Genomic DNA, 57671 nt, shown 5'->3' on the forward strand with positions numbered 1-57671 from the left:
CCCCCCCCCCCCCCCCCCCCCCCCCCCCCCCCCCCCCCCCCCCCCCCCCCCCCCCCCCCCCCCCCCCCCCCCCCCCCCCCCCCCCCCCCCCCCACTTCGAGGAGCGGGCCCCTGGCAGCGCCGAGCCCCGATCGCACCCCTTACGCCGGGGTGGCCCGACGGGCGACGCAGTCCGCCAGGTGGTCGTCGACGAGACCGCACGCCTGCATCAGCGCGTATGCCGTCGTGGGGCCGATGAAGCGCAGTCCACGCTTCTTGAGGTCCTTGGAGAGGGCCTTGGACTCGTCCGTGACCGCCGGGACGTCCCCGATGGTGCGCGGCGCCGGGCGGGAGTCCGGGTCCAGCGCGTACGACCAGATCAGGGCGTCGAGCTCGCCGGCCGGCCAGTCCACGAGCACACGTGCGTTGGCCAGGGTCGCCTCGATCTTGGCGCGGTTGCGGATGATTCCGGGGTCGGCGAGGAGGCGCTCCTGGTCGGCGTCGGTGAAGGCGGCCACTGACGCGATCTTGAAGTCGGCGAAGGCCTGCCGGAAGCCCTCACGGCGGCGCAGGATCGTGATCCAGGACAGCCCGGACTGGAACGCCTCCAGCGCCAGCCGCTCGAACAGCGAGTCGTCCCCGTGGACCGGCCGGCCCCACTCCTCGTCGTGGTACGTGACGTACTCCTCGGTGGACAGGCCCCACGGGCAGCGCAGCCGCCCGTCAGGACCCGCAACGGCACCGCCGCTCATCGCTCCTGCTCCTCTCCGGGCCCGGGCTCACCGTCGAAGCCCTTGTCGAGGTCCGTGTCGAAGTCCTCGTCGAAGTCCTTGGCGCGGTCCTTGTCGAAGAACCCGGGCCGCTCCGGCCGCTCGAACCCGCCCGGCCGCTCGAACCCGCCCGGCCGCTCGAACCGGCCGGGCTGCTCGAACCGGCCGGGCTGCGGCTCGTCGAACAGCTCGGGCGGGCCGACCGCCGTCGCCTGCTGCCCGGCCAGGGCCGACTCCAGCTCGGCGATCCGCGCGTCCCGCTCCGCGAGCTCCGCGCCGAGCCGGCCGAGCACCTCGTCGACGTCCGCCATCCGGTAGCCCCGCGCCGCAACGGGCAGGCGCAGTGCCTCGACATCGGCGCGGCCCACCGGACGCGTCGCCGGCAGCGGGTCCACCAGCTGCTCGGGCGCCGCTTCCGGAAGGACCGCACTCTCACCGCCGCCGACCACCGCGAGGGTGACCGCGGCGACCACCACGACCATCGCGATCAGCAAGAACCAGAACACAGCGAGCCTCTCCCCGGGGCAGGAAACCGTCTGCTGCCGATCGTGCCATGCGCCACCGACAGTTAAGGTCGCAGGCGAACGATCGCGAGGAGGAAACGGCGGATGCAGGGTATGCACAGCGGGGCTCTGCGGCTGGGGCGGCGTGAATTCGACGCCCAGGAGCCGGTGATCATGGCGATCGTGAACCGGACCCCGGACTCCTTCTACGACCAGGGTGCGACGTTCCGCGACGAGCCCGCACTCGCCCGCGTCGAGCATGCGGTCTCCGAGGGCGCCGCCATCATCGACATCGGTGGCGTGAAGGCCGGTCCCGGGGAGGAGGTCACGGCCGAGGAGGAAGCTCGCCGTACGGTCGGTTTCGTCGCCGAGGTGCGCCGTCGCTTCCCGGGTGTGGTGATCAGCGTCGACACCTGGCGGCACGACGTGGGCGAGGCGGTCTGCGAGGCGGGCGCGGATCTGCTGAACGACGCGTGGGGCGGCGTGGACCCGAAGCTGGCCGAGGTGGCGGCCCGGTACGGGGTGGGCCTGGTGTGCACCCACGCGGGCGGCGCGGAGCCGCGGACCCGGCCGCACCGGATCGCGTACGACGACGTGATGGCGGACATTCTGCGGGTGACGACCGGACTGGCCGAACGGGCGGCGGCGCTCGGTGTGCGCCGGGACGCGATCCTCATCGACCCCGGTCATGACTTCGGGAAGAACACCCGGCACTCGCTGGAGGCGACCCGGCGGCTCGGCGAGATGGTGGAGACGGGGTGGCCGGTGCTGGTCTCGCTGTCGAACAAGGACTTCGTGGGCGAGACCCTCGACAGGCCGGTGAAGGAGCGGGTGATCGGCACACTCGCGACGACCGCGGTGTCGGCGTGGCTCGGCGCGCAGGTCTACCGCGTCCACGAGGTCGCGGAGACCCGGCAGGTGCTCGACATGGTGGCGTCGATCGCGGGCCACCGGCCCCCGGCGGTCGCCCGCCGGGGACTGGCCTGAGCCGCGGATCCCGAGGTCGGAACCAGGGCCTGATCCGAAGGGCTAGGCCTCGAAGCCCTCGTAGGGGACCTGGGCGGGCGGGCCGGTCTCCTTCGTGACCAGTGCGACCGCCTCTTCCACGTCGTCCGTGACGTGGAAGAGCAGCAGGTCACGTTCGGACGCCTTGCCATGGGCGACCACGGTGTCACGCAGCCACTCCACCAGGCCGCTCCAGTACGCCGAGCCGAAGAGCACGATGGGGAAGCGGGTCACCTTGCGGGTCTGGACGAGGGTGAGGGCCTCGAAGAGCTCGTCCAGCGTGCCGAAGCCTCCGGGCAGGACGACGAAGCCCTGCGCGTACTTCACGAACATCGTCTTGCGGACGAAGAAGTAGCGGAAGTTCACGCCGATGTCGACGTGCGGGTTGAGCCCCTGCTCGAAGGGCAGCTCGATACCGAGCCCGACGGAGATGCCCCTGGCCTCCCGGGCGCCCCGGTTCGCGGCCTCCATCGCGCCGGGCCCGCCACCGGTGATCACGGCGAAGCCGGCCTCGACGAGCGCCCTGCCGATTCGGACGCCCGCTTCGTACTCGGAGGTGCCGGGCGCGGTCCTCGCGGAGCCGAAGACGCTGATCGCACTGGGCAGTTCGGCGAGGGCGCCGAAGCCCTCCACGAACTCCGACTGGATGCGCATGACCCGCCAGGGATCGGTGTGCACCCACTCGGAGTCCCCCTCGGTGTCCAGCAGGCGCTGGTCCGTGGTGCCGGGCTGGATCTGATCTCTGCGGCGCAGCACCGGTCCCAGCCGCTGTTCCTCCGGCTGCCGTGCTTCGTCGGGGTTGCCCATGACCTGCTCCCTCCGCTGCGGTGCTCGTTCGAGGTCAGGGTAGGTCGACGGAGATGGACGGGAGCGAAATTCCGGTGGTCGGACAGTGCGGGCCGAACGGTCGCCCGCCGGTCGGGGCGGGATCGGACCGTGAGCGGCCGCCCAGGGCGAGGTCAGGCGGTGAGCCAGTCCCGGAGTCGGTTCTCGCAGTGCGTGATCTTGTCGATGGCCACGTGTTCGTCGCGCTTGTGGGCGAAGAGCGCGTCTCCGGGTCCGTAATTGACCGCCGGGACACCCAGCGCGCTGAACCGCGAGACGTCGGTCCAGCCGAACTTGGGCTGCGCGGTGCCGCCGACCGCCTCCATGAAGGCGGCGGCGGCCGGGTGGGAGAGCCCGGGCAGCGCCCCGCCCGTGTGGTCGTCGACGGTGAACTCGGCGACTCCGCAGTCCGCGAAGACCTCGCGTACGTGTGCCTCCGCCTCGGCCATGCTGCGGTCCGGGGCGTAGCGGTAGTTGATCACCACGGTGCACTCGTCGGGGATGACATTGGTGGCGACGCCGCCCTCGATCCCCACGGCGTTGAGGCCCTCGCGGTACTCGAGCCCGTCGATCACCGGGCGGCGCGGTTCGTACGCGGCGAGGCGGGCCAGGATCGGCCCGACGGCGTGAATGGCGTTGGAGCCCATCCAACTGCGCGCGGAGTGTGCGCGCTCCCCCGTCGTACGGAGATGGACCCGCAGCGTGCCCTGGCAGCCGCCCTCGACCTGGGCGTCGGACGGCTCCAGCAGCACGGCGAAGTCGCCTTCCAGCCAGTCGGGGTGGGCGTCGGCCACATGCCCCAGACCGTTGAGGTGTGCGGCGACCTCTTCGTTGTCGTAGAAGACGAAGGTGAGGTCGCGGTTGGGCGCCGGGACGGTCGCGGCGATCCGCAGCTGGACGGCGACGCCCGACTTCATGTCCGAGGTGCCGCAGCCCCAGAGGATGCCGTTCTCGTCCAGCTCGGAGGGGACGTTGTCGGCGATCGGCACGGTGTCGATGTGCCCGGCGAGGACGACCCGCTCGGCGCGGCCCAGGTGCGTACGGGCGACGACGTTGTTGCCGTGCCGGTCGACGGTGAGGTGAGGGAGGGCGCGCAGCGCCTGCTCGATCGCGTCGGCGAGGGCCTTCTCGCCGCCGCTGACCGACGGGAAGTCGACGAGGCGTGCGGTGAGCTCCGGGGCGTCCAGGGTGAGGTCAAGCGCGGTTTCGGGCATGGCTCCGACCCTAGCGCCCCGTACGCCGGGCCTCCGGCCGGCCGGTCGCGGGAGCCGCCCGGTCCGGCGGCCGGTCGCGGGCCCCGGCCGGTCCCGGTCCGTCGTCCCGGCCGGGCCGGCCCGGCGCACAGGGCCGGGGAGGGCCGGCACCGGCCTCCAGTACGGTGGGCCCGTGACCGAGACCGCCTCCCCCGTCCGGCGCGGCCGCCTCTTCCGTATCGCGGCCGCGTTCGCCGTGCTGCTGGCGCTGGTCGCGTACGTGGCCGTGCAGTACGTGAGCGGGGGCGGCGGCGCGCCGCGGTGCGTGGTGCGCTCCGCCGACAGCCCCGGCTCCGGTGCCGGTACCTCGTACGAGCTCAGCCCGGAGATGGCCGCCAACGCCGCCACGATCTCGGCGGTGGGCACGACCCGGGGGATGCCGGAGCGTGCGGTCACCATCGCGCTGGCGACGGCCCTGCAGGAGTCCGCGCTGCGCAACATCAACCATGGCGACCGGGACTCGCTCGGCCTCTTCCAGCAGCGCCCCTCCCAGGGCTGGGGCAGTGCCGAGCAGATCCGCGACCCCGTCTTCGCCGCCGGCAAGTTCTACGACCACCTCGCCGAGGTGCCCGGCTACTCGCGGCTGCCCCTGACGGTGGCGGCACAGCGCGTCCAGCGCAGCGGTTTCCCCCAGGCCTACGCGAAGCACGAGCCGGACGCCTCGCTGCTCTCCGCCGCGCTCACCGGCCGCGCCTCCGCCTCCCTGACCTGCACGGCGCGAGTCTCCGCGGGGCCCGGCGACCCGGCGAAGCTCCGCTCGGAACTCGTGCGCTCCTTCGGCCCCGGGGTCCTTCCCGCGGCCGGCGGCACGGGGCGCGCGGGCGCGCCCCGCCCGGCCGAGCTCGCGGTGCCGGTGAACGCGACAGCGGCCACGGACACGGGCGGCGCGGACCGCCGCGGCTGGGAGCTGGCCCACTGGGCGGTGGCCAGGGCCGCGGAGCTCCGGATCGCCGAGGTCTCGTTCGGCGGCAAGGTCTGGAGCATGGACGAGGCCGACGAGGGCTGGCGCGCGGCGGATTCGGGCGCCGGGGCACCCGACGCCGGGGCGGTCCGGATCCGCGTCGCGCCGTAGCGGCCCTCGCTCCGCATTCCGCATTCCACATTCCACATCGCGCAACCGTCCGAGGTGCCACTCTCCCGAGTTACTCAGTGCGCGTCCCGGCGATGTTTTTCCGGCCTGTTCGGAGCCATTCGAAGCCGTTCATCAATTCCCCTGCGCCACAAGGGAAGTGACGGTTCAGCAGACTGTCCGCACCCGCATTGTTCGCCCATTTTTGTCCGCAGCCGATAATGCGATGCATTACGAACTCTTTACCTTGGCTCACCGCAACCTTCCCGGGCCCACGAGCGGTTGTCAGTGCGTCCGATCGCCGGACAGTCACCACAGCACGACCCCAACGTTCTCTCGTCGAAGGAGCACCATGTCCCTCCCCCTGACCCGCCGGATCGCCCGTGCCGCGCTGCTCGTCGCAGCCGGCGCAGCTCCCGTGGTCGGTGCGGCCGGCTCCGCAAGCGCCGCCGAGCTTGCGCCCGCCCAGGACCTGGGCGGCCTGACCCAGCTGGACGGCGACGCAGTCGGCACCGCCACGGACGGTGCCACGCGCCAGGCGGCCGGCCTGGCGAACGAGGCCGGCGGCAAGGTGGTCGGCACGACCCTCCCGGCCGCCTCCAGCACGCTCGGCGACGCCGCCGAGTCGGGTGTCCCCGCCGCTCAGAAGACGGCCGGCGGGGCCGCAGGCACCCTGGGCGAGACCGCGGCCACCGCGACCACGCAGGGTGCGCCCGCGGTCGAGTCGCTGACCGGGGGCGGCGTCCCGGACGCGGCCAGCGCGCTGCCCGTCGGCGAGCTGCCCGCGAAGGGCCTGGTCGGCTGATTCACGCGCACCGTAAGCGGACGCGCACCACACACGGAAGGGCCCTCGGGAGCACGAACTCCCGGGGGCCCTCCCGTATGCCCGGCACGCCGGCACGCCCGACGAGGAGTGGCGAGGCCCGGATGCCTGAGAGGCCGTACGCGGCCTGGCGCGCGACCTCAGCCGAGGCGCTTGACCGCCGCCTCGACCCGCTCGTCGGTCGCCGTGAAGGCGACGCGTACGAATCGCTCCCCCGCCTCCCCGTAGAAGTCCCCGGGCGCGACCAGGATGCCCAGCTCCGCCAGGTGCGCGACGGTGTCCCAGCAGGGCTCGTCGCGGGTCGCCCACAGGTAGAGGCTCGCCTCGCTGTGCTCGATCCGGAAGCCGTGCTTCAGCAGCGCCTCGCGCAGCACCCCGCGCCGCGCCGCGTACCGGTCCCGCTGCTCCGCGACATGCGTGTCGTCGCCGAGCGCCGCAACCGTCGCCGCCTGCACCGGCGCGGGCGTCATCATTCCGCCGTGCTTGCGGACCTGCAGCAGCTCTCCCAGCACGGCTGCGTCGCCCGCGACGAAGGCCGCGCGGTAGCCCGCCAGGTTCGAGCGCTTGGACAGCGAGTGGACGGAGACGATGCCTTCGTACGTACCGCCGCAGACATCCGGATGCAGTACGGAGACGGGCTCGGCCTCCCAGCCCAGCTCCAGGTAGCACTCGTCGCTGAAGACCAGCACACCGTGCTCGCGCGCCCACGCCACGATCCGGATCAGCTCGTCCTTCGACAGGACCCGGCCGGTCGGGTTGGACGGCGAGTTCAGCCACAGCAGCTTCAGTCCGTCGGGGTCGAGTCCTGTCCCCGCGGCGTCGGCCGCAAGTGTCTCGACGTCGTACACGACCGGGGTGGCGCCGCAGAGTCGCGCGCCGACCTCGTACGTCGGGTAGGCGAGGCGCGGGTACGCGACCTTGTCGCCGGCGCCCAGACCGAGCTGGGTCGGCAGCCAGGCCACCAACTCCTTGGAGCCCACCACGGGCAGCACATTGGTGTGTCCGAAGGACACGGCCCCGAGCCGTCGCTCGCACCAGCCGACCAGCGCGTCGCGCAGCGCGGCCGTCCCCCACACCGTCGGATAGCCGGGCGAGTCCGCGGCGGCGACGAGAGCCCGCTGGATCAGCGCGGGGACCGGGTCGACGGGCGTGCCGACGGAGAGGTCGACGATGCCGTCCGGGTGGGCCGCGGCGGTCGCTTTGTACGGCTCCAGCTTGTCCCAGGGAAAGACGGGGAGACGGGACGATACGGCGGACACGGTGCTCACTTTCTCGTACGTACGGCGCGGGGCGGCGCAAATGCCTCGGTCCCGTACGGCGGACGTACCGTACGGGACCGAGGTCGCGCGATCAGCCGTTCTGCGGCGGAAGCGCGGCGATGAACGGATGGTCGCGCTCGATCAGGCCCAGCTTGGAGGCGCCACCGGGCGAACCGAGCTCGTCGAAGAACTCGACGTTCGCCTTGTAGTAGTCCTTCCACTCCTCGGGAGTGTCGTCCTCGTAGAAGATCGCCTCGACCGGGCAGACCGGCTCACAAGCACCACAGTCGACGCATTCGTCCGGGTGGATGTACAAGGACCTTGAGCCCTCGTAGATGCAGTCGACGGGGCACTCCTCGATGCACGCCTTGTCCTTGACGTCGACACAAGGCTGCGCGATGACGTAGGTCACGCTGTCGTTCCTCCTCCGTAGGGCGCGGCGTCCGATCTCCGGCTCGCCGCGGGGCTGCGCGGGAGCGCGGCGTCGTCGATGCCCGCCCCTAGTATCTCCGTTCCTGGGGATGATCCGAACAGGAGGGGAGGACTGAGCTGTGGAATTCACCGCCGGGGGACGTCTGGAGGTCCGCATCACCCCCGCTGACGTGGGCAAACGTGTTTCGGTCCGGCGGCTCGCCGAAGAGGGATCCGGGTCGGAGAAGTTCACCGACACGGTTGGTGTTCTCACATCCTGGGACCACGGCGTGCTGCTGATCACACGCAGGACCGGCGAGACCGTCCGTATCCCGGAATCGTCGCTGGTCGCAGGCAAGACCGTGCCGTCCGCGCCGGCGCGTCGGCGGGGTCCCGCGGCGTCCTTCGAGGAGCTGGCGAGGGTGTCCGCGCGGGCGTGGCAGCCGGTGGAGAGCGAGCCGCTCGGGGAGTGGCAGCTGCGGGCGGCATTCCAGGAGGTGCCACGCGATGGGGGTGCCCCCGGACAGAGTCTGGGGGAGCGTCCTGGAGGGGTGGTCGGGCGACGGGTGGGCTTCACGCGGCGTGCGAACTCGGTGCTGGCGCTCGGCGACCCGGGCATGCCGCTGGACGACGCGCTGGCACGGATCGTCGCCTGGTACACGGAGCGTGGACTTCCGCCCTACATCCAGACCGCGACCGGCGCGGAGGGCACGCAGGAGCGGCTCTGCGCGGAGCTGGAGAGCCGCGGCTGGGAGCGCGAGGTGACGGCGGAGCTGCGCGTCGGTGGGCTCGCGCCGGTCGGCGACATGGACGTGGACGTGTCGCGGGTGCGGCTCGCGCAGTCCGTCGACGAGGCATGGCTCCGGCGCTACCAGCGGTTCGCTGTGCCGGGCCCACATGTGCTGAAGGTACTGGGCAGCGGCCCGTCTGTGTGGTTCGCGACCGTGCCGGGCGAATCCGAGGTCCCTGCGGCGATCGGCCGTTGTGTGGTCGACGGACGCTGGGCAGGCTTCATGGCGGTGGAGGTGGACCCCGCCCGGCGGAGGCAGGGCCTGGCGACGGCCGTGATGGCGGCGCTCGCCCGCCGCGCCCTGGACGAAGGTGCGTCGGCAGCCTGGCTGCAGGTCGAGTCGGACAACGGCGGGGCCCGGGCGCTGTACGAGGGGATGGGTTTCGCGGTTCATCACCTCTACCACCATTTCCGATACTCCCGATCTTCCTGAACGGGTACGAGACGCATATGCACCCGCCACACCCCGAGGCAACGCGCTGGCGGCGCCGGTTCGCCGAGGAGGCCCGCGCCGACCGGCCCGACCTTGCGACGCTGTGCCTGCTGGTGGGCACGGAGGCGGATCCGTCGCTGGACGAGGCGGCTCTGGACGCCGCCCAGATGGAGCTGGACCGGCTGGCGGGAATGCTGCCGTACGGCATCGCAGGTCCCGAGTCCTGGGCGGCAGCCCTGGCCGCCCTCCTCGGCGAGCGCTGTGGCTTCCACGGCACGCCCGGCTGCTACCAGCGCCTGGAGTCCTCCCTGCTCCACGAGGTCCTGCGGCGCCGTCGCGGCCTGCCGATCCTCCTCTCGGTCGTCTGGCTGGAGGTCGCCCGCCGCGCCGGCGCGCCCGTGTACGGCGTCGCCCTCCCCGGCCACTTCGTCGTCGGCTTCGGCGATCCGGCGAACCCCGTGCTCGCGGACCCCTTCGCGGGCGGCCGCCTGCTGACCGGAGCGGACGCGGAGCTCCTCGTCGTGGGTGCGACGGGCGCGCCGCTCGACCCGTCGATGCTGATCCCGGCGAGCCCGCTGCAGATCGTCCTGCGCATCCTCAACAACATCCGCGCCTGGTCGGCCGCGCGCCCGGAACGTACGGATGTCGCGCTGTGGGCCGTCGACCTCTCCCTGCTGCTCCCCTCCCACCCGGCCCGTCTCCGCTTCGAACGAGCTCAACTCCTCGTCCAGTGCGGGGAATTCCTCGCGGGAGCGGCGGAGATGGACGCGTACGCGGACATCGTCTCGGCGGTGGAGCCGGCGACGGCGGCGTCGATCAGGCGCCGGGCGCACGCGGCGCGGTCGATGCTGAACTGAGGCGGGAGGCTCTGCGCCCGGGCCCAGCACGAGAGACACCTCCACTCGTACGAGCTGTGCCGGTCCTGCCGCGATCGTCACACGTCGGCCCCGCTGCCCCGCTGCCCCGCTGCCCCGCTGCCCCGCTGCCCCGCTGCCCCGCTGCCCCGCTGCCCCGCTGCCCCGGCCACGATGCGGGCGGTGTGAGCAGCGGGGACCACGGGCGATGCGGTCCGTTGCCTCAAGCCTCTGCCGCACATGGCCGATCACGTTCGTGAAGAGGTGGGAAAGCGGCGCCGAGCCGGTCCGGTTCGCCGCCGGGGCCAGGTGTTCACGAACGAAGGGAGAGACACCGTGGATCTCGGACTGGAAGGCCGCGTGGCCCTGGTCACCGGCGCGAGCAGGGGAATCGGGCTCGCGATCGTGAAGGCCCTGGCAGCCGAGGGGGCCCGGGTGGTGGCCGCCGCGCGCAGGTCCTCCGACGAGCTCGACGCGCTGATCCAGAGCGGGCCGGTGCGCCTGGTGCGAGTGGATCTGGCCGACGGCGACGCTGCCGCGCAGCTGGTCGACGCGGCCGGGGACCAGGTGGACATTCTCGTGAACAACGTGGGTTCGGCCCCCGCGCGGCCCGGCGGGTTCCTCGGCACCACGGACGAGGAGTGGGAGGCGACGATGAACCTCAACCTGTTCGTCGCGGTGCGCGTCACGCGGAGGGTCCTGCCGCTGATGCTCGCCAAGGGTCGCGGCTCGATCGTCAACATCGGCTCGGTCAACGCCGTGTTCCCCGACCCGGGCGTGATCGACTACTGCGCCGCCAAGGCCGCGCTGGCGAACTTCTCCAAGGCCGTTTCGAAGGCGGTGGGCGGCCAGGGGATCCGGGTGAACACGGTCAGCCCGGGCCCCGTCGAGACCGACCTGTGGCTGGGCGCCGACGGCGTTGCGGCCACCGTGTCCCAGGCGACCGGGATGGCGCCGGAGGACGTGACCGCACGGGCCGCGGGCCTCGCGGTCACCGGCCGGTTCTCGAAGCCGGCCGAGGTCGCGGACGCGGTGCTGTTGCTGGCGAGCGACCGGGCGGGCAACATCACCGGCTCCGACATCACCGTCGACGGCGGCTTCGTGACCACCTGGTAGTAGGCGGGGCCCGGCACCGGGTCGGGTCCCGGGACCGGTGGGCGGGGGTCCTGACCACTTGGTGGGCGGGTTGGTGGCCGTCAGGAGGTGCCCCCATGGTCGACACGCAGGACGACCTTGCCGCGCGGATGCTCCGTCACGAGCGCCTCGTAGGCCGCTCGTGTCTCGGTGAGCGGCACCACACGGTCCACCACCGGCCTGAGCTTCCCCTCGTCGATCAGTTCGTTGATGGCCACCAGGCCGGGCCGGTCGGGTACGACGATGAAGAACAGGCCTCGTACTCCATGAGCGGCGGCCTTCTCCTGGTCCGGCGGCTGGACGATGCTGACCAGGATTCCGCCCGGGCGCAACGTCGCCCAGGACCGGTCCAGGACTTCTCCACCGACCAGGTCGAACACCACGTCGACGTCCCGCACCAGGTCCTCGAAACGCTCGGCCTCGTAGTCGATGACCCGCTCCGCGCCGAGCCCGGTGACGAAGTCCTTGTCACGCGCCGAGGAGGTGGCGGTCACCCGCCCGCCCAGGGCCACGGCGATCTGCACGCCCAAGGTGCCGACGCCTCCGGCGCCCCCGTGGATCAGGACGTGCTGTCCCGGTTGCAGCGCGGCATGGTCCACCAGCGCCTGCCACACGGTGAGGGCGGCGAGCGGGAGTGCCGCCGTGTGTTCGTGGTCCAGCGCGGCCGGCTTGGAGGCGAGCATGTCCGCGGGAACGGTGACGTACTCGGCGGCCGCGCCGTCGCGGGTGAACGGGATCAGCCCGTAGACGTCGTCGCCGACCGCGAGGTCGGTCACTCCACTGCCGAGCGCGGCCACCACGCCCGAGAACTCGTGCGCGGGGACGGTGGGCGTGCGGTCGCGCCCCGTGGCGTCGAGGCTGTCGGTCCAGGTGGCGTCCCAGGCGAGTTCGCCTGCCGTGACGGAGGCGGCGCGGACCGCGACGAGCACTTCGCCCGCCGCCGCTTCGGGCCGCGGCGCCGACTCGTACGCGAATCGTTCCGGGCCGCCTCGCTCATGGGCCCGTACTGCGTGCATCGTGGTGGCCATGAGGTGATCGTTGCCATGAAGCGGCCGGTCTCAGTCAGTCGGCCGCCCTCAGTCACTCCTTGGGCAGAACCCGTGAGCACTCCTTGGGCAGAACTCCCGGGAGCACTTCCTTGGGCAGAACCCCCGGGAGCCCCGGTCCGTCATCGCGGACAGGGGCTCCCGGGGTTCCGGGGCGGATGCGTGTCAGCCCTGCGGGTTCAGCTCGATCGTCTGCGTACGGTCGGCCGGGGTCTTGCCGAGGAGCGCCTTCTGCATCGCGAAGGCGACGTCGTCCGCGGACAGCTGATGCTTGTTGCCGTCACCCTTGGTGATCATGATGCCGTCGAAGACGCCGTCCAGGAGCTCGTTGATGGCCTTCTTGTCGTAGACCTCGACCAGCCGCCCGTCGACCGCCTTCATCGAGAGGATCTTCGGCAGGGACCTGGAAGGTCCGAACTGGATCTCCTTGCCACCCGCCTTGATGGTGATCAGGCCGGACATGGCGGGCTCGGCGAACTCCTTCATCGCCCGGTCCAGTTCGGTCTGGGTGATGGTCGGCTCGCGGGTGGCGACCGGCAGCTCCACGGTGTTGATACGGCCGGTCTCGACCTGGGCGCGGTACGCGTCCCGCACCGAGATCATCGACTGCCGGACGTCCAGCGCCTTGCCCGACTTGCCCGGTACGGGGACGGCCTTGCCCGGCTCGAACCTGATCGTGCCCTCGGTGGCCGAGCCCGACGCGCCCGCCAGGTCGGCCAGGGCGACGCCCAGCTTCTCCTCGTCGACCGGGATGACCGGCTGGGCCTCGCGCTCGCCGCCGAAGAGGGTGGCGATCACCGAGACCGGGTTGTAGTCGCTGCCCGCGGCGGCGCGGACGGTCGCCTGGCTGTCGAGGCTGAGGCCCGCCTTGTCCGGGGCGAGCTGCTCCTTCTGGCCGCCGATGGTGAGCTGCAGCGGCGACGTGGCGCGCTTGCCGAGGGCGGCTTCGAGCTTGGCGACCGCCTGGTCCCTGGTGCCGCCGCCGATGTCGACGCCGAGGACCGTGGTGCCCTTGGGTACGTCGGAGTGGTTGAGCAGCAGCCCGGCGCCGTACGCGACACCGAGCAGGCCGAATACACCCGCTCCGGCGAGCACGAGCTTGGAGCGGCCCTTCTTCGCCGGCCGGGACGAGGACGACGAGGAGGACGGCGACGAGGCCGCGGGGGCGGGCGGGGTCGCCGACGGTCCCGGCGCGGTGCGCGCCGATGCGGCCGGCCCGGGGAAGTCCGGCGCCGAGAAGTCCGGCGCGGACGGGCCGCCGGGGCCGCCCGAAGGCCACGGCGAGTTCGTGGCGTCGGGACCTGCGGGCGGGAACGGCGAGCGGTGCTGCTGCGGCGGGACCACCGGGATGCCGCTGGTCAGCGTGTCCCCGGAGACGTTGCCGCCGGGTCCGGGGGAGCCGGGAGGGACGACCGGACCGGCCGGGCCGGCCGGGCCGGTCCCGGGGGCGGGCTGCTGCGGGGTGAGTACGGCGGTGTCGTCGCTCATCCGGGGAGCACCGCCGTGCCCCGGTGCGCCGCCGCCCGGCGCGAACGGCGAGGTGCCGGTGGCCGGCCCCGCCGTGGGACCCGCGGGACCCGCAGGGCCGGCGGGTGCGGAACCCGGCGGACGCACCCCGAGCTGAGGCGTGGCACGGCCGTGCGCGTCCGTGTCCGCCGCGATGTCGTCGAGCCCGCTCCTGGGGCGGGACCCGGCGCGGTTCGGGGCATCCGAGAAGTACGGGACGCCGGGCGCGGGCGTCTGCCCGTTCGGAGCGCCGGACGGACCGGGGATCCGATGCGCACCCGTGTCGTCACCCGAGGCCGGACCGGCACCTGTGCCCGGACCCGGTCCCGGGGCGGCAGCCGGAGGAGGCGTCTGAGCCGGCGTCTTGCGGGGAGCGAACCAGTCGCTGGTCTTCTCCTCGGCGGGCTTCTCCACCGCCTCGGCCTCACCCGTGCCACGCCCGGCGTCCGTGGCGGCGGCACCCTGCGCGGGCGCGGGCGGCCGCGGCGTGCTGCCCGTGCGCTCGGCGGCGCCGTCGCGCTGTGCCACGACGCCCTTCTTGTCCACGTCGCTCATCGGCGTACGCATGACGACCGGCGGGATCGGCCGCGAACCCGGAATATTGATCCGGATGCGGGTCGTCAGCGTCGTCTCGGTCCTGGGCTCGTCCGGCTGCGGCGCGGACGCCGGCTCGGCTCCCTCCTCCGGAGCGTCCTGCGTGGGATGCAGCGACGGATACTGGCGGGAGCCGTACGGCGGTGTCCCCGAAGGGTACGCGGCTCCGCCACGCCCCTGGGGGCCGGAGGACGAACTGTCAGTTTCACGGCTCAAAGCAGGTTCTCCCGGTTGGCTCCGCCGCCCGTTCTTACTTTGTTCTCACTGCTGCGGGCGGCTCGGCGGCGCGCACCACCATACTGGCCGCCGCCGGAACGTATCCGGCGACTGCGCGAAGCGACGTTCCGCGGCCGCCGCAACGAGCGTGGGCAATTCGGCCTCAGATGGGACACGTCACTTGCCAAGTCGGCCGGAACTCCCGCCCGGTTGCGGCAACCGCGACATGGTGGCACACATCACAGCGATCACCATTCCGCCCAGCAGAAAGACGATCTCGCCGAGCCCGCCCGCGAAGACACCGTCTCCCTCCGGCCGTCCGGCGCTGAGCAGGAGCACGGCGACGAGCCAGCCCGCGGCCGGTGCCAGCACTCCGAGCTGGGTGCCGGTGGCCCGCAGGCCACCGTAGAAAAGGCCTGCCGCACCGAGCAGCGCCAGCACCAACCCGGCCGGGAACCAGGCGGCTTGGACGAGCGATCCCGCGGCCCCGACAGGGACGCCGAGGACGGCGAGGCCGATGTACGCGGCGATGCGTCCCGGCTTGGGGGGCCTGGCCGGCCAGGCTCCGGGCTGACTCATCACGCGGCCTCCTGCGTCGTCGTGCCGGTCGGGCCAGTCGTGCCGGCGAACAGATCGTGCTCGCGCTCGCCCTCCGGTGCGCCCGAGTGGCCGCGCACCAACTGGTAGTACTCGGTGGTGAACAGCGGCTGGCCGAGATCGTTGGAAAGCGCGAAGAAAGGTCCGTCCACGGCGATTTGGGTGGCGTGCGCACGCATTGCGGCGGCCTTGTGCGCGAGGTAGGCGGAGCCGTCGATCTCGGCAGTGATCTCCGAGTCGTCCACCACGCCGGGAATGTCCTCGATATCCGCGATGCCGGGGAAGTCGGCGCCCACCGCACGCAGCCGGGCGAAACCCTCCTCGGCGACCGAGCGAGGCACCCGGTTCCAGTAGATCTTGGCGATGGCGTGCGGGGCGCCGAGGTCGCGCCGGAAGGCGGGCTCCGCGGCGAGATCGGCCGCCCGCATGGCGACGCGGTGCGCCTGGATGTGGTCGGGGTGGCCATAGCCCCCGTGCGGGTCGTACGTCACGAGTACCTGCGGCCGTACGGCACGGATCACCTCGACGAGATACGGGGCGGCGTCGTCCACGTCGGTGTTCCAGAACGCGCCGGGGCGGCGGTTCTGGGGGAGGCCCATCATCCCGGAGTCACGGAAGCGCCCGGGGCCGCCGAGGAACCGGTGGTCGCTGACGCCCAGCTCCTTCATCGCGGCGGCCAGTTCACCGATCCGGTGCGCGCCGAGGCTGTCCTCCCTGTCGGCGGTCAGATGCGCGAGCTCGGGCGGGATGACCTCGCCCTCCTCGCCGAGGGTGCAGGTCACCAGGGTGACCTTGGCGCCCTCTGCGGCGTACCGGGCCATCGTGGCGCCATTGTTGATCGACTCGTCGTCGGGGTGCGCATGCACCAAGAGCAGACGACGGGCTGGGAGATCCGTCATGTCCCCAGCCTACGAGGCCCGGACCCGGGGGGTGTCTTGTGGATCGAGTGGACCGAGTCCGGCGAGATCCACAAGACACCGCCTCTAGAACTTGATGCCGCCGATCATGCCCGCCACATTCGTGGTCAGCTCCGTGATGGTGGGCGCGAGGGAGGAGCTGGACAGGTAGAACCCGAGGAGCATGCAAACCGCCGCATGTCCGGCTTTCAGCCCGGATTTCCTGACCAGCAGGAAGACGACGATCGCCAGCAGCACCACCGCCGAAATCGAGAGTGCCACGGCGGTTCACCTCCACAAATATTCGGTCCGGACCGGGCAGCGTGCATGTGCCAGGAGGTTCATACCCACCTAGCGCTACGGATCATAACTATCCGTACCACCGCATCGATCGGTGCACGGCAGCACATGGGGGCGCACACCCTCCGCCGAGTCCGTCGGACGCGGGCGAAACGGCGGCGCCAACGGCTAGGTTCGGTCGCATGACCATGAGGCAGCAGCTCTCCTTCCCCCGCCAGTACGCCAGGACGCAGCGCTTCACCCTCGGCGCACCGCGCGCGTTCACGGTGTCCCCGGACGGCTCCCGGGTGGTGTTCCTGCGGTCCCCTTCGGGGACGGAACGGGCGCACCGGCTCTGGGTGCTGGACCTCGAGGGGGACGTACGTGAGCGGGTGGCCGCCGATCCGGACGCCCTGCTGGGCGGGGCGGCCGAGGAGTTGTCCGCCGAGGAGCGGGCGCGGCGGGAGCGCAGCCGTGAGGCGTCGGGGGGCATCGTCGGGTATGCCGTGGACCGGGAGGCGGAGTTGGCGGCGTTCGCCCTGTCCGGGCGGCTCTTCACCGCGGAGCTGCGGGCCGGGACGGCACGTGAACTGCCGGCCGCCGGGCCGGTGATCGATCCGCGGCCGTCGCCCGACGGGCGGTTCGTCGCCTATGCGGCCGCGGGCGCGCTGCGGGTGATCGGCGCGGAGGGCGAGGGGGACCGCGCGCTGGCCGAGCCGGAGGACGAGCGCACGGCATACGGGGTGGCGGAGTTCGTCGCGGCCGAGGAGATGGGTCGCTCGCGCGGCTTCTGGTGGGCTCCGGAGTCCGACCGGCTGCTGGTCGCGCGGGTGGACGAGTCGCCCGTACGACGTTGGTGGATCGCGGATCCGGCGCATCCGGACCGGGAGCCGGCGGCGATGACGTATCCGGTGGCCGGGACGGCGAACGCGGACGTACGGCTCTTCCTCATGGGGCTCGACGGCTCACGCACCGAGGTCGGGTGGGACCGGGCGCGGTATCCCTATCTGGCCCGGGTGCACTGGTCGCCGGCCGGGGCTCCGCTGCTGCTCGTCCAGTCCCGGGACCAGCGGACGGCGCTGCATCTGGCGGTGGACACGGAGACCGGTACGACGCGCACGGTGCATGTGGACGAGGACCCGGCGTGGATCGAGCTGCTGGCCGGGGTGCCCGCGTGGGCGCCGGACGGGAGGCTGGTGCGGGTCGCGGACGAGGGCGGGGCGCGGGTGCTGGCCGTCGGCGACCGGCCGCTGACCGGGCCGCAGTTGCATGTCCGGGCGGTGCTGGACATCGGTGAGTCGGATGTCCTGGTGGCGGCCTCGGCGGGTGAGGACGCCACGGACCCGGAGATCGGCGAGATCCATGTGTACCGGGTCAACGAGCTGGGGATCGAGCGGCTCTCCGAGGGCGCGGGGCTGCATTCCGCCGTGCGCTCGGGGCCGGTGACGGTGCTCGCCTCCGCGCGGCCCGAGGTGAGCACCTCGACGGTTCAGGTGCTCCGGGACGGGAAGCCGGTGGCCGCGATCACCTCGTACACGGAGGAACCCGTCCTTTCCCCCCGTGTGCAACTTGTCGAGGGGGGCGCACGGCGAATCCCATGCGCCGTCCTGCTTCCGTCCGACCATCAGGAGTCGGACGGTCCGCTTCCCGTCCTGCTGGACCCGTACGCCGGACCGCACGGACAGCGTGTGGTCGCCGCGCGCAATCCGCATCTCACCTCGCAGTGGTTCGCCGACCAGGGCTTCGCGGTGGTCGTCGCGGACGGGCGCGGCTCCCCCGGCCGTTCTCCCGGCTGGGAGAAGGGGATCAAGGACAATCTGCTGCTGACGCTCGACGACCAGGTCGACGCGCTGCACGCACTGGCGGACCGCTTCCCGCTGGACCTCGGCCGGGTGGCCATCCGCGGCTGGTCGTACGGCGGCTATCTCGCCGCGCTCGCGGTGCTGCGCCGGCCCGATGTGTTCCACGCGGCGGTCTCCGGCGCGCCGGTCACCGACTGGCGGCTGTACGACACCCACTACACCGAGCGCTATCTCGGCAGCCCCGAGGAGCAGCCCGAGGTCTACGCGGCGAACTCCCTCGTCACTGAGGCGGGGCTGACCGATCCGGCCGAGCCGGTACGGCCGCTGATGATCCTCCATGGCCTGGCGGACGACAACGTGGTGGTGGCACACAGCCTCCGGCTCTCATCGGCACTGCTCGCGGCCGGACGCCCCCATGAAGTACTGCCGCTCACGGGCGTCACGCATATGACACCTCAGGAGCAGATCGCGGAGAACATGCTTCTGCTCCAGGTGGAGTTCCTGAGGCGCTCCCTGGGAATGGACTAGGTCGTGTCTGCGGCTCGGCCCGGCAAGATCCGGAGGACAGTCCCTGGAGCCCGTCCGGGGCGGGGCCGTTCACCGGCGGCGGGTCGCCGGTCCCGGGTTCACCAGCCCGGTGGCGGGGACGAGGGCGGGGGCGGGCCGAACCCGTCACCCTGCGGATATCCGTAACCGGCGGGCTGCTGCCCCTGTGGCAGCGGCCCGCCGGCCGCATCGCTCACGCCCCTGCGCGCCAGGACCAGCAGCAGCGCCACACCCGCCACCAGCTCGAAAGTCCAGCTGCCGACGGCGAGTTGGTCACGGACGGGCAGATCGCCGAAGCCGCCGATCAGCTCGAAGCGGATCGCGAGGGCGAGACCTGTGGCACCGCTCGCGGTGACGAGCCCCGCGGCGGCCAGTCCCAGCGGCCGCGAGTAGACGGCGTGGAAGAGCGCGCCGCCCGCCGCGGCCAGACAGATCAGCACGACCGCCGCGTTGAGCCAGCCCGGTGGCGGGCCGAGCAGCGGCAGCATGAGGTTCGCGCTGCCGGTGAAGCGGCCGGTGTAGGAACTCGCGGGGATCTGCGAGGTCCAGTACACCTCCCAGGCCGCGCGGATCCCCGCGACGGCGGCGAGCAGCAGGAATGCGGTGACCGAGACGCCCTGGGAGGGGCGGATCGGGGCCATGTCGTACGGCGACTCGGCGGGCCGGCGCCCCGCCGCGGCCGTGATGAGCAGCCCGACGGCGACAGCGAGGGCCACGAAGACGGAGACGAGTGCACGGCTGCGGAGCTCGCCGGTGGCCCTCAGGTCCATCCAGACCGCGCTGAGCAGCCAGAGCCCCGGCAGCCGTACGGCGAGCGTGACGACTCCGGCGGCGACGAGCGCGGCGGCCGCCACCCGGGAGCGCAGGGCCGCGACGCCCACGACGACGTATCCGACGAGCAGCACCGGATCCTGGAGGGTGGTCGTGAGCCGCCGCGCCGAGACCACGGTGCGGCCGTCACCGGCCCAGAACCACCAGAGGTCGAGCGGCTCTTCCGCCGCACGGAGGTCGCGGACGATCCAGGCGGCGGCCAGTGCCGCGAGGACGGCGCACAGCGCCGCTCCGGTGATCCTTGCTCCCCGTGTGAAAGCCACACAAGGGATACTCCATCGCTCCCCTCACGGGAACAAGGGACCGATCACCTCTTGGGACCGGCGATACGCGCCTCGGGCCGACCAGGAGCCGGCCAGAAGCCGACGGAAGCGACAGGCGTCGACCGGGATGTGACGCGAACGCGACGGGATGCGACCGGCCGGAGCGGCATCGCGCGTTCCGGCCGGTCTACGGCACCCGCACGGCCGTACGCAGTTCAGGGTGGCTCGTTCGTATATCGGTGCTGCTTCGGCCAAGTTGCCTCGGTGTTAACGAAATTGATGCGCACTTAGCGGGATTTGACGGGCTCCGGACGCCAGTAACCCAGTGCGCTCACCCGCTCCTTGGGGAGGGCGAGCTCCTTGCGTACATACGTGGTGAGGGTCCGGGTCGTCGCCGTGTCGCAGGCGATCCAGACGAACGCACCGGCCGGGTCCTCACCGAGCAGACCGGGCAGCGCGGCCCGCACCTCCTCGACCAGCCGGCCGCCGCCGTCCTGCCGCGGCACGCGCCGCAGCTCGTGGCGCGCGGCGTCGGTCCGCACGGGCAGATCGGCGTCCGAGGCGTGCGGGGTCTCGAACCAGATGGTGGCCGGCACCTGCGGCATCGCGTCCAGCAGGGAATTGATCGCGGGCAGCGAGGCCGGGTCGCCGATGACGAACAGCCGCGACGGCAGCGGCTCGGGCACGGCGAAGCCCGTGCCCTGGACCGTCGCCTCGATGGTGTCGCCGGGCTGGGCCTTGCGGGCCCAGTCGCTGGCGCAGCCGTCGTGCAGGGCGAACTCCAGGCTGAAGGTCCCGGCGGCGGGGTCGGGATCGACGAGGGTGTAGGCGCGCTGATGGGGCTTGCCCGCGTTGTCGAACCAGAGCCGCACCCACATGGTGGGGTGCACTCCGGTGGCGCCGAGCATGCCCCCGTCGGTGAGACGCAGCCGGCGGAACTGCTCGGTGACCTGCTCCGCCCCGGTCACCGTGAACGAGAAGTCCTTGCCCCGCATCAGCTTGAGGACCACGCCCTCCCAGCCATGCCCCACCGCTGTCTCCTCCCCAAGCGCCCAGTAAGGTTAGGCCAGCCTAACCTAAAGGCTGATCAAGCAGGAGAGTGGGGACAGCGTGACGACCGAGGTCTACCGGGATGCCTGGGGCATCCCGCATCTGCGTGCCTCCAGCGCCCTGGAACTGGCCTTCGCTCAGGGACGGAACGCCGCCGTGGACCGGGGCTGGCAGATCGAGGTCGAGCGGCACCGGGTGCAGGGCACGACGGCCGCGTTCCTGGGCGCGGAGGCCGTCGTCTGGGACCGGTTCGCCCGTCGGTCCCGGCTGGCCGACACGGCCCGGCGCTGCTTCGCGAACCTGGACGCGGACACGGCGGCGTGGGTGCGTGCGTACGTGGACGGCGTCAACGCCGGCCTTCCGGAGGGCGCGGGGGCGGCTCCCGAGTTCGCGTCGACCGGCCTCGTGCCCGGTCGGTGGGAGCCGTGGGTCCCGCTGGGGATCTGGATCTCGACGCACATCCTGTTCGCCGGGTTCCCCACCAAGCTGTGGCGCGAGGAGGTGGCACGACGGCTGGGCGACGAGGCGATCACCCTCTTCGCCACGGACGGGCCGGGGACCTCGGGCAGCAACGGCTGGCTGGTCACCGGCGACCGTACGGCCACGGGCGCGCCCCTCATCGCGGGCGACCCGCACCGCTTCATCGAGGATCCCGGCATCTACCAGCAGATCCACCTGGTCTGCCCGGACTTCGACGTCCTCGGCCTCGCCGTCCCCGGCGTACCGGGCCTCGCCCACTTCGGCCACACCGGCGACGTCGCCTGGGCGATCACCAACGCCATGTCCGACTACCAGGACCTGTACCGCGAGCGGCTGCGGCGCACGGCGACCGCGGTCGAGGCCCTCGGCCCGGACGGCTGGCACCCGGCCACCCACCACCGCGAGACGATCGAGGTGGCGGGCGGCGAGCCGGTCGAGGTCGAGATCATCGAGACCGAGCGCGGCCCCGTGATCATCGGCGGCGGTGACGGCGGGGCGGAGGCGATCAGCCTGCGCTACCCGCCGCGCGTGACCGGCGACCTCGGCTTCGAGGCGCTCCCCGCGCTGCTCAGGGCGCGCAGCACCGAGGATGTGGACCGGGCGCTCGACGCATGGACCGAGCCGGTCAATGTGGTCCATGCCGCGGACACCGCCGGCGGGCTGCTGCACCGGGTCGCCGGGCGCGTACCCGTGCGGCACGAGGACAACCGGCTGCGGGTCGTGCCCGCATGGGAGCACGGGCACGACTGGCAGGGGTGGCACGAGACGCCCCGCGCCGAGGTCGAGGACATCGCCGTCATGGCCAACGCGCGGGGCCTCGCCACGGCCCTCGGCGTCGAATTCGCGCCGCCGCACCGGGCCGACCGGATCGCCCACCTGCTGCGCGAGTCGAAGAGCTGGACGGCGCCCGGCATGGCGGCCGTCCACACCGACACCCATCTGGCCTCCGCGCGCCCGCTGCTGGAGCTGGTCGCCGGGCTTCCCGGGCTCTCTCCCGAAGCCTCGCGACTGCGGGAGCGGCTGCTGGGCTGGGACCGGCGGATGGCGGCCGACAGCACCGATGCCGCCCTGTACGCGGCGGTGCGGTCCGCGGTCGTCGTGCGACTGGCGGCCCACCCGGAACTCGCCGCGCTCGCGGAACCGTTCGGGTACCCCGAGGTGTTCGTGCCCTGGCTGTATCTGCCGGTGAAGATCGCGTACGCCCTGGAGACGCTGCTGACCACCGGCCTGCTGCCCGGCATCGACCGCGCCGGGGTCGTACGCGCGGCCCTCGACGAGGTCGCCGCGGCCGGCGAACCGAGCGCCACCTGGGGCGAGCTGCACCGGCTCGCGCCCTGGCAGGCGCTGCCCGGCACGGACGAGCAGTGGCCGGGTCTGCCCGGCGACCACGACTGTGTGCTGGCCACGTCGAGCGTTCCCGGCGTCACCGATCTCAGCGCCCGCGGACCGGCCGCCCGTTACGTATGGGACCTCGCCCGGCGCGAGGACAGCCTCTGGGTGGTGCCGCTGGGCGCTCGCGGCATCCCCGGCGACGCCCACCACCGCGACCAGCTGCCGCTGTGGCTGCGCGGCGAATTCGTCCCCGTCGTCACCGACTTCGACCAGCTCACGCTCGAGCACCGTACCGAGGAGAGTCATGACCACTGAGCCCGTCGTCCGGCCTGGGACTCCGGCCGAGGACCCGGCCGGGACCCTGCACGAGGAGACCGTCGAGGGCATCGGGACGGTACGGGTCCTCGCCCTGGACCCGCGGCGCGACGCCGACGTCATCCACTCCTGGGTCACCGAGGAGCGGGCCCGCTTCTGGGGCATGGGCGAGGCGAGCCGCGCCGAGGTCCTGGAGATCTACGAGCACCTGGACTCCCTCACCACGCACCACGCCTTCCTCATCCACGTCGGGGACCGGCCGGCGGTGCTCTTCCAGACGTACGAGCCGGAGGCCGACCGCGTCAGCGAGTGCTACGACGTCGAGCCCGGCGACATCGGCGTCCACCTGATGATCGGTCCCCCGCACGGCGCGCCGCGGCCCGGCTTCACCTCCGCGTTGCTGTCCGTCATCATCACCTACGTGCTGTCGGACCCGAAGGTGAGCAGGATCGTCGCCGAGCCGGACATCCGCAACGAGAAGGCGGTCGAGCGGCTGGCCCGTACGGGGTTCGAGATCGGGCCGGAGATCGTTCTGCCGGAGATCGACCTCCCGGATGTGTTCCTGCCGGAGAAGAGGGCGCAGCTGGCGTTCCTCCACCGGGAGACGGCCGAGGCGCGGGGGTAGGGCGTGTCTTCTGAATCAGGCCGGGCGCCCGCGGGGGAAAGGGCTCAGGGCGCAGGGGGAGAGTGAGGAGCGGAGTCCGGGGCCCAGCCCGGCGGGGTCCGGGGCAGCGCCGCGGTCAGTCCTCGCGTGGCACCACACGCTTCTCCTCCGCGAAGTGGCACGCCGAGTCATGCCTCGCGGGCCCCTCCGCGAGGCGGAACTCCGCGGGCACCGCCAGTTCCGGCACCTCCAGCGTGCAGCGTTCCCGCGCCTTCCAGCAGCGGGTGCGGAAGCGGCAGCCGGACGGGATGCTGGTCGGTGACGGCACCTCTCCGGTGAGGATGATCCGCTCCCGGTGCTCGCGCGCCTGCGGGTCGGGCACCGGGACGGCCGACAGCAGCGCCTGGGTGTAGGGATGCGTCGGATGGTCGTAGATCTCCGCGTCCTTGCCGATCTCCACGATCCGCCCGAGGTACATCACGCCGACCCGGTCCGAGATGTGACGGACGATCGACAGGTCGTGGGCGATGAACACATAACTGAGGCTGAACTCGCTCTGCAGCTGCTCCAGCAGATTGACGACCTGCGCCTGGATGGAGACATCGAGAGCGGAGACCGGCTCGTCCGCCACGATGACCTCCGGGCGCAGCGCGAGCCCGCGCGCGATGCCGATGCGCTGGCGCTGACCGCCGGAGAACTGGTGCGGATAGCGGTTGACGTACTCGGGGTCGAGCCCGACGACGTCCAGCAGTTCCTGGACCTTCCTGCGCCGGTCGCCCTTCGGGGCCACCTCGGGGTGGATCTCGTACGGCTCCCCGATGATGTCGCCGACCGTCATCCGCGGGTTCAGGGAGGTGTACGGGTCCTGGAACACCATCTGGATGTTGCGGCGCACCGCCTTCAGCGCGCGTCCGGACAGCTTGGTGATGTCCTCGCCCTTGTAGCGGATCGACCCGGCCGTGGGCCGTTCCAGGTTCACCAGCATCCTGGCGAGGGTGGACTTGCCGCAGCCGGACTCGCCGACGATGCCCAGCGTCTCTCCCGGGAAGAGGTCGAGATCGACCCCGTCGACCGCCTTGACCGCCCCCACCTGCTTCTTGAAGAGGATGCCCCGGGTGAGCGGATAGTGCTTGTGCAGGTCGCGCACCTCGATGATCGGCTCGGTCGGCTCAGCCATGGAGGCACTCCCTCCAGAAGAAGCAGGCGCTGCCGCGGTCCCGGTTCACATGGAACAGTTCGGGCTCGTCGGTCGTGCACACGTCCTGGGCCATCGGGCAGCGGGGGTTGAAGGCGCAACCGGCCGGGATGTGCATCAGGTTCGGTGGCAGACCCTTGATCGCGTACAGCTCCTGGCCCTTCTGGTCCAGGCGCGGGATCGAGTCGAGCAGACCGCGCGTGTACGGATGGGCGGGGGCCCGGTAGATGTCGTGGACCGGTGCGGTCTCGACGATCCGGCCCGCGTACATCACGGCGATCCGGTCGGCGACGTCGGCGACGACGCCGAGGTCGTGGGTGATGAGGACGAGTCCCATGTTGAGCTCGCGCCGGAGCTCGGCGAGCAGATCCATCACCTGTGCCTGCACGGTCACGTCGAGCGCCGTGGTCGGCTCGTCCGCGATGATCAGGTCCGGTTCGAGCGCCAGCGCCATGGCGATCATGATGCGCTGCCGCATCCCGCCGCTGAACTGGTGCGGGTACTGGCCGACGCGCTCCTTCGCCGCCGGGATACGGACCCGGTCCATCAGCTCGACGGCCTTCGCCCTGGCGTCCTTGCGTGACATCCCGCGGTGCACGGTGAACATCTCGCCGAGCTGGTCGCCGACGCTCAGGACCGGATTGAGCGAGGACAGCGCGTCCTGGAAGATCATGGCCATTCCGGCCCCGCGGATCTTCCGGCGCTCGTCCTCCTTCAGGGTCAGCAGGTCCTGGCCCTGGAAGATGATCTCGCCCCTGGTGATCCGGCCCGGCGGGCTGTCGAGGATGCCCATGACGGCCTGGGCGGTGACGGACTTCCCGGAGCCGGACTCGCCGAGCACGGCGAGGGTCTCGCCCGCGCCGACGGAGCAGGTGACGCCGTTGACCGCCTTGGCGACGCCGTCGCGGGTGCGGAACTCCACATGCAGGTCGCGTACTTCGAGCAGCGGGTCGGGACGCATGACAGGACTCATGGACGCGGCTCCTCAGCGCAGCTTCGGGTCGAGGGCGTCGCGCACCGCGTCGCCGAGCATGATGAAGGCGAGCACGGTGACGGCGAGCGCACCGGCCGGCCAGAGCAGCATGTGCGGGGCGTTGCGGATGTACGGGGAGGCTGCCGAGATGTCGATGCCCCAGGACACGGCGGGCGGCCGCAGCCCGACACCGAGGTAGGAGAGGGTCGCCTCCAGTGCGACGTACGTGCCGAGGGCGATGGTCGCGACGACAATGACCGGTGCCACGGCGTTGGGCGCGATGTGCCGCAGCAGCAGCCGTGAGTTCGACGCACCGAGGGCCCGCGCTGCCTGGACGTAGTCGTTCTGCTTGGCGGTGATCACCGAGCCGCGGGCGATCCGGGAGACCTGCGGCCAGCCGAGCAGCACCATGAATCCGATCACCGGCCAGACGGTGTTGCTGGTGACGACGGACAGCAGCACCAGACCGCCGAGGACGACCGGGATGGCGAAGAAGACGTCGGTGAGGCGGGACAGCAGGGAGTCGGATGCTCCGCCGAAGAATCCGGCGAGCGCGCCCAGGAGGGAGCCGAGCAGCGCCACTCCGAGGGTCGCGCAGACACCGACGGTCACCGAGGTGCGGGCGCCGTGGACGGTCCGGGTGTAGACGTCGCAGCCCTGGCCGTCGAAGCCGAAGGGGTGGCCGGGCTGGGAGCCCTCCTGGGCCTTGGCGAGGTCGCAGTTGAGCGGATTCCCGGGGGCGATCAGCGAAGGCCAGATCGAGATGATCACCAGGAAGAGGATGAACAGTCCGGAGACGATGAAGACGGGGTTGCGGCGCAGATCGCGCCAGGCGTCGGACCAGAGGCTGCGCGGTTTGCCCGCCGGTCCGGTGCCGAGCGGCCCACCCGGCACCTTCTCCAGGGTCTCGCCCTCGCTCGTCGCGAGGTCCATCGCGCCGCCCGCGCCGGTCGGGGCGATCGCTGCCCCGGCTCGCCGGTCGTCGTATCGCGGCTCAGGCATAGCGGATCCTCGGGTCGAGTACGGCGTAGAGGAGATCGACGATCAGGTTCACCAGGAGAAACACCAGCACCAGGACGGTCACGAAGCCCACGACGGTCTGGGTGTTCTGGCGGAGGATGCCCTGGTAGAGCTGGTAGCCGACGCCATGGATGTTGAAGATCCGCTCGGTGACGATGGCGCCGCCCATCAGCGCGCCGATGTCGGCGCCGATGAAGGTGACCACCGGGATCAGCGAGTTGCGCAGCAGATGGCGGGTGACGACGCGACGCCATGGCAGTCCCTTGGCGATCGCCGTGCGGACGTAGTCGGCGCGCCGGTTCTCGACGATGGACGTCCTGGTCAGCCGGGTGACGTAGGCGAGCGAGACGGACGCGAGGACGAGTCCCGGCACGATCAGTTCGCCGAGCGGCGCCTCGGCGGACACGGACGGTCTGATCCAGCCCCACTGCACGCCGAGCAGAAGCTGCAGGAGCAGGCCGGTCACGAAGGTGGGGACGGCGATGACCACCAGCGTGACGATCAGTACGCCGCTGTCGACGGGGCGGCCGCGGCGCAGGCCCGTGAGCACGCCGAGGCTGATGCCGATGACGATCTCGAAGACGATCGCGACGATGGTCAGCCGGATGGTGACCGGGAAGGCCGTGGCCATCAGCTCGGTGACCGGCTGCCCGTTGAAGGCCGTACCGAAGTCGCCGGTGAAGACGTTGCCCATGTACGTCAGGTATTGCTGCCAGACCGGCTTGTCGAGGCCGAACTCCTTGCGCAGCTGGGCGGCGGTCGCGGGGTCGCACGCCCGGTCGCCGCAGAGTCCCGCGATGGGGTCGCCCATCACGTTCACCATCAGGAAGATCAGCAGCGTGGCGCCGATGAAGACCGGGATCATCTGCAGCAGACGCCGGATCACATAGCGTCCCATGAAGGGCTCCCTGGGGGCGGGGACTGGGTCCGGGGCGTCAGCTGACCGTGATCTCTTCGTAGACGGGCACGCTGAACTGGTTCAGCGAGACGTTGGAGAGCCGCTCCGAATAGCCGGCGCTGCCGTTCTGGTACCAGAGCGGGATCGAGGCCATCTGGTCCCGCAGAACCCTCTCGGCCTGCTTGAACGTGTCAACCGCCTTGGCCGTGTCGCTCTGGGCGTTGGCCTCGTCGACGAGCCGGTCGAACTCGGGGTTGCTCCACTTGCCGTCGTTGGAGGAGGCGTTGGTGTAGTAGAGGGGCTGGAGGAAGTTCTGGATGAGCGGGTAGTCCATCTGCCAGCCGGCCCGGAACGGGCCGGTGAGCTTGGACTGGGTGACCTGGTTGCGGTAGTCGGCGAAGGTGCCGACGGGGTTTCCGACGCAGGCCCGGTCGTTGCCGAGCACATTGTTGATGGAATTGCAGACGGCGTCGACCCAGACCTTGTGGGAGCTGTCGGCGTTGTACGTGATCTTCAGCCCGCCGCCGGGGATGCCGCCGCCCTCCGCGATCAGCTTCCTGGCCTCGGCGGCGTTGTACGAACAGGCGTCGCCGCAGAGCGAGGGGTCGTAGCCGCCGTCCTCACCGAGGACCGGGGACGTCCAGTCCTTGGCGGGGGTACGGGTCATCTGGAAGATCGTGTCGGTGATCTGCTGCCGGTTGATCGCCATGGACAGGCCCTTGCGGAGCTTCTCCTGGCCCGGCTTGTTCCAGTCCGGGTCGTAGAAGGGGAAGTCGATGGCCTGGATGCTGCCGGCCGGGGTGTTGATGTAGCGGTTGCCGAGGTCGGCCTTGACGTTCTTGAGCTGGGCGGCCGGGACGTCGTCGACGAGGTCGAGGTTTCCGGACATCAGGTCGGTGTAGGCCGTGTTGTTGTCGGTGTAGACCTTGAGGTCGATGCCGCCGTTCCTGGCCTTGTCCTGGCCGGGGTACTGGTCCCAGCGGCGCAGGGACATCTGGGCGCCTCTGACGTACGAGTCGACGGCGTACGGGCCGTTGCCGACGGGCTTGGCCAGCCAGGCGGCGTGGTCGGTGAAGAACGCCTTGGGCAGGGGGGCGAAAGCGGTGTAGCCGAGGGTCTCCGGCCAGGTGGAGAACTTCTGGGTGAGCTTGACCGTGAACGTGCGGTCACCCGTGACCTTGAGGCCGGACATGGTCTCGGCGGTGGGCCGGCCGGACTCCGGGTGGACCTGGTCGTACCCCTCGATGTAGCCGAAGAAGTAGGCGTTGCGCTGGTTGTTCTTGAGATGGGCGCCGTAGTTCCACGCGTCGACGAACGACTTCGCGGTGACCGGCTCGCCGTTGGAGAAGGTCCAGCCGCCCTTGACCGTGACGGTGAAGTTGGTGGAGTCGGTGGTGTCGATCCTCTCGGCGAGCATGTTCTCGGCCTCGCCGGTCTTCGGGTCGTAGTGCTTGAGACCGCGGAAGATCATGTCGAGGACCTTGCCGCCCTGGACCTCATTGGTGTTCGCCGGCTCCAGCGGATTCTGCGGGTCCCCCCAGGAGGAGCTCACGATGCCGTCGGCACCGCCTGCCGCACCGCCCCCGCCGCCGCAGGCCGTTGCCGCGAGGGCGACGGCGGCCGCGCATGCGGCCCACTTGGCGTGAGTGGCTGCGCGCATGGAGTGCCTCCCGGGGTCCCGTTTCGCTTGGCCCCAATACCACCACATAAGAGGCATAACATACATTTGCAACACACGACCGGACGGCGGGCGACGCTCGCGGGCAGGTCGGCCGCACCGCGGGATCCGCCTCGGACCGTACGACCGGACCGGGGACCCGCCTCGGGAAACTACGACCGGCACGGAAAACGCCCCGGTCGCCAGAACGGCGGCCGGGGCGTTCCTCACGCTCGGGCGTCAGTCGTCGGAGCCGTGCTCCCCTTCGAGCGCTGCGAGCGCCGGGTCCAGGACGACGTCCTCGGCACGCTCGGTCGTCGGGTCCTCCGGGAAGTGGCAGGCCGTCAGGTGGCCCTCACGGTTTCCGGAGATCTGCACCAGCGGCGGCTCTTCGGTCGCGCACTTGTCCTGCGCCTTCCAGCAGCGGGTGCGGAAGCGGCAGCCGGACGGCGGCATGATCGGGGAGGGGACGTCGCCGGAGAGACGGATCCGCTCCTTCTGCCCCGCGTCGGCGTCCGGCTCCGGCACGGCCGAGAGCAGGGCGTGGGTGTACGGGTGACGGGGCCGGTTGTAGAGCGAGTCGCGGTCGGCGACCTCCACCACCTTGCCCAGGTACATCACGGCCACACGCTGCGAGAAGTGCCGCACGACCGCGAGGTCGTGGGCGATGAACATGAAGGCGATACCCAGCTCGTCCTGCACCTTCTGGAGCAGGTTGACGACCTGGGCCTGGATCGACACGTCCAGCGCGGAGACCGGCTCGTCGGCGACGATCAGCTTCGGCTCGAGCGCGAGGGCCCGCGCCACACCGATGCGCTGACGCTGACCGCCGGAGAACTCGTGCGGGAAGCGGTTGTAGTGCTCGGGGTTGAGACCCACGGTCTCGAGCAGCTCCCGCACCCGCTTCTCACGGCCGCCGGGCGGGTTGATGCCGTTGACCTCCATCGGGCTCTTGATGATGGTGCCGACGGTCTGCCGCGGGTTCAGCGACGAGTACGGGTCCTGGAAGATCATCTGGATCTCGGACCGGATCGGCGCCAGCTGCTTGCGTCCCGCGTGGGTGATGTCCTGACCGGCGTAGGTGATCTTTCCGCCGGTCGGCTCCAGCAGCCGCGTGACCAGCCGGCCGGTCGTGGACTTGCCACAGCCGGACTCGCCGACGACGCCGAGGCTCTCGCCCTCGTACACGGTGAGGTCGACCCCGTCGACCGCCCTGACCGCACCGACCTGGCGCTTGAACGGGAAGCCGCCGTAGATCGGGAAGTGTTTCGTCAGGCCCTCGACGGTGAGCAGCGGCTTGCGCCCCGCCCCGTCCGTTGAACCCTGCTGCTCAGGCAGAGTGACGTTCTTGCTCATGTCTCTGCGTCTCCCTAGCCCAGCCGGGGCTTGATCTGGTCGATGAAGATGGTCTGCTTCTGGTCCCCCGTGAGGTGGCACGCGGCAGCGCGCCCGGCGCCGAGCGGCGGCCGCTCACCGGAGCACCGCGAACCGCTGACCTCGTCGACGAAGGCGCAGCGCGGGTGGAACGGGCAGCCGGACGGCGGGTTCAGCAGGCTGGGCGGCGAGCCGGGGATCGGCGTGAGCGCCTCGCTCGTGTCGCCGCCGAGACGGGGCATCGAGCTCAGCAGACCCCAGGTGTAGGGGTGCTGGGGCGACCGGAGCACCTCGCGGACGCTGCCGCGCTCCACCGCCCGTCCCGCGTACATGACGAGCAGATCGTCAGCCATGTTGGCGATGACGCCGAGGTCGTGCGTGATGAAGATGATCGCCGACCCGAACTCCTGCTGGAGGTCCTTGAGCAGGTCGAGGATCTGCGCCTGCACGGTCACGTCGAGCGCGGTGGTCGGCTCGTCGGCGATCAGCAGGTCGGGGTCGCACATCAGCGCCATGGCGATCATCGCGCGCTGGCGCATACCGCCGGAGAACTGGTGCGGGTAGTCGTTGAAGCGCATCGCGGGCTGCGGGATGCCGACCTTGTCCAGCATCTCGATGGCCCGGGCCTTCGCCTCCTTCTTGGAGGCGCCCATGTGCTTCATGTACGGCTCGGAGAGCTGCCGGCCCACCGTGTAGTACGGCGAGAGCGCCGTCAGCGGGTCCTGGAAGATCATCGCGACCTTGTTGCCGCGGAGCTTCTCCAGCTCCTTCTCCGGCGCGCCGGTCAGCTCCTGGCCGTCCAGGATGATCTCGCCGTCGATCGCGGTGGTCTTGCGGTTGTGCAGACCGAGAACGGTCAGGTTGGTCACGGACTTGCCGGAGCCCGACTCGCCCACGATGCCCAGCGTCTTGCCGCGCTCGACATCGAAGGAGAGCCCGTCGACCGCCTTGACGATGCCGTCCTCGGTGGAGAAGCGCACCCGCAGGTCGCGGACCGAGAGGAAGGCCTCCGGCCCGGTCGGGGCCGGTGTGTCTTCGGTCTTGGTCAGTGTGGTCACGGTCGTTCTCCTAGGCGAGGCGCACGCGCGGGTCGATGTAGGCGTAGGCGAGGTCCACGATGATGTTCAGGATCAGGATGAAGAAGGCTCCGAACAGCATCACGCCCATCGTCAGCGGCAGGTCCTTGTTCAGCGAGGACTCCACCGCCAGGCGGCCGATGCCCGCCAGGTCGAAGGTGAACTCGGTGACCACGGCGCCCGCGAGAAGTCCGCTGAGGTCCATGCCGATGATGGTGACGATGGGGATGAGCGAGCCGCGCCAGGCGTAGCGGAAGAAGACGTACCGCTGGCGCATGCCCTTCGCCCGCGCGGTGCGGACATGCTCCTCCTGCAGCTGCTCGATCATGGTCGAGCGCGCCATACGCGTGTACTGGGCGGTGAAGATCGTCGCCATGACGGCCCAGGGGATCAGCAGACCGATGACCCAGCCGACCGGATCGTCCGTGAACGGGACGTACTTGGGGTTCTCCATCCAGCCCGTGCTGTAGACGAAGAGACCGAGCACGATCGGGCCGAGGAAGTAGATCTGGAACGAGCTGAGCACCATCGAGGCGCCACTGACGATCTTGTCGACCACGGTGCCGCGCTTCCATGCGGCGAGCAGACCCGTGCCGAGACCGAAGACCAGGAAGATGATGAGGCCGCCGACGGTCAGCGACAGCGTCAGCGGGAAGCGGTCGAGGATGGAGTCCCAGACCATGTCGCCGGACTCGAAGGAGACGCCCAGGCACGGTGCCGCACAGTGTCCGGCGTTGAAGTCACGGCCGACCACGATGCCGGACATGAAGTCCCAGAACTGTGCGGTGATGGGCTTGTCCAGGCCGAGATTCTCGCGAATCACCGCGATGTTCTGCGGCGTGCAGTTCTTGCCGCAGGAGAGTTGGGCGAAGTCCTGGGGGATTGTGTAGAACAGGAAGAACGTGAACGCGCCGATCAGGAACATGATGACGACGGCGCCGGTCAACCTGCGGATGAGGAACTGAAGCATCGCGGGAGGCTGCTCTCTTCGGAGTCGGCGGGAGTTGTGAGGGGTGGGGTCCGCGGGGGTGCGCTCCGCCTGGCGCGCACCCCCACGGATCAGCCGTGATGTGGTGTTACGGCTTGATCAGGTACAGGTCGTTGATGTCGATGTAGCTCGACTCGGTGCTGTACTTGACGCCACCGACGTTCGAGCCGGACAGCTGGATCTGCTTCGAGTAGTAGACCGGGGCAGCCGGGTTGACACCCTCGACGATGCGGTGGTGGATCGACTCCCACTTCTTGGCCGCGGCCTGGGGCTCCAGCGTGACCGCCTCGTTGATGCCCTGGGTGACCTCGGGGTCCTTGATGTGCGAGTAGTTCGACGCACCGTCGGCGACCAGGTCACCGTCGTAGACCGGGGTGATGACCGTGGACGGCGACGGCCAGTCCTGGCCCCAGCCGGTCATGTAGATGTCGAACGGGTTGTCGAGCTTACCGATCTGCTCGTAGAAGCTCTTCCGGTCGATCTCCTTGGCCTGGACGTCGAAGCCGATCTTGTTCAGCGCGTCCTTGATGATGACCATCTGCTTCTGGCCACGCGGGGTGTTGGAGTAGGCGTAGCTCAGCTTGGTGCCCTGCTTGAGGCCCGCCTCCTTCAGCAGCGCCTTGGCCTTCTCCGGGTCACCGTTGGGCTTCTTCAGCTTGCCGAACGGGTCGTACTTCGGGTCGAAGCCCGGCAGGGTCGGGGCGAGCAGACCACCGGCGAGCTCACCGCCGTACTTGCCACCGTCGGCCTGGATCATCGACTGGTTCGGGATCGCGTACGTGATCGCGTCGCGGATCTTCTTGTCCTTCATCCGGTCCAGGTTGAAGGAGAGCTGCCAGACGTAGGGCTGGTAGCCCTTGACCGTGCGCTTGTTGACGGCCTTGTTGTTGATCACGGACTGGATCTGGGACGGGTCGACCGAGTCCGTGAACTGGATCGCGTTCTTGGCCTCGCCCTGGTCGGCGATCAGACGCTTGGTCTGGCTGACCTGGTCGATCGTGGTGAGGAAGTTGTAGCCGTCGACGTACTGGTGGCGCACGGCGTCCGTCTTCGGGTCCCAGTTGGTGTTCTTCACCATGGTGAGGGACTTGCCGGCCTTGTAGTCGGAGATCTTGTACGGGCCGAGGGACTTCGGGGCCTTGTCGTACTTCGCCTGCGTGTCCGCCTTCTGCGGAACGATGGAGTAACCGGCCATGGCCAGGGCCTGCGGCAGGTCGGGCTGCGGCGTCTTGAAGTTGAAGACGACCGTCTTGGCGTCCGGGGTCGCGAGGACGCTGTCCGGAAGGTGCTTGCCCTTGTACGGACCGTCCGGCAGCGCCTTGCGGTAGTCGTCGCCGGAGAGCCAGCTCTGGACGTAGGTCGGACCGTCGAAGATCACCTTCGAGTACATGCGCTCGATGGTGTGGCGGACGTCGGCGGAGGTGATGGCGTTGCCATCCTCGTCCTTGATGCCGTCCTTGAGGGTGAACGTCCAGGTCTTGCCACCGTTGGTGGACTTGCCGGAGTCGGTGGCGACGTCGCCGACGACGGTCAGGTTGCCCTTGTCGTCCTCCTGGAAGTTCGTCAGACCGCGGTGGATCAGGTTGGCGAACTGGCCCGCGTCGCTGACGTAGATCTGACCCGGGTCCATGTGGGACAGGTCGGACTGCATGTAGACGTTGATGGTGCCACCGGGCTTGGCGCCCGGAACCTCGACGGCCGGACCGTTCGAGGCGGCAGCGTCACCGTAGGCAACCGGCTTGGACTGCGCCGCGGCGTCCTTCTGCGACTTGGACTCGTCCTTGCCGCTCTTGCCGCTGTCGTTGGAGCAGCCGGTGAGCGCCAGGGAGCCGGCCGCCGCGGCGACGACTATGGCGCGTGCGGAGCGCGATCGAATGAGCTTCATGATGCTCGTTGCACCTACCTGTCGGTTGTTATCCAGAAGAGCTGCCTGACCGTCCGGTTGCCCGGTGCGAGGGCGGCAGCTGCCCTCGCCCATGGACGTCACCGTCCGGTCTTGGGGTCGAATGCGTCGCGGACCGAGTCACCCAGGAGGTTGAAGGCCAGGACGAAGACGACAAGAGCGACACCCGGGAAGAACATGAACGCCGGGTCCTGCTCGTAGATGTTGGCGCCGATGGCGAACATGCGGCCCCAGTCCGGGGTGGGCTCGACGAAGCCGACACCCACGAAGGAGAGGAAGGCGATGTTCAGGATGGCGCTGGGCAGCATGTAGGTGCCCTGCACCAGGATCGGCGTCACGATGTTCGGCAGAACCTCCTTGCGGACGATTCGCCAGCGCGAGGCACCCGAGACCTTCGCCGCCTCGACGAACTCGCGTTCCCGCAGGGACAGTACAGAGCTGCGCACCAGACGGGCCATACCCATCCAGCCGAGGAACCACGACACCAGGATGATCGCGACGGCCCGCAGGTACGTCGGGGTCTCGTCCGTCGGGGAGACGAACAGCGCGGTCACGATCGGCATGAAGGCGATGAAGAACAGCTGGTTCGGGAACGCCAGGAAGAAGTCGGTCACCCGGCCCAGCCAGTAGTCGACCTTCCCGCCGAAGTAGCCGCCCACCATGCCGATGACCACGCCGGTCCCCAGGCTGAGGACCGTCAGGACCAGCGCCATGAACAGCGAGGTTCTGATGCCGTAGATCAGCATGGTGAACACGTCGCGGCCCAGGTTGGGCTCGACCCCGAACCAGAACTCCCCCGAGATGCCACCGAAGGAACCGGTGGGCATCGCGAAGTCGTCCAGCAGGAAGGGGTAGTCCGGCTCCTGCGCGTACAGCGTGTAGGGATTCTTCCCGTACACCGCCGAGATGACCGGAGCCAGTGCGGCGACGAGAAAGTAGACGAGCACCACACAGGCGGAGATCACGCCTGTGCGATCACGCTTGAAGCGCGCCCACATCAGCTGACTGGGCGAGCGTCCGGTGAGCGACTTGGCTTCCGCGCCGTCGTTCTGGGTCTCGGTCTCTTTGTCCAAGGCGACAGAGGCCTTCTCGCCCTCGATCTCAATTGGACTGGTCATGATGGTGTCCATTCACGGGTGTCGTGTGACCCGCGATCCTTGCACGCTACAACGGCCCGGACGGTCTACGCCCGTTCCGCCATGGCTGCTCGACGATCCCCCGGTGCCGGCCGTCACCCCGAGACGGGTACGGCAGCGCAACCGCACGCCTGACGGGATGACCCCGAAGGCGGTACGACTGGAAGGAACGTCAGTTGGGGAGGATTCCCCCCAAGGAACGCGAGCCGAGCGGTTGACCGGGTCTCAGAAGTGCCGGCCGCTGCCGGCGACCAGACCGGATGATGTGCGCTGAAAAATGGCCGCACGAGCCATCTGTGACGACCCGACCCCACTGGCGCTCGTGGCACCGCGCATGGGTTCCTCCTCATGAGTCCACGTATTCACTGCAAGGCTGGACACATGACAACGCCGACACCCCTGACGGCGAAGATCCGTGTCCCGTGTGCTCGTGAGTCGGCGCTCCCCACAGCGCGTGACCCGTTGACCCGAGCTCAGTGAAGCCAACTATTAGGTAAGTTCGGGCCGTAAACCACACTTAAAGCATCTCGTTTTGGCAACATCACCCCACCCCAGAGGCCCAAAATTCGGACAAAGGGATCGCAGACAGACACCCCCGAAACGGACTGTTAATACAGGTTTCCGGTGCGCTACGTCCGATAGTCGAACCTTCGGGGTAGGAAATCCTGTTGACGGACAAGTCGCCGCGAGGGTCGCGAGGGAGCCGTCACCGCAGTCTTCTTCCAGGCCACCGCACTACGCAAACAGCGCCACGGCACCACGCGAACGGCCCGGACACTCCCGCGGAGCGGGACTGTCCGGGCCGTTCGCTGGGCCAGGGGGTTCAGCCGTGGTCGATTTTCAGCCGTACTCGGCTCAGCCGTGCTTTGCGCGGGACGCGGCGCGGGCGCGCTCGCGGGCGTCCAGGTTCACCTTGCGGATACGGACCGCCTCGGGCGTGACCTCGACGCACTCGTCGTCGCGGCAGAACTCCAGCGACTGCTCCAGCGAGAGCTTGCGCGGCGGAACGATGGACTCCGCGACATCGGCCGTGGAGGAGCGCATGTTGGTGAGCTTCTTCTCCTTGGTGATGTTCACGTCCATGTCGTCGGAGCGGGAGTTCTCGCCGACGATCATGCCCTCGTAGACCTCGGTGCCCGGCTCCACGAAGAGGACGCCGCGCTCCTGCAGGTTCGTCATCGCGAAGCCCGTGACCGCGCCGGAGCGGTCGGCGACCAGCGAGCCGTTGTTACGGGTCGTCAGGGTGCCGAACCAGGGCTCGTGGCCCTCGTGGATGGAGTGGGCGATGCCCGTACCACGGGTGTTGGTCAGGAACTCCGTGCGGAAGCCGATGAGGCCACGGGACGGGACGACGAACTCCATGCGGACCCAGCCGGAGCCGTGGTTCGACATGTTGTCCATCCGGCCCTTGCGGACACCCATGAGCTGCGTGACCGCGCCCATGTGCTCCTCGGGCACGTCGATCGTCATGCGCTCGACCGGCTCGTGGACCTTGCCGTCGACCTCCTTGGTGACGACCTGCGGCTTGCCGATGGTCAGCTCGAAGCCCTCACGGCGCATCTGCTCGACCAGGATGGCCAGGGCCAGCTCGCCGCGGCCCTGCACCTCCCAGGCGTCCGGGCGCTCGGTGTCCAGGACGCGCAGCGAGACGTTACCGATCAGCTCGCGGTCGAGGCGGTCCTTGACCTGGCGGGCGGTGACCTTGCGGTCCTTGACGGCCGCCTTGTTGTCGGCGCCCTTGCCGGTGCCGCCGCGGCCGACCAGCGGCGAGGTGTTCGTACCGATGGTCATGGAGATGGCCGGCTCGTCGACCGTGATCAGCGGCAGCGCGACCGGGTTCTCCGGGTCGGCCAGCGTCTCGCCGATCATGATGTCGGGGATACCGGCGACGGCGCAGATGTCACCGGGGCCCGCCATCTCGGCCGGCTTGCGGGTGAGCGCCTCGGTCATCATCAGCTCGGAGATGCGGACGTTGGCGATCGAGCCGTCCCGCTTGATCCAGGCGACGGTCTGGCCCTTGCGCAGCTCGCCCTGCTCGACGCGGAGCAGCGCGATACGGCCGAGGAAGTTGTCGGCGTCCAGGTTGGTGACGTGGGCCTGGAGGGGGGCCTCGTCGTCGTAGACCGGTGCCGGGATGTGCTCCAGGATCGTGGAGAAGAAGGGCTCCAGGTTCTCGCTGTCGGCGGGTACGGTGCCGTCCTCCGGCTTGGTCAGCGAGGCGACGCCGTCACGGCCGCAGGCGTAGACGATCGGGAACTCGATCTGGTCCTCGTCGGCGTCCAGGTCGAGGAAGAGGTCGTAGGTCTCGTTCACGACCTCGTCGATCCGGGAGTCCGGACGGTCCGTCTTGTTGATGCAGAGGATGACGGGCATCCGCCGCTGGAGGGCCTTGCGGAGCACGAAGCGGGTCTGCGGAAGCGGACCCTCGGAGGCGTCCACCAGAAGCACGACACCGTCGACCATCGACAGACCGCGCTCGACCTCACCGCCGAAGTCGGCGTGGCCGGGGGTGTCGATGATGTTGATCGTGATCGGGGCCCCGCCGTCCTTGGGGTGGTACTTCACCGCCGTGTTCTTGGCGAGGATCGTGATGCCCTTCTCACGCTCCAGGTCGTTCGAGTCCATGACGCGGTCGTCGACGGAGTCGAGCTGGTGAGCGGCGAAGGCACCCGCCTGCTTGAGCATGGCGTCGACGATGGTGGTCTTGCCGTGGTCGACGTGGGCGACGATGGCGACGTTACGGATGTCGTGGCGCGTGGGCATGCTGGCTAGCTGCTTCTCTCGGATCGTGGGATGCGGCGTCTGTTTGCTCGTACGCCCGCCGGGCGGACGCGCCACGGCTGTGTCCTATGGTACGGGGCCGTCGCGTGATGGACTTCCCCGCCCGATCCGAGGCCATGGGACGACCCTGCCCGCCGGTGGCCCCGGCGGGCAAGGGACTTGAGCTGCTTCTGAGGTCCGTGAGCAGTGCCGAGGAGTCCGGCCGACTTTATGTGGGATATGTCCCAATTCTTAGGGTTTGCTGCCGCACTAATCGATCAGATCCGCCTGGCTGTTCTGTTCGTTCCTGCCGTTCTGGCTGTTCTGGTCGTTCTTGCCGTTCTCCGAGGTCCCGGCCTTCTTGAAGCCGATGTCCTGGTACCGCGGTGCGGCGAATCCGAAGGCGCCCGCGTTCACGAGATCACGCTTGACCGCCACCAGCTGGGGCCGCTGGTAGAGCGGAATGGAGCCGGCGGCGGCCCAGATCCGGGCGTCGGCCTGCTTCATCAGCTCCAGGGCCTGCCCCTCGTCCAGCTCGGCGACGGCCCGGTCGAAGAGCTGGTCGATGTGGTCCGTGCCGACCCGGGTGTAGTTCTGCTCCACCAGCAGCGAGCCGTCGGCGGCCGGCTCCGGCTTGGCGAAGATCGGACGGGCATCGGTCGCCGGGTAGGCGGAGGCGGGCCAGGAGTACAGGGCGAGGTCGTATTCGCCGGAGGCGATGTGGTCCTTGAAATAGCTGTCGTCGGCGACCTTGGTGATCTCCGTACGGATGCCGATCCTGTCCAGCATCCGGGCGATCCGGTCGCCGACGGTGCGCAGCGCCTCGGAGTCCGGCCCCGAGGGGAGGACGAAGCGCAGGACGAGCTGCTTGCCGTCCTTGCCGAGCGGGCCCGCGACCGGGCTCCGCTCCGCCGGGGCCCTGGTCCCCAGGGGGGCGTAGGCGCCCGCGACGGGGCCCTGCCTGTCCTGAGCCTTCGGCATGGCCTTGTCCCGGTCACCGCCGGAGGAGTCGTCGAGGGCGTCGGCCTGGCGGCGCAGGGCCACGCTCTGGAGGGCGGCGTACCGGCCGGGCGCGAGGACGTTCCAGCCCTCCTCCGGGGCGGTGCCGCTGCGGCCCGGCTTGTTGTCACCGACGACGTAGAGGCCCTCGTCGGAGGCGTGGTCCGCCGCGGCGCGGGCGGCAGGGGCCTTGGCGGCGGGACTGTTCACCGCCGGGCTGCTCACCGCCGGGCTGGGGCTGCTCACCGCCGGGCCGTTCACCGCCGGGCTGCTCATCGCCGGGCTCTTCTCGGGGCCCGCCTTGGTGTCGGGCTCCGTGGTGCGGGCGCCCTCCCGGGTCCAGCCCGCGTCGGCCAGCAGGGCTTGGGCCTCCTCGGTGTCCTGGTCACCGAGTGCACCGCTGCTGTCGGCGTAAGCCGACTGCCCCGCTAGCGCGAGATGGCTGCCGACCGGCCGGGCGGGCAGGCCCAGCGGCTTCAGCACGGCCTCCGCGAGCGCCTTGCGGTCCAGCGCACGGGCCACGGCGCGCCGTACCCGCTCGTCCGCGAGCGGCCCCGACTCGCCGTTCAGCGCGAGCTGGGTGTAAGCGGGCTCCAGACTCTTGCGGACCACGAAACCGCGCAGCGCGGTCTGCTCGGCGGCGTACTGCGCGATGACGGCCTTGTTCTTGTCGAAGGCGAGCCTCTCCCGGGCGACCTTCTCGCGGGCGAGCAGCTCCCGGGCGATCCGGGCGGCCTTCCCCTTCTGGTCGTCGGAGGCTTGCGCCGGCGACTGGGGCTTCGGTGGGGCGGACGGGAGGACGGAGGGCGAGGCGGAGGGGACACCGGACGGCAAGGCAGACGGCAAGGCGGGCGGGAGGGCGGACGGCAAGGCGGAGGGGACACCGGACGGCAAGGCAGACGGCAAGGCGGAGGGCGCGGCCGACGGCAGGGCGGAGGGGACGCCGGAGGGCAAGGCAGACGGCAAGGCGGAGGGCGCGGCCGACGGCGCGGCGCCGGGGCCCGGCCCGCCGCCGCCCGGCCCCTCGCCCCCGCTCCGTACCGCCAGGGCGATGCGGTCCGCGACGCTCCGGTCGATCTCGGCCAGATCCACGGTGCCCGTGGCCAGCGCGGCGGCGCGGCGGTCACGCGGCACGGCACGGAGGACCAGCGAGTCGAGCTTGGCGGGCGCCCCCCACCAGCGCGGATTGCGTACGAGCGTGGTGGTGCCGGCCTTGCGGTCGACCTTCTGCACGGTGAAGGGGCCGGCCGTCAGCGCCAGCTTCGACCGGATGCCGTCGTTGAACGAGGCCGGCGTCCCCATCGCCTCCTTCGGATAGAGCGGGGTGAAGAGCGACTGCCAGTCGGCGTACGGCTTGGCGAAGGTGACCCGGACCTCCAGGTCGTTCGCGCCCCGTTCGATCTTCTCGATCCGGTCGTATCCGGCGTTGCGCGCGGTCCAGTACGCGGAGTCCTTGCCGCTCAGCGCGCGCCACTGGGCGACGAAGTCGGCCGCCCCGATCTCCCGGCCGTCGCTCCAGACGGCCTTCTGGCTGAGCTTGTAGAGGACGACCTGCCTCGGCTCGCGCTCGGCGATCTTGGCCGATTCCAGATAGTCGGGGTTGCGCTGCGGACGGCCGCGCTCGTCGAGGGTGAAGAGGGAGGGGAGCACGGCGCCCGCGATCCGCGACGTGGTGGGGTCGGCGTCGGCCTGGAAGGCGTTGAGCGTCGCGGGCACGGCATCGACGGCCCAGCGCAGGGTGCCGCCCTGCTCGACCTGCTCGCGCGCGGCCGGGGCGATGTCCATCGGGGCCGCCGCGGCCTCGGAACCGGTCTCCTCCGTGCTGCAGCCGGCCAGCGCGGGCAGGGTGAGGACGCCGCTGGTGAGAAGCGCGACCGAGCGCAGGGTGCGGGCACGAGGCGTACGGGGGCGAGGCGTCCGGGAGCATGTCCTCCCGCGTGGGGCGCTGACGTTGGACATGACTTGTACCCCTTCGTCCTATTACCTGGCGGTTCCTGAATTTTGGCGATGATCACACCTATTGCGCATACACTGAAATCGACGAAGGGCGGGGTGTGATGCCGACACGGCGGTGCGGCTCGTAAACCCCACCCGTGCGGCCCAATGGGGAGCCCCTTACGGGTGGCGCTCGCCGGGAATCGGTGCACACGCCTTCACAACACGGGATGTGACGCGCAACACTCGCAGGCGCACACAGAGCCCTCTGGGGGCAACCCCAGACACCCGCATGCCACCGCGACCGCGGAAGTGAGGGCAGTTCATGTCCCTGCAGGACGAATTGACGGACGTCAAGCGCCGTCTCGACGACCTGGCCCGTACGGTCGAACGGCTGGAGCGGAGCCTCACGCAATCGCGAGAGGACGCATCCCGGACCCAGCCGGCCGGCCGCCCCGAAGACCTGGTCACCATCCCCGACACTCCGTACGACAGCTCACTGTGGACGGATTCGGATGACGAAGGCCTGGGTGCGCGCGACCGGCACGCGCCCTAGGAGCTTCGTTGGCCACAGGCACCGAACCCCACCCCGACACAGGCGTGCACGGCGCCTCACGCGCCGCAATCGCCCCCCGCCACCTCAGGACGGACCGCTGGTGGCTGGCGCCCGCCGCAACCGCCGGCGGGCTGCTCGCCTTCATCGTCTACTCGACCTGGCGGGCCTTCGCGAACAGCGACTACTACGCGGCGCCGTACGTCTCGCCGTTCTACTCGCCCTGTCTCGCGGAGAACTGCGCACCGATGAAGGCCGGCCCGAACTGGGAGATCTTCGGCAGCTGGTGGGGCCTGTCCCCCGCGCTGCTGATCCTGATCTTCCCGCTGGGCTTCCGGCTGACCTGCTACTACTACCGCAAGGCCTACTACCGGGGCTTCTGGGCGTCGCCCCCGGCCTGCGCGGTCGCCGAGCCGCACAAGAAGTACACCGGTGAGACCCGCTTCCCGCTGATCCTCCAGAACATCCACCGCTACTTCTTCTACGCGGCGCTGCCGGTCGCGGGCATCCTCACCTACGACACCGTGCTGGCGTTCCGCGACGAGAACTACGCCTGGGGACACATGGGTCTCGGCACCCTGGTCTTCCTCGTCAACATCGTCCTGATCTGGGCCTACACCCTCTCCTGCCACTCCTGCCGGCACATCATCGGCGGCCGTCTGCGGCACTTCTCCAAGCACCCTGTGCGCTACCGGCTCTGGGGCTGGGTCGGCAAGCTGAACGAGCGTCACATGCAGCTCGCCTGGACGTCGCTGATCAGCGTCGCGCTCGCGGACTTCTACGTCTATCTGCTCGCCACCGGCGCCTTCGACGATCCGCGTTTCTTCTAAGGAAGGTGCCATCTGATGACTCAGCTCGAACGGCAGCAGTGGGACGTCGTCGTCGTGGGTGCGGGCGGCGCGGGTCTGCGGGCCGCCATCGAGGCACGCGAGCGGGGCGCCCGTACCGCCGTGATCTGCAAGTCCCTCTTCGGCAAGGCCCACACCGTGATGGCCGAGGGCGGAATCGCCGCCTCCATGGCGAATGTGAACGCACACGACAACTGGCAGGTCCACTTCCGCGACACCATGCGCGGCGGAAAGTTCCTCAACCAGTGGCGGATGGCCGAGCTGCACGCCCAGGAGGCCCCCGAGCGGGTCTGGGAGCTGGAGACCTGGGGCGCGCTCTTCGACCGTACGAAGGACGGGAAGATCTCCCAGCGCAACTTCGGCGGCCATGAGTACCCACGGCTCGCACACGTCGGCGACCGGACCGGCCTGGAGCTGATCCGCACCCTGCAGCAGAAGATCGTCTCGCTGCAGCAGGAGGACAAGCGCGAGTTCGGCGACTACGAGGCGCGGCTGAAGGTCTTCCAGGAGTGCACGGTGACACGTGTGCTGAAGGACGGCGAGCGCGTTACGGGAACGTTCTGCTACGAGCGCGAGTCCGGGCGCTTCTTCGTGCTCGAGGCTCCCGCGGTGGTCCTCGCCACCGGCGGCATCGGCAAGTCCTTCAAGGTGACGTCCAACTCGTGGGAGTACACGGGCGACGGGCATGCGCTGGCGCTGCTCGCCGGCGCCCCGCTGCTCAACATGGAGTTCGTGCAGTTCCATCCGACCGGGATGGTCTGGCCGCCCTCGGTGAAGGGGATCCTCGTCACCGAGTCGGTGCGTGGCGACGGAGGGGTGCTGCGCAATTCCGAGGGCAAGCGGTTCATGTTCGACTACATCCCGGACGTCTTCAAGGAGAAGTACGCCGAGTCGGAGGCGGAGGGCGACCGCTGGTACGACGATCCGGACAACAACCGGCGACCACCCGAGCTGCTCCCCCGTGACGAGGTCGCCCGGGCGATCAACGCCGAGGTGAAGGCGGGCCGGGGCTCCCCGCACGGCGGTGTGTTCCTCGATGTGTCGACCCGGATGCCGGCCGAGGTGATCAAGCGCCGACTGCCGTCCATGTACCACCAGTTCAAGGAGCTGGCGGATGTGGACATCACTGCCGAGGCCATGGAGGTCGGTCCGACCTGCCACTACGTGATGGGCGGCATCGCGGTCGAATCGGACACGGCCGCCGCGGTCGGCGTCCCCGGGCTGTACGCGGCGGGCGAGGTCGCCGGCGGTATGCACGGCTCGAACCGGCTCGGCGGCAACTCCCTCTCCGATCTGCTGGTCTTCGGGCGGCGCGCCGGACTGCACGCCGCGGAGTACGCGTCGGGGCTCGCCGGAGGGCGGCCCCAGGTCGACGAGGAGCAGATCGACACGGCCGCGGCGGAGGCCCTGCGCCCGTTCAGCGCTCAGGGCTCGGAGCCCGGCGCTGCCCCGGAGAATCCGTACACCCTCCACCAGGAACTCCAGCAGGCCATGAACGACCTGGTCGGCATCATCCGGCGCGAGGGCGAGATGGCGCAGGCCCTGAAGAAGCTGGCCGATCTCCGGGTCCGCGCCGGGCGGGCCGGCGTCGAGGGCCACCGCCAGTTCAACCCGGGCTGGCATCTCTCCCTGGACCTGCGGAACATGCTGCTGGTCAGCGAGTGCATCGCCCGGTCCGCCCTGGAGCGCACCGAGAGCCGCGGCGGCCACACCCGCGAGGACTACCCCTCGATGGAGCGCGAGTGGCGCCGGGTCAATCTGCTGTGCCGCCTCACCGAGGGGGCCCTGGCCCTCGGCACGGACGACTCCGGCGGCCCGCCGGCCGGCCCGGCACGCGGCCAGATCGACCTCGTACGCAGGACGACCGAGCCCATCCGCCCCGACCTGCTCGCCCTCTTCGAGAAGGAAGAGCTGGTCAAGTACCTCGCCGAAGAGGAGCTGTACGAATGAGCACGTACGACGCTCGGTTCAGGGTCTGGCGGGGCGATCAGGGGGGTGGTGACCTCACCGACTTCACGGTCGAGGTCCATGACGGCGAGGTCGTCCTCGACATCATCCACCGGCTGCAGGCCACCCAGGCGCCCGACCTCGCGGTGCGCTGGAACTGCAAGGCGGGCAAATGCGGCTCGTGCAGCGCGGAGATCAACGGTCGGCCGCGGCTGATGTGCATGACCCGTATGTCGGTCTTCTCACACGAGGAAACGATCACGGTCACGCCACTTCGGGCCTTCCCGGTGATGCGGGATCTGGTCACGGATGTCTCCTTCAACTACGCCAAGGCCCGCGAGGTCCCTTCCTTCGTCCCGCCTCCGGGGGTCGCCGCGGGCGACTACCGCATGCAGCAGGCCGACGTGGACCGCTCGCAGGAGTTCCGCAAGTGCATCGAGTGCTTCCTGTGCCAGGACACCTGCCACGTGGTGCGTGACCACGAGGAGAACAAGACGGCCTTCGCCGGTCCGCGCTTCCTGATGCGCGTCGCCGAACTGGACATGCACCCGCTGGACGCGGCCGCCGAGACCGGCCTGGACCGCAAGCGCACGGCTCAGGACGAGCACGGTCTGGGCTACTGCAACATCACCAAGTGCTGCACCGAGGTCTGCCCGGAGCAGATCAAGATCACGGACAATGCGCTGATCCCGCTGAAGGAGCGGGCGGTGGACAGGAAGTACGACCCGCTGGTGTGGCTGGGGAACAAGATCCGCCGACGGGACACCACCTAGGGGCGGATGCCTCATGGCCTGGGCACGGGCCATGACCAGGGTCCGGGCGCGGCCGGCGACTGCCGGCTGCGCCCGGGCGGCACCGGTGGGCGCTCCGGACCGCGGGGCTGATCCCGGCCCCGCGTTCGGTCAGTGCCAACCCTTCCGGTACGCCTCCCAGTCCCGCTCCTCCGCCGCGAAGTCGACATACAGTGCCACCCCGAACCGTTCCCGGTCGCGGTCTGTCCGCCCGAGCCCGAGGCGTGTACCCCGGATCGCCGCGGCCACTGTCTCCGCGTTCTCCCAGTGGCCGAGGTCGTCCTCGTGGAAGAACGGCAGCCCCATCAGCAAGTCGGTGTCCTGCGGCGTGACTTCGAGCGCGAGAGCCGTCTGCTGGGCGACGTAACCGCCGTACAGGCTCTCCAGCGGCATCCATGTGTCGTACGACATGACGGCTATCTGGTCGACCCGGCTGGCCACTTCGCCGAAGAACTCCTGCGACCACCACTTGGGGCTGCCGGTGACCCGGCCCGCGGCCGAGTGCGCGGCCGGCAGGGGGTCTATCTGGTGCGCGGCGACGGACAGCGGGGCCCTGCTCTTCTTGGTGAGGGCGCGCAGATCGTCGAGGAGTGACAGATAGTCACGGTCGCCGGAATGCAGGGGCTCCAGGTCGAAGTGGACGCCGTCGAAGCCCGCGTCCAGGATCTGGGCCGTGGAGCGTACGACCGCTTCACGGGTGGCCTCGTCGGGCAGGCGCAGCCCGTCCGGCGACTCGGTGGCCAGCTTGTCGCCGAGCCAGGCCTGCACCCGCACGCCGGGCAGCTTCCGGTGCACACCGTCGATCAGCCACCTCGCACGCGGATACCGCGCGGTGGGAAGCGTGCCGTCGTGCTCCAGCGGTCCGGCGTGCACGTACAGGTCCCGTATCCCGGTCCCCCGGATCCGTGCGGCGAAGGCGTCCAGGTCGGCGTCCTTCTTCCGGCCGTCCACCCAGGCGTGGCCCAGCCAGACGGCGTCCTTGCCGCGGGTCTTCGTGCCCTTCTCGTACTCCCCCGCGTAGTTCCACCGCAGCGCGGCGGCTCCGGTGAGGGCGGGCACGACCAGCAGCAGGACGAGCGCGACGGCGATCCGCCTGGGCCACCTCAGCCACGAGCTCCCGGACCGCGGGCTGCCGCGCCGCGGATTCCCGGAGCGCAGGCCCCCGAAGCGCAGGCTCCCGAGCCGGGCGCGGGCGCGCCGCAGAATGGCGCGCGGTTCTACGTTCACCGGATCCCCCGTCAGCAGTGCCGAATGATCTCCAACCCTAGACGCCACCACTGACAGTGACGGTCACGCACGGTGCACATCACGCTCGGCGCAGGCCGGCCAGTCCAGGTACCAAGCAGCGAATCCGCAGCCCTTCGTCACGATCCCGCCGTCACAGGCCCGCACGTCGTCCCAGACCGTGCCGCGGTGCTCCCCCGTCATGACCAGCAGCGACTCGTAGCCGCAGCCCTGCTCGCCGATGAAGACGGATCCGGCGGTCTGGGCGTCGTAGAGATCCTCGTACCGGTCGTCCCAGGCCCGGTGGGCCCGCCGGAACTCCTCCTCGTCCGGGTAGGCGTCCCGCTCCGGCTCCTCGTCGTCGTACGCGTCGAGTTGCTGCTGCACTTCTTCCGGGGCGAAGGGCCGGCCCGCGTGGGAGACGGCCGTTTCTGTTCCGGGGAAGGCCAGGCCGACACCGCGCCAGGCCCAGCGGCCGTCCTTGTACTGCGGTGTGGTCAGGCCGTAGTCCGGCCCGGCGCCGTCGGCGCCCACCGTCAGCAGAAAGCTGCGGTACTCGGCCGGAAGTTCCGAGCCCAGCCCGGCCTCGAGCGAGCGCACGTCCTGCTCACTCATCGGCGGCCGGAGCTCGAAGCCGTGCCCCCGGGCGCCGAAAACCTCGCGTGCCCTGCCGTGCCTGCGCAGCGCGGTCACCCGCTCGCGCACCCCGGTCCATATGTTCTGCGTCCCCTCGCCCAGGCCCACCAGGCCAGGGACGGCGGGCAAGGCGGGCCCGGGATTTTCCGGCGTGGCTTGGGCCGCCCGGTCGCGCGACCCAAGCCACGGACATAGCCTCCCAAACGTGACGCGAATAGCCACCCGGCTCCTGCTGGCCATGCTGGTGGCGGCATGGTGGTTCGTCATGCCCGCCGCTCAGGATGCCCGTGCGGAGGATCCGGTGCAGCTGTCCCGCCAGGGCCAGATCACCGACCGGGTCGATGCGCTCGGGGGCCAGGAGGGCCAGGTGACGCAGGCCCTCGACCGGCTCTACGACGAGCAGCGCGTCCAGCTCTTCGTCGTGTATGTACATGACTTCTCCGGCCGCTCGCCGCAGAGCTGGGCCGACGCGACCGCGACGAAGAACGGCCTGGGGCTCGACGACCTGCTGCTCGCGGTCGCGACGCGCGACCGGCAGTACGCGTACTCCGCAGACCCGGACTCCCGCTTGACCCAGGCGCAGCTCGACGAGGTCGCGCAGACCGCGATCGAGCCGGCGCTCCGGCAGAACGACTGGGCCGGTGCCGCGATCGGTGCTGCGAACGGCTATGACGCGGTGCTCGGGGGGCAGCCCGTGCCCACGCCGGCGATCACCCCCGGGCAGGCCGACCCCGGCGGCGCAGAGGGGTCCTCGGCCACCGACCTGATCCTGCCGGTGGCCGTGCTCGGAGGGGCGGGGCTCATCGCCGCGTACGCGTACAGAAGGCGCAAGAGCCGGATCGCCGAACGGACCACCCCGGGCGGCGGGAAGGGCTGGGGCCGGCCGGAGGAACCCCCTCCGACGCCGCTGCCCGAGCTGGACGCCCGGGCGAAGCAGACTCTCGTGGAGACGGACGACGCGCTCCGCACGAGCCACGAGGAACTCGGTTTCGCGACGGCACAGTTCGGCGAGGAGGCTGCGAAACCGTTCACCGACGCGGTGGCGTACGCGCAGAGCGAGCTGACGGCAGCGTTCCGGCTCCGCCAGGCACTCGACGACGCGTTTCCGGAGGACGACGCGACCCGGCGGCGGATGCTGGAGGAGATCATCTCCCGTTGTGCGGAGGCCAATCGGCGACTGGACGACGAGTCGGAGGACTTCGACCGCCTCCGCGCCCTGGAGGAGAACGCGCCGCAGGCCCTCGCCACGGCCGAGTCCGCCTACCAGGAGCTCAGCGGGCGGGCGGACACGGCGGAGGCCACCCTCGCCGTCATGCGGCAGCGGTACGCCGAGTCCGCCGCCGCTCCCGTCATCAGCGACGTCGAACAGGCCAAGGAGCGGCTGCTGTTCGCGAAGACCTCGCTCGACCAGGCGCGGCAGTCCGCGGACGCGGCCGACAACGCCACGGCGGCCGTGCACATCCGCGCCGCGGAAGGCGCGGTCGACCAGGCCGGACGGCTCATCGACGCCGTCGACCGGCGCGCCCAGGAACTCGCAGAGGCGGCCGGAAAGCTGCCGGGTGCGCTCACCGAGACGGAGGCGGACCTGGCCGACGCGCGGGGCCTGCTGAAGGGTACGGCGGAGGGGGTGTCCACGGCCGACCTCCAGGGCCGGATCGCCCGGGCGGAGACGGTACTCGCCGATGTGCTGCGGGCGACGGACGCCGGTCCGTACGACCCGATCGACGCGTTGCGCCGGATCGAGGAGGCGGACGCCGCGCTGGACGAGGCTCTGGCAGGTGCGCGGGAGCGCGAGGAGGGCGCGCGCCGGGCCCGCACGCTGCTGGACCGGGCGACGCTGACCGCCCGCTCCACGATCGGGGCGGCCGTGGACTTCATCGCGACGCACCGCGGGGCGGTCGGGGCGCAGGCCCGTACCCGGCTCGCGGAGGCGCAGCGCCGGCTGGAGCGGTCGCGGGAGCTCGCGGAGGCGGACGACGCCCAGGGTGCGCTGGCCGAGGTGCAGCAGGCGGACGCACTCGCCCAGCAGGCGCAGAGCCTCGCCGAGCAGGATGTCCGCTCGTACGGGAACCCGTTCGGCTCGGGCGGTGTACAAGGAGGTGGAGGCGGGCTCGGCGGTGCGGTGCTCGGCGGAATCATCCTCGGCGGCCTGTTCGGCGGCGGGGGCGGACACAGAGGGGGCGGGGGCTATGGCGGGGGTCTGGAGGGCGGTGGCTTCGGCGGCGGCCCGGGCAGTTTCGGGGGCGGGGGCACACGCGGCCGGCTGGGCGGCGGTGGCCGTTTCTGACGCGTTTCTCTTCCTGCTCCGACTTCGAACCGGACTCCGGACCGCACTCCGGACCGGACTCCGGACCGGACTCCGAAATCGGCTCCCGATCCGACTTCGACCGACTCGCATTCCGTACAAGGAGAAGTGCCATGACCAAGCAGACCATCCTCGGCCGTGTCGCCCAGTTGGCGAAGGCCAACATCAACGCGCTCCTGGACCAGGCCGAGGACCCGCAGAAGATGCTCGACCAGCTGATCCGGGACTACACGAACAACATCTCGGAGGCGGAGCAGGCGGTGGCGAGCACCATCGGCAATCTGCGCCTGATGGAGCAGGACCACCAGGAGGATGTGAACGCGGCGCAGGAGTGGGGCGGCAAGGCACTGGCCGCGAGCCGGAAGGCCGACGAGCTGCGAGCCTCCGGGCAGAGCGCGGACGCCGACAAGTTCGACAACCTCGCGAAGGTGGCGCTGCAGCGGCAGTTGCAGTCCGAGAGGGAGGCGAAGACCGCCGAGCCGACGATCGCCACGCAGACGGAGGTCGTGGACAAGCTCAAAGCAGGCCTCGACCAGATGAAGGCGAAGCTCGGCGAGCTCCAGGCCAAGCGGGACGAGCTGGTGGCCCGGGCCAAGTCGGCCCAGGCGCAGAACCAGATGATGGACGCGGTCAAGAACATCGATGTGCTGGATCCGACGAGCGAGCTCAACCGCTTCGAGGACAAGGTGCGCCGGGAGGAGGCGAAGGCGATGGGCAAGCAGGAGCTCGCCGCCTCGTCGCTGGACGCCCAGTTCGAGCAGCTGGACGCCCTGGGCGACAGCGCCGAGATCGAGGCACGGCTGACCGCCCTGAAAGCCGCGTAGGGGCCCGTGGCGGGCGGAAGCGCGGCATGCTGCCGCGCGGCGCGCCGCCACGGCCCCATGAGCAGAGGCCGGAGTCCCGGACCCGACGGCCGTGGCAGGAGTCCCGGATCGATGAGCCGTGGCAGGTGCCCCGGTCAGAACATGCTGAGGAGCTGTTCCACGCTCGGCTCGGCTGCCGAGTCCCCGTCCGGCAGGGCGAGTTCGAACCACACGGTCTTTCCCCGGTGGGTTCGGCGCGAGCCCCAGGCCGCGCTCAGCAGGCCGACGAGCTGGAGTCCGCGGCCGCCCTCGTCGGTGTCCCGGGCACGCCGGCGCCGGGGCTGTACGAGACCGGCGTCCCACACCTCGCAGACGAGGGTACGGTCGCGCAGCAGCCGCAGCCGGATCTCACCCTCGCCGTAGCGCAGCGCGTTGGTGACGAGTTCGCTGACGAGCAGTTCGACCGTGTCCACGAGCGGTTCGAGATCCCAGGCGACCAGCTGGGCCCGGGCCAGCTCACGGGCGCGGCCCACCGAGCGGGGTTCGCGGGGCAGCCGCCAGTCGCCCACCGCCTCGCTGGGCATCCCCTGGATGCGGGCCATCAGCAGGGCGATGTCGTCCTCGCCGTGGCGGGTGTCGAGGGTGCTGAGGACGTGGTCGCAGACGTCCTCCAGCGATCGGGGGGAGGTCCCGCCGGCGACGGCGGGCGCAGGATGGGTGAGCGCCCTGCGGAAGGCACCGAGGCCCTCGTCGAGCGGATGGTCCCGGGATTCGACGAGGCCGTCCGTGTACAGCGCGAGCAGTGCGCCCTCCGGCAGCTCGACCTGGACCTCCTCGAAGGGTTCGCCGCCCACTCCGAGCGGCATCCCCGGCGGCACGTCGAGCAGCAGCGCCTCCTCGCCGGGCTCGACGAGTACGGGCGGCAGATGGCCCGCGTTGGCGAAGGTGCAGCGTCTGGTCACCGGGTCGTACACGGCGTACACGCAGGTCGCCAGATACACCTCGGAGAGCTCGGGGCCGCGGGACTTGTGGGCGACCCGGGAGGCTTGCTGGGCGCCGCTCGGGGTGCCGAGTCCACGGGCGATCTCGTCGAGTGCGGAGAGCACCTCGGCGGGCTCCAGGTCGAGCAGCGCCAAGGTACGTACCGCGGTGCGCAGTTCGCCCATGGCGACGGCGGCCCGCAGCCCGCGCCCCATGACGTCACCGACGACAAGGGCGGTGCGATGTCCGGGCAGTTCGATGACGTCGAACCAGTCGCCGCCCACCTCGGTGGCGGTGTTGCCCGGCAGATAGCGGCAGGCGATGTCGAGACCGGCGGCCTCCGGGTCTCCGGGCGGCAGGAGGCTGCGCTGGAGGATCAGGGCCCGCTCGTGCTCGCGGCGGTAGAGACGGGCGTTGTCGATACAGACCGCGGCGCGTGCGGCCAGCTCGACGGCGAGCGCCCGGTCCCGTTCTCCGAAGGGCTCGCTGCCCTTCGCCCGGGAGAACTGGACGAGTCCGACGACCGTGTCGTGCGCGACCATCGGCACGGCGAGGGTGGACTGGACGAGGCTGCCCTCCTCGCCCGGGATGGCCCGGACGCGGGCGGTGCGCAGGGCCCCGGCGCAGGCAGAGCTGAACGGGTAGCGGTGGACGGCACCGACCTGGGGCGTGGCCGGCGTCCCGGCGCCGGAGCCGGCGAGCAGGCCTTCGGACACGGTGCTGGCGAAGGCGACCCGGCGCAGTTCGGCACTGCCGCTGTACCCATCGGGATGGGCGGAGCCCCATTGCCCGGGCGGGGCTTCGTCACCGGTGAGCAGTCCCTGGTAGAGGTCGACGGAGGCGAGGTCGCAGAAGCCGGGGACGGCGACGTCGAGAAGTTCCCGGGCGGTGGTCTCCAGATCCAGGGAGTTGCCGATACGGGCGCTGGCCTCGTTGAGGAGGGCGAGGTTGCGACGGGCGCTGGCGGCCTCGCGGGCGGCGATGTGACGCCGGGTCACGTCGGTGCCGAGTCCGGCGACCCCGATGGGACGGCCGGACCCGCTGTGCACGCGATAGAGGTTGATGGACCAGTGGCGGCGCTCGGTGCTTCCGGGAGCACTGCCGACGATCTGCAGATCGGTGACGGACTCGCCTGTCTCCAGGACGCGCTGGAGTGCGGCGGTCATCCGCTCGGCCTCGGGACGGGAGAGATAGTCGTACACGGTGCGGCCGCGGTGGTCCTCCGCCGCGCCTCCGAAGACGGTCGCGAAGCGCTGATTGGCACGCAGCACGGTGAGGTCTGTGCTGAACAGGAGGAAGCCAAAAGGAGATTGGCCGAAAATGGCCTGCGAAGCGGCGAGATCAGTCTCTATCCGGCGCAGGGCGCGGACGTCGACGACGATACAGAGAGCGGCCCGCTCGCCGTCCTCCGTCTCGCTCGGCATGACGTACATCTCAGCGAGCCCGTGCGCGCCGCCCTCACCCGGCAACCGGAAAGGGACGAGGCCCGTCCACTCCTTGCCGTCCAGGATCTCGGCGACCTTGCGGTGTCCCCGCGAGCGAAGTTCGGACGGCATGAACACATCGACCGGGTCCTTGCCCCTGACTTCGTCGGGCCGGATGCCGAACTGCTCGGCCGCGCGCCGGCTCCACTGGTCGACCAGGCCGTCCGGGCCGATCGAGAAAGACGCGACTTTGATGTAGTCGTAAATCGAGCCGGGCGGACTGCTCTGCCACACCACGCCGCTCGCCGTCTCAGGTATCTCGCTCACGCGACCGTCCCCTCCAGCTCACCGCACCGGACCGGCCATGCCCGCAGTATTCAGCACTACGGCCCCTGGCGGCACGGCGTTCACGATCACAGCACGGTCTCGTTCGTTTTGAGCCGAGCACGCAATGATCGTTGTCCCCTCACACTTCTAACCCGGCAAGGGCAGCTCGAACCACACGGTCTTGCCCGTTCTGCCACGCCGCGTCCCCCACCGCCGGGCCGTACAGGCCACCAGCTGGAGCCCGCGTCCGCCCTCGTCATCAGGTCCGGCGGGGCGTTCCAGGGGCGGATCCGGAAGCGGATCGGAGATCTCCACCCGGAGCGCGGAGCGGGGCGGCGGGCCCATCCCGTCGGCGCTCGGCCGGACCAGGCGGACACCGATGGGACCCGAGGTGTACCGAAGAGAATTGGTCACGAGCTCGCTGACCAGGAGCACCGTCACATCGCAGATCCCGGTGTCCAGACCCCAGGCGCGCAGGGTGTCGCGGACGACATGGCGGGCAGTGCGTACCGCATCGGCCTCGGCAGGGAAGGTCCACTCGGCGCATTCGCCTTCGGTGTCGATCAACCCGACCACTTCCCAGACCAGCCGCTGAACCATGTCCGCTTTCGGAGGGTTAATCAGCTCATACCCGATATTTGAGGCGGGCTATCGCCGGGAGGGGCGCACGGTGGCACGAACGGCGTACATCGTCAGCCACGCGCACCATTCGAAGGGCCCTGGGAGCCGGAGGGGCCAGAAGGGCGCCGGCGCACAGCCTCCTCGACGGCGGGGCGGTCCTGCGGCAGCCAGTCCACGGCGTCCAGGTCATCGGCGGGCACCCAGCGCAGCTCGTCGTGATCCTCCAGCGGGCGCGGCTCACCGGAGATCAGGCGCACCGTCCAGACCTGGAGCACATAGCCGGGCCCCAGCGGCCACTCGCCGGGCACCCGTTCGACCGGCTCGGTCTCGACACCGAGCTCCTCGCGCAGCTCGCGCACGAGGGCCTGCTCGGGGGTCTCGCCGGGTTCCAGCTTGCCACCGGGCAGCTCCCAGCGACCGGCCAGCTCGGGCGGGGCACTCCGGCGAGCGGCGAGCAGTCGCCCCTGGTCGTACACAGCGCCGGCCACCACGACGCGAGCGGTCACACGATCTGTCATGCGCCGGAGCGTAACCCGCGCCGCGGTGATCTCCGCTCGGGCGGGCGGGCTCAGGAAGGTGCGGTCTGCCCGATGTGCTCCACCCAGTAGAGCTGCTTGTGACCGCGGCCGTCGAGGCGGTCGGCGACCTGCTGGGCCTCGTCCTGCGTGGCGTACCTGCCGACGCGGTAGCGATTGCCGTTGTCGTCCTGACGGATCACCAGCCAGGGAAGCATCGCACCACCGTCGCTCATCGCGCCCCTCCCGCCACCGGTCTGCACATCTCTAACGGTCCCCAGGAAACCCCACTCTGCATATGCCTGAGCCTACGCCTGACCTTTACTCAGCGGATACGTGTTTTCACAAAGAGATACGGTTCCGGCCAGGAGCACAGCAGCCGGAAGGGGGCGCACGCGGCGGAGTGCGCCCCCTTCACCCGAGCTCGGCCGCCTCAGTCCGTGCGGACCGCCGGCATCGGCATCACCACCGAACCGGCGGCGGACGGCCCCTCGCGGCAGAGATCGACGCAGCCGGAGTCGAGCGAGCAGCACAGCGAGCAGATCGAGCCCGACCGGACCGGGCAGTCGGCGACGTCCGGGAGTTCGTACACCGGCTCGCAGACCCGTATGTGTGAGTGACCGTGAGGTCGTCGACTGTGTGAGTGGCCGTGATGTCGTCGACCTCGGCATAGGGGCCGTTCACCGGGTTCGGCCGGGCCCGGAGGTACGCGCCTTTCACAGCCCAGGCGACCAACGGGCAGAGCACCATGGCGAGTCCGGCCGCGGTGAAAGGCGGAGAAGGCGCGCGGCACAGGGGAGCGAGTGGTCCTCGCGGCGCTCGCCGACGGCGAGTTCGGCGTAACTGCGCTTGCGCGGCGGGCGCCTGCGTGTCACGGGTGACCGTATCCGGCATGGGGCGTCCTGCTGTCCGGCCGGATCGCGGGGGCGGACGGGCAAGTCAGGAGCCTGACTCCAGGACACCCGCCACAGGAGGCCCAGCAGCCCCAAGTGCACCGCGCCGAGCGCCCCCCGGCATCCCGGCATCCCACGGGTCACCGCACCGGAAGGTGGTAGGCGATCCGGTAGCGATCGGCCGGCACCACCACGTCCGCCGTCTCCACCGCCCGCCCCGACGCGTAGTACGTCCGCTGGATGACCATGACCACATGCCCCGGAACACCGCCGAGCGTCAGGAGCTCATCCGCCAGCCCCGGCCGCGCGCCGACCTCCTCCACCACGTTGTCCACAACGACATCGATCGCGCCCATCCGCTCGACGACACCGCAACCGCCGAGCGGCCCCTCCTCGGGCAGCATCACGGGCGTGCGCCCCGTGACCGCGAGCGGCTCCCAGGAGGTGGAGAGCATCATCGCCTCGCCGGCGTCCCGGAAGACGTACCGCGTGCGCATCACCCGCTCCCCGGTCCCGACCGCCAGCCGCGCGGCGACCGCCGCGCTCGCCGGCTCTTGCTGACTGCTGGACTCCCAGGTGCCGCGGGCGCCTTCCGCCGCCTGCTCCTGCCGGAACGGATTGGCGCCGGCCGGCGGCCGGTAGCCGGAGCGGGCGATACGGCGCGGCACCGGGCGCTCGCGCACGTACGTGCCCGAGCCGGAGCGGCCCTCGACCAGGCCTTCGGCCATCAGCACCTTGCGCGCCTCCAGCGCGACGGTGTCCGACACTCCGTACTCCTCGCGAATCCTGGCCTGCGAGGGAAGGCGGGTATGCGGCGGCAGCGAGCCGTTGACGATCTTCTGGCGGAGATCGCTCGCAACGCGCAGATAGGCGGGCTGCTCACCGAATGTCACTGGCCACTCCCAACAGCTTGACAGACAGCAACAGCCTGGCAACCGACGGTTGCGTCCCGCAAGCATGGGCCAGAGTTTCACCCGATGTGATGACCGCTCTTTACGTACACAGTTACCGCAGGTACAGGGATGAACCCCGCCCGGATGTGCACCGAACCCCTGACGCAATGATCCGGACCCAATACGCCGACAACCAGGACACCTACGACCGGGACCCCACGACGAGGACCCCTGCGACCGGGACCCCCACGACGAGGACCCCTGACGCCTGACGGAGGAGAGGAAGGGGCGGCCGCAGTGTGCGGCCGCCCCTCAGTGCTCAGGGGGCGTCAGAACTGCAGCGCCCAGGAGTCGATCTTCCCGGTGTCCCACCACGCGTTGTCGCTGACGCGCAGCTTCCACGTGCCGTTCGCGACCTCCGAGGAGGCGTTGACGGTGTAGGTGGTGTTGATGTTGTCGGAGCTGCCGCCGGTGCCGTAGCCCTTCAGCGTGTACGCGGTGCCGTCCGGGGCGATGAGCTGGACCTGGAGGTCACCGATGTAGGTGTGCACGATGTTGACCGGCACCTGGAGGGCGGCCGGGGCGTTGCCCGGGATGCCGCTGACGGTGACGGGCGACTCCACGGTGGAGTTGTCGTTGATCGCGTAGTCCGCGGTGTTCTCGAACCTCGAGCCGGGCGGCTGGGTGGAGCCGCCGCCGACGTACAGCAGACGGTTCGGCGATCCGGTGCCGGGGTTGCCGACCACGTTCGGGGTCGCCGCGGTGGTCAGGGCGGAGGCGACCTGCGCCGGGGTGGCGGTGCGGTTGTCCGCGAGGTAGAGCGCGGCGGCACCGGCGACGTGCGGGGTGGCCATCGAGGTGCCGGAGATGGTGTTGGTGGCGCTGTCGCTGGTGTTCCAGGCGGAGGTGATGGAGGAGCCCGGCGCGAAGATGTCCAGGACGCTGCCGTAGTTGGAGAAGCTGGAGCGGGCGTCGGTGCTGGTGGTCGAGCCGACGGTGATGGCCTCGGTCACCCGGGCCGGGGACGTGTTGGACGCGTTGGCGCCGTCGTTGCCCGCCGCGATGGCGTAAGTGACACCGGACGCGATGGAGTTGCGTACGGCGGTGTCGAGGACGGTGTCGACGCCGCCGCCGAGGCTCATGTTGGCGACGGCCGGCTTGACGGCGTTCTGCGTCACCCAGTCGATGCCGGCGACGACCTGGTCGGTGGTCCCGGAGCCGGAGTTGTCGAGCACGCGGACGCCGACGACCTTGGCCTTCTTGGCGACACCGTAGGAGGATCCGGCGACGGTGGCGGCGACGTGCGTGCCGTGGCCGTGGCCGTCCTGCGCCGTGTTGTCGTTGTCGATGGCGTCGTAGCCGTACGAGGCCCGGCCACCGAAGTCACTGTGGGTGATCCGCACACCGGTGTCGATGATGTACGCGGTGACGCCCGTACCCGCCGAGTCGGGGTAGGTGTAGCTCTGGTTGAGCGGCAGCGCCTTCTGGTCGATGCGGTCCAGGCCCCAGGACGGCGGGGACGGCTGGGTGC

48 protein-coding genes and 1 pseudogene (1 of these 49 running past the window's edge) are annotated in these 57671 nt (G+C 70.5%); 16 read left to right on the forward strand and 33 right to left on the reverse strand.

All coding sequences use genetic code 11. The features are described 5' to 3' along the window. Positions 1–140: 140 nt before the first annotated feature. Entirely contained in the window at positions 141–731 is a 591-nt protein-coding gene (locus AC0699_RS32395; protein WP_478667605.1) for a DNA-3-methyladenine glycosylase I, read from the reverse strand. Positions 732–895: 164 nt separating this feature from the next. Then, positions 896–1261 (reverse strand): annotated as a pseudogene (locus tag AC0699_RS32400) (hypothetical protein); the annotation flags it as partial. Positions 1262–1366: 105 nt separating this feature from the next. On the opposite strand from AC0699_RS32400, the gene folP reads away from it, so the two are divergent. Beyond that, a complete protein-coding gene (gene folP, locus AC0699_RS32405) occupies positions 1367–2239 on the forward strand; it encodes a dihydropteroate synthase (protein ID WP_478667722.1) in 873 nt (290 codons plus the stop codon). Positions 2240–2281: 42 nt separating this feature from the next. Here folP and AC0699_RS32410 read toward each other — a convergent pair whose 3' ends face one another. Both AC0699_RS32410 and dapE read right to left on the reverse strand, forming a co-directional pair. Next, entirely contained in the window at positions 2282–3064 is a 783-nt protein-coding gene (locus AC0699_RS32410) for an LOG family protein (protein WP_478667608.1), read from the reverse strand. Positions 3065–3216: 152 nt separating this feature from the next. After that, positions 3217–4296: a succinyl-diaminopimelate desuccinylase gene (gene dapE / locus AC0699_RS32415; RefSeq protein ID WP_478667611.1), complete on the reverse strand. Its 1080-nt coding sequence runs from the start codon at positions 4294–4296 to the stop codon at positions 3217–3219. Positions 4297–4468: 172 nt separating this feature from the next. Between dapE and AC0699_RS32420 the strand changes: the two genes are divergently transcribed. Together AC0699_RS32420 and AC0699_RS32425 are read left to right on the forward strand one after the other, a co-directional pair. Further along, entirely contained in the window at positions 4469–5407 is a 939-nt protein-coding gene (locus AC0699_RS32420) for a VldE C-terminal domain-containing protein (RefSeq protein ID WP_478667613.1), read from the forward strand. 349 nt (positions 5408–5756) lie between these two features. Continuing rightward, the gene (locus tag AC0699_RS32425; RefSeq protein ID WP_478667616.1) at positions 5757–6209 is read left to right on the forward strand and encodes an ATP-binding protein; all 453 of its coding nucleotides are present in this window, start codon (positions 5757–5759) and stop codon (positions 6207–6209) included. Positions 6210–6367: 158 nt separating this feature from the next. Here AC0699_RS32425 and dapC read toward each other — a convergent pair whose 3' ends face one another. After that, positions 6368–7486 (reverse strand): succinyldiaminopimelate transaminase, encoded by a 1119-nt coding sequence (dapC, locus tag AC0699_RS32430; protein ID WP_478667619.1) that lies wholly within the window; start codon positions 7484–7486, stop codon positions 6368–6370. A 91-nt stretch (positions 7487–7577) separates the two neighbouring features. Further along, positions 7578–7898: a ferredoxin gene (gene fdxA, locus AC0699_RS32435; protein ID WP_003985062.1), complete on the reverse strand. Its 321-nt coding sequence runs from the start codon at positions 7896–7898 to the stop codon at positions 7578–7580. Between the two features lie 139 nt (positions 7899–8037). Between fdxA and AC0699_RS32440 the strand changes: the two genes are divergently transcribed. The 3 genes from AC0699_RS32440 (at position 8038) to AC0699_RS32450 (ending at position 11090) form a co-directional block, all read left to right on the forward strand. Beyond that, the gene (locus AC0699_RS32440) at positions 8038–9120 is read left to right on the forward strand and encodes a GNAT family N-acetyltransferase (protein WP_478667622.1); all 1083 of its coding nucleotides are present in this window, start codon (positions 8038–8040) and stop codon (positions 9118–9120) included. Between the two features lie 17 nt (positions 9121–9137). Next, positions 9138–9977: a transglutaminase family protein gene (locus AC0699_RS32445; protein ID WP_478667625.1), complete on the forward strand. Its 840-nt coding sequence runs from the start codon at positions 9138–9140 to the stop codon at positions 9975–9977. A 333-nt stretch (positions 9978–10310) separates the two neighbouring features. Further along, entirely contained in the window at positions 10311–11090 is a 780-nt protein-coding gene (locus AC0699_RS32450) for an SDR family NAD(P)-dependent oxidoreductase (RefSeq protein ID WP_478667628.1), read from the forward strand. A gap of 80 nt (positions 11091–11170) precedes the next feature. On the opposite strand, the gene AC0699_RS32455 is transcribed toward AC0699_RS32450, so the two are convergent. The 5 genes from AC0699_RS32455 to AC0699_RS32475 form a co-directional block, all read right to left on the reverse strand. Beyond that, the gene (locus AC0699_RS32455; RefSeq protein WP_478667630.1) at positions 11171–12136 is read right to left on the reverse strand and encodes an NADP-dependent oxidoreductase; all 966 of its coding nucleotides are present in this window, start codon (positions 12134–12136) and stop codon (positions 11171–11173) included. Between the two features lie 183 nt (positions 12137–12319). Next, entirely contained in the window at positions 12320–14470 is a 2151-nt protein-coding gene (locus AC0699_RS32460) for a peptidoglycan binding domain-containing protein (protein ID WP_478667635.1), read from the reverse strand. Between the two features lie 177 nt (positions 14471–14647). Beyond that, positions 14648–15049 (reverse strand): DUF6113 family protein, encoded by a 402-nt coding sequence (locus AC0699_RS32465; protein ID WP_469769037.1) that lies wholly within the window; start codon positions 15047–15049, stop codon positions 14648–14650. Next, positions 15049–15966, reverse strand: coding sequence for an N-acetyl-1-D-myo-inositol-2-amino-2-deoxy-alpha-D-glucopyranoside deacetylase (gene mshB, locus AC0699_RS32470; protein WP_478667638.1), 918 nt, complete (start codon positions 15964–15966; stop codon positions 15049–15051). The genes AC0699_RS32465 and mshB overlap by 1 nt, the downstream gene beginning before the upstream one ends. An 84-nt stretch (positions 15967–16050) precedes the next feature. Beyond that, on the reverse strand, positions 16051–16245 hold the full coding sequence (locus tag AC0699_RS32475; RefSeq protein WP_453664896.1) for a hypothetical protein: 195 nt from the start codon (positions 16243–16245) through the stop codon (positions 16051–16053). A gap of 200 nt (positions 16246–16445) precedes the next feature. On the opposite strand from AC0699_RS32475, the gene AC0699_RS32480 reads away from it, so the two are divergent. After that, complete coding sequence (locus AC0699_RS32480) at positions 16446–18572, forward strand: S9 family peptidase (RefSeq protein WP_478667643.1); 2127 nt, start codon at positions 16446–16448, stop codon at positions 18570–18572. 98 nt (positions 18573–18670) lie between these two features. Here the strand turns inward: AC0699_RS32480 and AC0699_RS32485 are convergent, their stop codons facing one another. Further along, entirely contained in the window at positions 18671–19684 is a 1014-nt protein-coding gene (locus tag AC0699_RS32485) for a hypothetical protein (RefSeq protein ID WP_478667647.1), read from the reverse strand. A gap of 287 nt (positions 19685–19971) precedes the next feature. Further along, positions 19972–20715 (reverse strand): siderophore-interacting protein, encoded by a 744-nt coding sequence (locus AC0699_RS32490; RefSeq protein ID WP_478667649.1) that lies wholly within the window; start codon positions 20713–20715, stop codon positions 19972–19974. Between the two features lie 79 nt (positions 20716–20794). Here AC0699_RS32490 and AC0699_RS32495 point away from each other — a divergent pair, with 79 nt between their 5' ends. Both AC0699_RS32495 and AC0699_RS32500 read left to right on the forward strand, forming a co-directional pair. Beyond that, complete coding sequence (locus tag AC0699_RS32495; RefSeq protein WP_478667653.1) at positions 20795–22861, forward strand: penicillin acylase family protein; 2067 nt, start codon at positions 20795–20797, stop codon at positions 22859–22861. Further along, complete coding sequence (locus tag AC0699_RS32500) at positions 22851–23486, forward strand: GNAT family N-acetyltransferase (protein ID WP_478667655.1); 636 nt, start codon at positions 22851–22853, stop codon at positions 23484–23486. The genes AC0699_RS32495 and AC0699_RS32500 overlap by 11 nt, the downstream gene beginning before the upstream one ends. 115 nt (positions 23487–23601) lie before the next feature. On the opposite strand, the gene AC0699_RS32505 is transcribed toward AC0699_RS32500, so the two are convergent. From AC0699_RS32505 to AC0699_RS32560, 12 genes are all read right to left on the reverse strand, one after another. Then, positions 23602–24642, reverse strand: coding sequence for an ABC transporter ATP-binding protein (locus AC0699_RS32505; protein WP_478667657.1), 1041 nt, complete (start codon positions 24640–24642; stop codon positions 23602–23604). Then, the gene (locus AC0699_RS32510; protein WP_478667661.1) at positions 24635–25633 is read right to left on the reverse strand and encodes an ABC transporter ATP-binding protein; all 999 of its coding nucleotides are present in this window, start codon (positions 25631–25633) and stop codon (positions 24635–24637) included. The genes AC0699_RS32505 and AC0699_RS32510 overlap by 8 nt, the downstream gene beginning before the upstream one ends. Before the next feature lie 12 nt (positions 25634–25645). Next, complete coding sequence (locus AC0699_RS32515; RefSeq protein ID WP_478667664.1) at positions 25646–26635, reverse strand: ABC transporter permease; 990 nt, start codon at positions 26633–26635, stop codon at positions 25646–25648. Then, positions 26628–27551 carry an ABC transporter permease gene (locus AC0699_RS32520; RefSeq protein WP_478667667.1) on the reverse strand — a complete coding sequence of 308 codons (924 nt, stop codon included), beginning with the start codon at positions 27549–27551 and terminating at the stop codon, positions 26628–26630. The genes AC0699_RS32515 and AC0699_RS32520 overlap by 8 nt, the downstream gene beginning before the upstream one ends. Before the next feature lie 37 nt (positions 27552–27588). Further along, positions 27589–29211, reverse strand: a complete 1623-nt coding sequence (locus tag AC0699_RS32525) for a peptide ABC transporter substrate-binding protein (RefSeq protein WP_478667670.1) — start codon at positions 29209–29211, stop codon at positions 27589–27591. A gap of 237 nt (positions 29212–29448) precedes the next feature. Then, positions 29449–30564 (reverse strand): ABC transporter ATP-binding protein, encoded by a 1116-nt coding sequence (locus AC0699_RS32530; protein WP_469769049.1) that lies wholly within the window; start codon positions 30562–30564, stop codon positions 29449–29451. Between the two features lie 14 nt (positions 30565–30578). Further along, on the reverse strand, positions 30579–31640 hold the full coding sequence (locus tag AC0699_RS32535; RefSeq protein ID WP_478667675.1) for an ABC transporter ATP-binding protein: 1062 nt from the start codon (positions 31638–31640) through the stop codon (positions 30579–30581). Between the two features lie 10 nt (positions 31641–31650). Beyond that, entirely contained in the window at positions 31651–32628 is a 978-nt protein-coding gene (locus AC0699_RS32540; protein WP_478667678.1) for an ABC transporter permease, read from the reverse strand. Between the two features lie 106 nt (positions 32629–32734). Continuing rightward, positions 32735–34531, reverse strand: a complete 1797-nt coding sequence (locus AC0699_RS32545) for an ABC transporter substrate-binding protein (RefSeq protein ID WP_478667681.1) — start codon at positions 34529–34531, stop codon at positions 32735–32737. Positions 34532–34629: 98 nt separating this feature from the next. Then, complete coding sequence (locus AC0699_RS32550; RefSeq protein ID WP_478667683.1) at positions 34630–35667, reverse strand: ABC transporter permease; 1038 nt, start codon at positions 35665–35667, stop codon at positions 34630–34632. Positions 35668–36540: 873 nt separating this feature from the next. Next, positions 36541–38448, reverse strand: a complete 1908-nt coding sequence (typA, locus tag AC0699_RS32555; RefSeq protein WP_478667687.1) for a translational GTPase TypA — start codon at positions 38446–38448, stop codon at positions 36541–36543. Positions 38449–38715: 267 nt separating this feature from the next. After that, complete coding sequence (locus AC0699_RS32560; protein ID WP_478667689.1) at positions 38716–41403, reverse strand: ABC transporter family substrate-binding protein; 2688 nt, start codon at positions 41401–41403, stop codon at positions 38716–38718. A 301-nt stretch (positions 41404–41704) separates the two neighbouring features. Between AC0699_RS32560 and AC0699_RS32565 the strand changes: the two genes are divergently transcribed. The 4 genes from AC0699_RS32565 to AC0699_RS32580 are packed head-to-tail and all read left to right on the forward strand — an operon-like array spanning position 41705 to position 45500. Then, positions 41705–41935 (forward strand): hypothetical protein, encoded by a 231-nt coding sequence (locus AC0699_RS32565; RefSeq protein ID WP_453666454.1) that lies wholly within the window; start codon positions 41705–41707, stop codon positions 41933–41935. 8 nt (positions 41936–41943) lie between these two features. Then, positions 41944–42762, forward strand: a complete 819-nt coding sequence (locus tag AC0699_RS32570) for a hypothetical protein (protein WP_478667692.1) — start codon at positions 41944–41946, stop codon at positions 42760–42762. Positions 42763–42777: 15 nt separating this feature from the next. Further along, complete coding sequence (locus AC0699_RS32575) at positions 42778–44730, forward strand: fumarate reductase/succinate dehydrogenase flavoprotein subunit (RefSeq protein ID WP_478667694.1); 1953 nt, start codon at positions 42778–42780, stop codon at positions 44728–44730. Beyond that, the gene (locus AC0699_RS32580; protein ID WP_478667696.1) at positions 44727–45500 is read left to right on the forward strand and encodes a succinate dehydrogenase/fumarate reductase iron-sulfur subunit; all 774 of its coding nucleotides are present in this window, start codon (positions 44727–44729) and stop codon (positions 45498–45500) included. Before AC0699_RS32575 ends, AC0699_RS32580 begins: the two co-directional genes overlap by 4 nt. A gap of 129 nt (positions 45501–45629) precedes the next feature. Here AC0699_RS32580 and AC0699_RS32585 read toward each other — a convergent pair whose 3' ends face one another. Together AC0699_RS32585 and AC0699_RS32590 are read right to left on the reverse strand one after the other, a co-directional pair. Further along, positions 45630–46625 (reverse strand): glycoside hydrolase family 18 protein, encoded by a 996-nt coding sequence (locus AC0699_RS32585; protein ID WP_478667724.1) that lies wholly within the window; start codon positions 46623–46625, stop codon positions 45630–45632. A gap of 183 nt (positions 46626–46808) precedes the next feature. Continuing rightward, complete coding sequence (locus AC0699_RS32590) at positions 46809–47507, reverse strand: hypothetical protein (protein ID WP_478667699.1); 699 nt, start codon at positions 47505–47507, stop codon at positions 46809–46811. A 109-nt stretch (positions 47508–47616) separates the two neighbouring features. Between AC0699_RS32590 and AC0699_RS32595 the strand changes: the two genes are divergently transcribed. Next, the gene (locus tag AC0699_RS32595) at positions 47617–49665 is read left to right on the forward strand and encodes a TPM domain-containing protein (protein ID WP_478667726.1); all 2049 of its coding nucleotides are present in this window, start codon (positions 47617–47619) and stop codon (positions 49663–49665) included. A gap of 131 nt (positions 49666–49796) precedes the next feature. After that, positions 49797–50507, forward strand: a complete 711-nt coding sequence (locus AC0699_RS32600) for a PspA/IM30 family protein (RefSeq protein WP_478667701.1) — start codon at positions 49797–49799, stop codon at positions 50505–50507. A 134-nt stretch (positions 50508–50641) separates the two neighbouring features. Here the strand turns inward: AC0699_RS32600 and AC0699_RS32605 are convergent, their stop codons facing one another. From AC0699_RS32605 to AC0699_RS32620, 4 genes are all read right to left on the reverse strand, one after another. After that, positions 50642–53218, reverse strand: a complete 2577-nt coding sequence (locus tag AC0699_RS32605) for a SpoIIE family protein phosphatase (protein ID WP_478667703.1) — start codon at positions 53216–53218, stop codon at positions 50642–50644. A gap of 147 nt (positions 53219–53365) precedes the next feature. Further along, positions 53366–53794, reverse strand: coding sequence for an ATP-binding protein (locus AC0699_RS32610; RefSeq protein ID WP_478667728.1), 429 nt, complete (start codon positions 53792–53794; stop codon positions 53366–53368). A gap of 116 nt (positions 53795–53910) precedes the next feature. Further along, positions 53911–54357, reverse strand: a complete 447-nt coding sequence (locus tag AC0699_RS32615; protein WP_478667704.1) for a (deoxy)nucleoside triphosphate pyrophosphohydrolase — start codon at positions 54355–54357, stop codon at positions 53911–53913. A 50-nt stretch (positions 54358–54407) separates the two neighbouring features. Continuing rightward, positions 54408–54590: an SPOR domain-containing protein gene (locus tag AC0699_RS32620; RefSeq protein ID WP_453664120.1), complete on the reverse strand. Its 183-nt coding sequence runs from the start codon at positions 54588–54590 to the stop codon at positions 54408–54410. A 204-nt stretch (positions 54591–54794) separates the two neighbouring features. Between AC0699_RS32620 and AC0699_RS32625 the strand changes: the two genes are divergently transcribed. Next, positions 54795–54974, forward strand: coding sequence for a hypothetical protein (locus tag AC0699_RS32625; protein ID WP_478667706.1), 180 nt, complete (start codon positions 54795–54797; stop codon positions 54972–54974). Positions 54975–55387: 413 nt separating this feature from the next. On the opposite strand, the gene AC0699_RS32630 is transcribed toward AC0699_RS32625, so the two are convergent. Together AC0699_RS32630 and AC0699_RS32635 are read right to left on the reverse strand one after the other, a co-directional pair. Next, positions 55388–56140 (reverse strand): GntR family transcriptional regulator, encoded by a 753-nt coding sequence (locus AC0699_RS32630; RefSeq protein ID WP_478667708.1) that lies wholly within the window; start codon positions 56138–56140, stop codon positions 55388–55390. Between the two features lie 329 nt (positions 56141–56469). Further along, on the reverse strand, positions 56470–57671 hold the 3' portion of the coding sequence (locus tag AC0699_RS32635) for a S8 family peptidase (protein WP_478667710.1). 373 nt of this gene lie beyond the right edge of the window; only the last 1202 of its 1575 coding nucleotides appear in the window; its start codon lies beyond the right edge, outside the window; the stop codon is at positions 56470–56472.

It is taken from the genome of Streptomyces sp. NPDC043870 (assembly GCF_056435785.1).

Coding starts and splice junctions, on each gene's coding strand:
- AC0699_RS32530 (WP_469769049.1), bottom strand. CDS start 30,564: ATGAGCAAGAACGTCACTCTGCCTGAGCAGCAGGGTTCAACGGACGGG.
- typA (WP_478667687.1), bottom strand. CDS start 38,448: ATGCCCACGCGCCACGACATCCGTAACGTCGCCATCGTCGCCCACGTC.
- AC0699_RS32500 (WP_478667655.1), top strand. CDS start 22,851: ATGACCACTGAGCCCGTCGTCCGGCCTGGGACTCCGGCCGAGGACCCG.
- AC0699_RS32395 (WP_478667605.1), bottom strand. CDS start 731: ATGAGCGGCGGTGCCGTTGCGGGTCCTGACGGGCGGCTGCGCTGCCCG.
- AC0699_RS32540 (WP_478667678.1), bottom strand. CDS start 32,628: ATGCTTCAGTTCCTCATCCGCAGGTTGACCGGCGCCGTCGTCATCATG.
- dapE (WP_478667611.1), bottom strand. CDS start 4,296: ATGCCCGAAACCGCGCTTGACCTCACCCTGGACGCCCCGGAGCTCACC.
- AC0699_RS32595 (WP_478667726.1), top strand. CDS start 47,617: ATGCTGGTGGCGGCATGGTGGTTCGTCATGCCCGCCGCTCAGGATGCC.
- AC0699_RS32505 (WP_478667657.1), bottom strand. CDS start 24,642: ATGGCTGAGCCGACCGAGCCGATCATCGAGGTGCGCGACCTGCACAAG.
- folP (WP_478667722.1), top strand. CDS start 1,367: ATGCACAGCGGGGCTCTGCGGCTGGGGCGGCGTGAATTCGACGCCCAG.
- AC0699_RS32520 (WP_478667667.1), bottom strand. CDS start 27,551: ATGGGACGCTATGTGATCCGGCGTCTGCTGCAGATGATCCCGGTCTTC.
- AC0699_RS32600 (WP_478667701.1), top strand. CDS start 49,797: ATGACCAAGCAGACCATCCTCGGCCGTGTCGCCCAGTTGGCGAAGGCC.
- AC0699_RS32445 (WP_478667625.1), top strand. CDS start 9,138: ATGCACCCGCCACACCCCGAGGCAACGCGCTGGCGGCGCCGGTTCGCC.
- AC0699_RS32575 (WP_478667694.1), top strand. CDS start 42,778: ATGACTCAGCTCGAACGGCAGCAGTGGGACGTCGTCGTCGTGGGTGCG.
- AC0699_RS32480 (WP_478667643.1), top strand. CDS start 16,446: ATGACCATGAGGCAGCAGCTCTCCTTCCCCCGCCAGTACGCCAGGACG.
- AC0699_RS32545 (WP_478667681.1), bottom strand. CDS start 34,531: ATGAAGCTCATTCGATCGCGCTCCGCACGCGCCATAGTCGTCGCCGCG.
- AC0699_RS32550 (WP_478667683.1), bottom strand. CDS start 35,667: ATGACCAGTCCAATTGAGATCGAGGGCGAGAAGGCCTCTGTCGCCTTG.
- AC0699_RS32560 (WP_478667689.1), bottom strand. CDS start 41,403: ATGTCCAACGTCAGCGCCCCACGCGGGAGGACATGCTCCCGGACGCCT.
- AC0699_RS32620 (WP_453664120.1), bottom strand. CDS start 54,590: ATGAGCGACGGTGGTGCGATGCTTCCCTGGCTGGTGATCCGTCAGGAC.
- AC0699_RS32510 (WP_478667661.1), bottom strand. CDS start 25,633: ATGAGTCCTGTCATGCGTCCCGACCCGCTGCTCGAAGTACGCGACCTG.
- AC0699_RS32565 (WP_453666454.1), top strand. CDS start 41,705: ATGTCCCTGCAGGACGAATTGACGGACGTCAAGCGCCGTCTCGACGAC.
- AC0699_RS32425 (WP_478667616.1), top strand. CDS start 5,757: ATGTCCCTCCCCCTGACCCGCCGGATCGCCCGTGCCGCGCTGCTCGTC.
- mshB (WP_478667638.1), bottom strand. CDS start 15,966: ATGACGGATCTCCCAGCCCGTCGTCTGCTCTTGGTGCATGCGCACCCC.
- AC0699_RS32525 (WP_478667670.1), bottom strand. CDS start 29,211: ATGCGCGCAGCCACTCACGCCAAGTGGGCCGCATGCGCGGCCGCCGTC.
- AC0699_RS32410 (WP_478667608.1), bottom strand. CDS start 3,064: ATGGGCAACCCCGACGAAGCACGGCAGCCGGAGGAACAGCGGCTGGGA.
- AC0699_RS32515 (WP_478667664.1), bottom strand. CDS start 26,635: ATGCCTGAGCCGCGATACGACGACCGGCGAGCCGGGGCAGCGATCGCC.
- AC0699_RS32455 (WP_478667630.1), bottom strand. CDS start 12,136: ATGGCCACCACGATGCACGCAGTACGGGCCCATGAGCGAGGCGGCCCG.
- AC0699_RS32465 (WP_469769037.1), bottom strand. CDS start 15,049: ATGAGTCAGCCCGGAGCCTGGCCGGCCAGGCCCCCCAAGCCGGGACGC.
- AC0699_RS32615 (WP_478667704.1), bottom strand. CDS start 54,357: ATGACAGATCGTGTGACCGCTCGCGTCGTGGTGGCCGGCGCTGTGTAC.
- AC0699_RS32580 (WP_478667696.1), top strand. CDS start 44,727: ATGAGCACGTACGACGCTCGGTTCAGGGTCTGGCGGGGCGATCAGGGG.